Raw genomic sequence first — 57,488 nt, forward strand, 5'->3', positions numbered from 1 at the left:
ACCGCCATAGCGATAGTAGCCGGATCTACACCTAACTTCAATCCTGCCGGGACCTGCAGTGGTCCTTGTAAAGCCCATTGCCCCCCGCCAGATGGCGCCAATAAGTTTACCAACCCCGCTGACCAATATGTAAATATATCAAATGTATCCTTTGACGCAATGGATGCCATCCATTCAATGATTGAGCTTCCCAAACCTGAACTACCTAAAACAGCAATAATCCCTGCATAAAATGGAAACTGTAAGATAATTGGAGAAATGGATTGCGCAGATTCTTTGAATCCTTGTGCAAAGTTACCAAGAGAACCATGTAGGAGCAAACCAAGTGACAAGAAAAACAAATTAATGATATTTAAATCTAAACTATGACCGTTCATGAATTCATAAACACAATACAACGTGCCGATTGCGCCTAATACTATTCCTAAAACTGGTGTCCATTCCAGTTTTTCCGCAGGAGTTAAACTCTTTTGAGGAGGTTTTACAAAAGAATTTGTATCAGTTTCGATTGCTTTATAGCTGATAATCCCACTTTTGGGAGCCATAAGTACAATAATAATTGGCATCGTGATGAATAGAGTGAAAAAAATAATTAAAGTAGAGTAACTAAAGATTGTTTGTGAGGTAGGAATAATTCCAATCATATCTACAAGAAAATGATCCTTTGTGGCAATTGTCAGGCCAATAGAACTGGAGAGACCTGCGCTATATAAGGCTGTCGGAGCATAAGCAGCTGCTACAAGTAATGGAAAATGTGCATTCGGATTCTTTTTTGCTACTTCCTTTGCAATGATAGCTCCCACAACTACGGCTAGTCCCCAATTGATATAGTATGCAATTGCACTGATTAAAAATGTCATCGTATAGGCCTTTTGAGGTGTATCGGCTAACTTTGCAACAGACTGCAAGCCTCTATTAATAAACGGGACAGAAGCTAGCGTCATCCCTGTAACCATTAGCAATACCATTTGCATTGTAAACGTTAAATAAGTCCAAAACCCATCCCCCCAAGATTTTACGATTTTGTACGGATTTGAGGGATTCATCAACAAAGCTATAATGAAAGTAAATAAAGTGAGCAGCACTGCAATAACAAAGGCATCCGGGACATATTTCTGAGACCATCTCGAAAATATATTTGCACATCGTGTAAGCAACGATTCTTTCTTTCCTGGTTCTGAATTTGTCTCCATTAAGGAATGTTTCATAAATATTCTCCTTTCTAAATTTTAATAAGGTAAATATAAATAACATTCCACAAAAGAAAATAAAATCCTTTTGCACTTGCTGCATATCAATCAACTAGATCAATATTCAAATACCGTTACTTTCAACCTTTCTGGGCATTACCAGCATTAGCGATAGCTGGTTTAGGTGCTCGTGACATTATGGGATTTTGTGTTGTGAACTTACTATATGCGGGTTTTATCATTAGTCTATGTTTCTTATTTATTTAAACGAAAAGCTAGTTTTATACTAGCTTTTTTACATAATAAATCACTTATTTCCCACGCAATTTATAATCTTCTCCCACTCTGACTCCGTAAGATGTAATGACTCAAATAAAAAAAAATCTTCGCAAATTTTTCCGATCAGGTGTGGATGTTCCCTCAAAAAATTCCACTGTAACGCTTTAGGAAGAAAATATGTTTCATATTCTTTACTTCCCCGTACTACCTCATCTACTTCTCTTTCACAAATTCCTCTTATTAAATACTCATTTCTTAACTCTATTTGAATTTGCTGAAATGTTTCGCTGCATTTTTTCAATTGAAGTAAACACGTAACATACTTCCGAAAAAGTTCGCCATCATACTGAACACAGTTTATAATACGGTCGACTTCATTCATAATGTACGAGCCTTTTCTTCTATTTGTAATAACCATTTTTCACGCTTTGATACTTTACTCGTTTTCACAGATTGAAACACTGAACGTTTTATATCGCGAATGCCACAAAAACGTAAAACACCTCTCTTCATCATAATCCAATCTGCTGATCGATATAATAGTGCGACGTACCATAACGGTGAATCTAGCGTATTAATCACCCACGCCTTCTTACCTTTCAATAAGCCTTTCGGCAGAGCCCCTTCATATTTATAAGCAAATCCAGCTACGAAAATACGATCAATAAATCCTTTTAAAATTGCTGGCATCCCCCACCACCATATTGGATAGATGAATAGAAGTGTATCTGCTTCTTCTACTAACGTTCTGTACCGAGCTGTTTCCTCTTCATTTACTAAATCACGTCTTTTCTTCTCTTCATTGAATACGAGGACTGGATCAAATTGTTCTTTGTATAAATCAAGTACGGTAACTGAATGATTTGTTTCCTGTAGTCCTTTTTGCACATGATTGAAAATCGCCGCATTAAAACTTGAAGGACTAGGATGAGCGTATACAATGAGTACATTCACTACAAAACAACTCCCTTTATAAGTTAAAGTTTCCCCTTCTTTAACATCTTCTCTACAATTTGCACGTTTTTCGAACTTTGTAATAAACGATTTAATACTGTGAGTAACTCTTCCTTTTCTAAATCTTTCAGTTTCTCTTTCACCTTACTCTCACCGGCATCTTGCATATCATAAACGACCGCCGCCATATGCTTACAATAATTTTCATAGGGACACTCACAATTACTTTCTGAAAAATCTTCGAGATCGATGACCACTTCATAATTCCCTGCATTTCCAGTTACAAATGCAAATACTTTATTATCATGTATTTCAACATCTTCTACATGTCCATCTTCATAATATTCATATCCTCTATCAATAATATATTTCGGGATATGCCTATATAGTTCTTTTATTAAATAAGCATACATAACAACACCTCTTCCTTTAATTCCCTTTTGACTTCAAAAATCCTGCATGTTATTCTAATTACTGTTAAGTAGCAAGTCTACGTGACAAAACGACTGACACCTATTCGGCGAAGGTGTCTCTTTTCATTTGCAGCCGATATGAATTGCCTCTTTCAGGCACATTCAATTTTTGACACTACACACTCAACACCATTCCCTGTATCAGGCTGCTTTAGCAGTCTTTTACTCTACATACTCCGTTATTTTAAGAAAAAAAGAGAGCTTAGCTCCCTTTTCTCGCCTTATACAATACCCCTTTTTCAGCATAGAGATATTCATCAGCTAATGTAATTTTCCCATCCAGTTTTAGTTCGTCTAATAATCTTGATAAATAAAATTGATGCAACATTTTTTTCGTGAATTTTCCTTCATGATGCGAAACGATATGTTCTTGAATATCTAACAATGATATCGGCTTATCTTGCTCTATCATATATTCATAAACTGTACTACGCAGTTTTACGTATTTTTCGAGTGTCACAGTAATGCGCAACCCCTTTCTTCTTAATATAAATTTTCGTAATCGGTTTTTTTGCAATAAAAAAACCTCTCCGATAAGAAGAAGTTACGTATATATCTTCGTCTTATCTCCCAGAACAAATATGTTCTGCTGGAATTAGCACCTGCATCGCGGTTGCTGGGTTTCATCGGGCCAGTCCCTCCACCTCTCTGGATAAGAAAATATTCACTTAATTCTTACTATACGTAATTCCACTTTAATTGTCAAACAAATATAATAAATATAACAAATTATATTTTCTTCCTTACTGTTCATACTACCCATATACGAACATGCAAGGAGGATTATGAAATGCATCAAAATGCTCGCGGATATGTACAAGATTCTTTTCAATCATTACAAGAAGCTAAAAATTGTTTAGAAGAAGCGCTCGAAACAGTTGAAAAAGATTTTAATCGCGCTCGTATTGAACAATCACTTTATGCTGTTGAACAAGCTATTCAACGTTGCGAGTACACCGTTCACATTTTAGAAAAAGATTAAAAACTTCCCATCAATTGATGGGAAGTTTTTTCAAATGGCATACTTCATAATTATTGCCGTTATGATTAAAAAATATACAGAATTAGCAATTTCTAAAATTCCTACTTTTATAATAGAAATTTTTTTGCCATACAACACAATTGCTCGAATGACACTTGGTATAAAAATAAGAGAACACCACGGATTAATCACAAATATGATTATCGTTAATACGATATGATATCCCCAAGATATAAGACGATACTTCGGGTTATTTTTTTCACGAATCATCGTTTTCACATAGAACGTACTACCTAAAAAGTATAAAAATGAAATAAGCGCAATGAATAATGCTGTATGATCGATTTGCTTCATTGAAAAGGAATAACTAATTAACCCACCGATACAAAACACAATAATCGCACAAATATCATTTAATAGTGCTCTTTCATTTTTTTGACGAGCGTAATACATATTCACTATAAATAATGGAATCATTACTATTACGAATAAAAGAATTCGCCACTCATATAATAAAGAAATCATCCCAAATAGGAACGCAATAAGAAAATAAATAATGGCAACTTGTAAAAACTCTTTTTTTCGTCTTTGCTTTATGTACGTAAGAAATGGGTACGTAGCTAAATAGATAAAGAACCACGCTAAAAACAATGGAATATGATAAATAGTAGGTTTCCCAAGTATGACACTTAATAAAAAAGGAATAACAAGCATGGCCCATGCACCATGTTGCTTCGGAATAACTAACTTCATTAACTATACACCTCCCTTTTGAAAAAAGTTCTCACCTCCAATTATACAAATAATTTTATATAATAGCGGATGCATATTGAATCGATTTTTTGACAAAAAAATGCTCCTTACATTATGTAAGAAGCATGAAAGAGGCAAACGAATATGTAAGTCGCGACCCTACCTTATATGAGTATGCTTTTCTATGTCACGTTATGCTCATCTAATATACCGTATTTCTTTTTAAATCTTGTAAGGATCGTAATCCATGAAGTACTAAATAGTAATAAGAAAATAACATTCGAAATCGCATGGCTCAAATCAAAGTAAAAACTTGCGATATAATACGAAATGACAGTTTCCCATGTTGCTTCTCGTATAAAACCGAGAAGGCCCCAGAAATTCATAATCCAGCCAAATAAAAAGCCAACAATTACTCCGTAAAGAAGTCTCCCCCATAGCTTTTTCATAAAAAATGTATTACGAAGTAAACCTGCTATAAAACCAATCATGCCCCACGAAAACATTTGCCACGGTGTCCATGGACCTTGTCCTAAAAAAATATTAGATACGATTGCTGCTGTAGCACCAATCATAAAACCAGTTTCACTTCCAAATACAATTGCAGAAACGATAATGACAAAAGAAGTTGGTTGTACACTTGGTAAAATAGAAAATGGCACCCGGCTTACTGCTGCAATTGCCGCTAATACAGCAACGAGAACAATTTCACGTGAAACAAACGCTTTTCTTTCAAAACGGATATAGAAAGGTAACATAATAACTGCTAATAGAAACAAACTACTTAACATGTAATAACCGTCCATGACAAGTGTCGTAAAAAGCAATGTGCCGATTATTACTGCAAAAATACATATTATGAATGCAACATATCGTTTGGACACGCTTCGTACACATCCTCCCATGTTAATGCATATGGCAATTCTTTTCGAATGAATCGATTAATAGATGTTGTATAAAAGAAGTTGCCGCTAAAAAATTCTTTCGGTGCATCATTCATAATGACTGTTCCATCAAATAACATCATACATTGATCCACGTATTTCGCTGCAAACTCAATATCGTGCGTTGCCATTACAATTGTTGTACCTTCTTTTTGTAGCTTCCTAAATAGTTCTCCTACTCTTTCTTTCTTCCATGGATCCAATCCCTTTGTCGGTTCATCAAGTAATAATAACGTTGGCTTTGATAATAACGTCGTACATAACGCAAGTAATTGTTGCTCTCCTCCGCTACAATCATGCGGATGGCGTTCTTTAAGCGAGTACAACCAAAACTGTTTTAGCGTATCTTCTGCTATTTCTTTTCCTTGTTCTCCATATAATTCACGCGCACGTTCATAAACCTCGTCCCATACTGTATCAAATGTAAAATGGTAATACGGATGCTGCGATACATACCCAATACTTTTAAACCGTTCTTTCGAATCAATTTTATGTATCACTTTTCCGTTCCACTTTACTTTTCCTCTTCTCGCTTTTTGTAATCCTGCTAAAATCGTTAACAGTGTAGACTTACCTGTACCGTTCTTCCCAACGAGCGCTACCCATTTTCCTTTTTCAATCGAAACTGATAAATCACGTAAAATAAGCGGACTATTTTTTTCATATTGGAACGAAATATGCTCTGCGCTTAAAATTACCTCTTGCTTTTCACTTTGTGCTATTGGGTCATTTACATATGATATCGCTGCAAAATCATTCATTTTCATTTGCGCCTCTCGCACTGTAAACGGAATATCTCTCACATTCCACTCTAAAAATAGCCTTGGAATTTGCGGAATAAATGGACGGAATGTTTCTACTCCCCACATATCCGTAATAACAATTTTAGGACTACCATCATACATAATACGGCCATTATCCATACAAACAACGCGTGTTGCAAGCGGGATAACTTCATCTAAACGATGTTCACTTAAAATAATCGTAATTCCAAGTTCTTCATTAATCCGTTTTAATAATCCTAAAAACTCTTTTGCAGCGATTGGATCTAACTGCGCTGTCGGTTCATCTAATAATAGCAATTTCGGCTGCATAACTAATACCGCAGCTAAATTGACAAGCTGCTTCTGCCCACCAGATAACGTGTGAACAGATTGATGCAATAAATCTTGAAATCCTAAAAAGCTAATAAGCTCTGCTATTCTTTTTTGAATAATATGTGATGGTAATCCGATATTTTCTAAAGAAAATGCTAATTCTTGAATCACTGTATCCATAACAATCTGGTTTTCTGGGTTTTGAAATACCATCCCAATTTCTTGGGCAGATAACAAATCAGCTACTTCCTCTATTAAAACACCCTCATAAAATATCTCTCCAGAACGCGTACCAATTGGAAGTAACTCCTTTTTAAAATGTTTTAATAACGTCGTCTTCCCAGATCCCGATCCTCCAGCAAGTGCAATAAACTCACCTTTTTGAACAGAAAGAGAAATATGCTGTAACGCTTTTTTATTTTCATCAGCATATACAAATGATAAATTGTTTATTTCTGCATGCGCCACCATATCCATTCCCTTCCTTCCATCATAATTGGTAAACTAATAAACAGTGTAAATAATACAAACATCATTCCATCGTATTGCTGGAATAAAATAGATTCGACTTTCGGATAAATAATCAATTTCCCTCCGCCATAATTACTACATACAATAGCAGCTATAAATAAAATGATTAAATAACTGAGCGTATACCAATCACGCCTTTCCATTCTATAGCGAATATACGTCGTACGCTTCGTTACACCAAATCCACGAGCTTGCATAGAATCTGCCGTTTGCAGTGCATCTTCTAATGAACAAATTAATAATACTTGCAGCAATTGCATACCATTTTTGACGCGTTCTATTATCGAACCTGAATCTACCTGCACACCTTTCGTTTTTTGGACGAGTGTTATTTTCTGTAATCTTCTAATAAACAAAGGAACAAATCTCACTGTAATCATCGTTAACAATGCAACTTTCGGTGAAATTCTTGAAAACAAATATAAAAATTTATGACTGGAAATAATATCATTGTATGACGCAAACGTAAACATAACTGCAACTAGTAATAACCCCATTACTATTCCAAACATAATCGCCTCAAGCTTAATACGGCTATCACCTAACCAAAATAACGTAGTTCGACCTCTATGCGTTAATAACGAATTAAATAAAACCACCATAAAAAAGAAAACAATTGTGCTCGGTAACATCTTTCTTATCTTTTCGCTATTTCCTTGCATCACATTTAACATAATAATTAATACTATTGCTCCAATTAAAAAAAGAGGATGAAGACACATCGTACATAGTATCATCACCCCGATATAATAGAAAAAATTCACAAAAGGATGTAAAGAAGAAAAACTTATTTTCATAGCCCTTTACCGAATGCCTTTCTTATTGTAATACGTATACCCACTCAATTGTATCGCCTGGTTTTACCGTAGCTACACCAGCACTATGGTTTGGAAAAGCACCGTTCACACGATATTTCCATCCACTAGTATCCGCAATATCTTTTTCATATAAATCATTAATACCTTTCACATAAATACTATCTCTAGATCCGCTTGCATCAACATCTAATCCTGTACGTTGTAATACTTTATACACAGTATCGCCATCTTGTACATCCATCTTTTTCGCACCCATTATATATCCGTTATTTCCTTTTACCGAGATTGTTACTTGTTTTGCTTTAGGTACTGGTGGTACTGGTGGTGGCACTGGGTTTGGTGGTGGTACCGGTGTTGGTGGAGCTGGTACACTATTGTTCTCTTCTGGCTTTTTCTTTTGCTCCTGCTTCGGTGTTTCTTTCGGCTGATTCACAACCTTTGCTTCTTCTTTTACTTCTGGTGCTTTCGGTTGTTGTTTCTCTTCTTGTACTTGTTGCTGCTCTGGTTGCTTATTTACAGCAGGTTGCTCTTTCGGTTGTTCCTGTTGTTTCTCTTCTTTCTTTACCTCTGGTTGTGCCTGCGGCTTTTCCTCTTTCGGCTTCTCTTCTACTTTTTGTTCTTGTTTCTCTTTCTGTTCTTCTTGCTGCTTTTGCTCTGATTCAGCTTGCTTTTCTTCTGCTTTTTCTTCTGGCTTCGCTTCATCTTTTTGTTCTTCTTGTTTCGCTACCTCTTCTTGCTTCGGTTCTACCTTCTTTTCAGGCTTTACAGCTGCCTCTTCACATCCGGCAAGTAGCCCGAGCGAAAGCAGTAAAGAAATGAACCATTTCACCTTACTCATCCTATCTCTCACCTTTCATACGAAAATTAGGAGCAAATAATTGCTCCTAATTTTTTGTTAAGCTGCTTTACGTCTCCATAATACATATGCAGAAGCAATACATAATACACCCATACCTACTTCTGTTGCTGGACTATGAGAAGATGCTCCTGTTTTTGGTAGACTGTTACCGTTTCCGATTTTTTTATTCTTAACCGGTTCGTTATCTACAACTACTTTTAGATTTTCATCTTTTGTTTCTTGTTGTACTTGTTTTTGTTCTTTCGGTTCTTCAGTAACTTCTTTTTCTACTACATTATTTTCTGGTTCAACGACCTTTTCTGGCTCTTCAATCGGTTTTGGCTTAATTACATCACCAGCGTCTACATTAGACCAATCATAAATAGATTTTCCCATTTCCTTAAATTGAAGTAATGCTAAAAGAGCCTGTTCTGTAGCCATTCCGTTACCATTTTGATCACTTGGTAACCATTTAAATTCACCATTTGAAAGTTGATATGATAATAGGTTTTGCATTGCCTTATGAAGACGATTTTGATCTACATCTTTAACAAGCGATAATCCAATAATTGCTTGCGCAGTACTATTTGAATTTTCTTGTCCATCAGCTGAAAAACCGCCATTTTGCAGCTGTTCGTTATATAAATACGCAACAGCTTTTTGTATAGCTGGTTTCACATCTGATCGCTCTTGATAAGGAGCTAATGCTGATAAAACCATACCTGTTACATCAACGCTACTAGCACTATCTTTACTACCTGAACTATTATAAGTCCATCCACCGTCTGTATGCTGATTATTTAACAGTGCTTCCACTAGAGCAACTCTGTTCCATTTTGATTCAACTGGAATCTCATACTTCTTCGTATCAAATGCAAGTAAAGCAAATGCATAACCTGTAACAGAATTCACTTTATCTGACTCATACAATTTTTGAACTAAATTATGTCCACCTACATTTTTAGGGTCTGCACTCATTGCATTCATCATAATAATTGTTCTAGCTAAATCTGTCGCTGAAAAACGGTTAATACGCTTTTCTACTTTTTCAGTTACTGACTTAACATAATTTAATTTTGCCTCAATTGGCACATTCTTTCCAGAACGAGAAAGCGCTACAGCTACCCAGTCACTTTCAATTCCATCTTGTAACATCTTATCTGATGTTTTAGAAATGGCTTCGTTTAATTGTGCACTTGGATCTTGAATGTTCTCTTGCTTTGGTTGTTCTGTTTTTTTATCATCTTGACCTTCTGGTTTTGGATCAACTGTCGGTTTACTATTTTCACCTTCTGGTTTTGGATCGACTGTCGGTTTACCATTTTCACCTTCCGGTTTTGGATCGACTGTCGGCTTACCATTTTCATCTTCTGGTTTTGGATCGACTGTCGGTTTACCATTTTCACCTTCCGGTTTTGGATCGACTGTCGGTTTACCATTTTCACCTTCTGGTTTTGGTTCTTCTGGTTTGCCACCGTTAGGTTCTTCTGTTTTACACGTCCCCAACTTATCTAACGTTTCTTTCAATGTTTCCTGGCTTATATTGCTCCAGTCTGAAACAAAGCGAAAGACAACAACATCTCCAGATTTTAATTTATAACTATCTGCTCCGACTTCTGCAGACTTATCATTTACATCATATAGCCAAGCACTTGTAGCCCCGGCCATTAAACCATCGATTCCTTTTACATATGTTCCAAACGACATCGTTTCAGATTCTACTTTGTCCCCCATGACCTTTTGCAGCAAACTTAAAGCTGTTTCCCCATCTTTAATTTGCTCTTCTTTCGGACATAACATAATGCCCTTTTGTGATTCCCCAATAATTGCAAGTTTTGCTGTATTTCCTTCAGCAAACGTAATATGTACTGTATTCGCAAAAGAAACAAATACAAGTGTCACTGCCATTAACGACGTAAGCAGCCACTTTTTCAACATTGCCATCCCAAAATTTCCTCCCTTACTACCATTTACACAAAAAAAGGCCCTTCAAGGGCGTGCGATTGACACTCTCTTTTTGTAAGTGTCGAACAAAAATGTACAACACCTCCTACCCGCATCATTCGCGGCTATATTTGTATAGGAAAAATAATTTTGTTCATGAACGTATCATTGTGATAACATTCACTTTTCTAGGCACAACTTACTTCCATTTAAGTTATCGTAAAACGATAAACCTATACATTCTGTAAATTTTAAATTTCTGTATTATTTTACTATTGACAAAGAATTTTGTCCATGCTTTATCGGATTTATTTTCTAAGAATAATAACTTATTAACTCTTAACGATGTAAACTCTTTTCACTAATAATGACGCCATCTTCATCCGCATAGACATATTCATTTGGATTCCAATCCACTTGTCCAAAGTGCAATGAAATATTTCGTTCTCCTTTTCCTTCTTTCACACTTCTATTTGGCATCGTTCCTAACGCTAAAATACCAATATTAATATTCTTTAGTTCACTAGAATCACGAACATACCCATTCACAATAATTCCTGCTAGCTTTCTTTCTTCCGCAATAGCTGCCAAATTATCACCAAGTAACGCACAATTCGTAGACGCTCCTCCATCAACAACTAATACTGTTCCTTCTGGTAATGTTTGCAATCCTTCCTTCACTAGTACATTATCATCTTTCACTTTTACAGTTGCAATTTTCCCGTGGAATTGTTCTTTCTTCCCAAAAGACCGAAAAGACTGGCGACATATTTGTAATTCCTTTTCAAATTCATCACATAGATCAGTAGTTTTCCACATCTTGTTCCCTCTTTTCCTTTTTCTTTCTACATAACATATTCTTGGCTTATTATCGTTTCCCTGTCTAATATTGCAATAATTTGTACGTGCGGGAAAAGGATACAAAAACTATTGCCTTAAGAAGCTACCTTTATTATAATCTATTTCACAGATTAAATTCAGAATATTAAAAATTAACCAAGTGAAGAAGGAGGGATTTTATGCAAATACAAACTGAGGCAAAAAAACAACCTAGTAAACCAAAGTTTAAAATGCCTGATGCGTACGTACTGCTATTTTTTATTGCCTTACTTTGCGCCATTGCTACTTATTTCGTTCCTGCTGGAGAATTTAAAAGGGTTACAAACGGGACCGTTACAACGACAATACCAGGTAGCTACCATTCTGTTCCGCAATCACCTGTAGGATTTGTTTCTTTTTTTACCGCTATTGAAAAAGGAATGACACTTGCTGCTCCTATTATCTTTCTAATTTTATTTACAGGTGGAGCCATTGCAATTCTTGAAAAGACAGGTGCCCTTGACGGTTTAATCTATCATGTTATTAACAAATTTCGTAATCAGCAATTACTTTTCATATGTATTGTCGCCGCACTCTTTTCCATTCTCGGAACGACTGGCATTATCGTTAACTCAGTTATCGGCTTTATCCCTATCGGCATCATCGTTGCCCGCACATTAAAATGGGACGCTATCGTTGGCGTAGCAATTATTTATTTAGGCACTTATGCTGGTTTTAATGCTACTATTTTATCCCCCTCACCTTTAGGCATTTCACAAAAGATCGCAGAACTTCCGATGTTTTCGGGAATTGGTTTACGCACAGCAATTTATATATCTTTTTTACTTGCTACCATTCTATATATAAATTGGTATGTAAAGCGCTTGAAAAAACCGAATAAAGGAAGCATCCTTGGCGACAACTGGTTTCCAAGTAACGCTCTTTCAAGCGAAAAAGAAGCAGAGAAAAAGGAAGTTCCTTGGACGATACGTCATAAATTAATTTTACTCGTTTCAGCTTTATCATTAATTGCATTTTTAATAGGCGCTTTTCGTCTGCATTGGACGGACGCAGAAATGACCGCTACTTTTATTTTCATAGCAATTACAGCCGGAATAATAGGTGGCATGAAAGCAAACGATATCGCTTCTACTTTTCTAACTGGCTGCCAAAACCTTATCTATGGTGCTTTAATTGTCGGAATGGCTCGCTGTATTTCAGTCATTTTAGAACAAGGCAAATTACTTGATACTATCGTTAACCAGCTCGCACAGTCTCTTGAAGGACAAAGCCCTGTATTTGGCGTTATCGGTATGTACGTAAGTAGTGCTGCATTACATTTCCTTATTTCATCCGGGACAGGAGAATCGGTTATTTTTATTCCGATATTAGCTCCATTAGCTGATTTCATGCACATTACACGCCAAGTTACAGTACAGGCTGTTATGCTCGGAGAAGGTGTAGTAAACTGCTTAAATCCAACTTCCGGTGTTTTAATGGGCGTTCTCGCAGCAAGCGGGATTTCTTATGGAAAATGGATTCGTTTCATGGCTCCACTTGCACTCATTTGGTTTATCATTGGACTTGTTTTTCTTATTGTTGGGGTGAATATTGAGTGGGGACCTTACTAAATACTTAACTAGATAAATAAGTACTATCGTTCCATATAAATATCTATTCTATTTCCCTCACTAGTCCTATAAAAATCATTTATTCTAGTAAAAATATAAGAAGGGATTGATCATAATGATCAATCCCTTTTATCAAAATATAATACCTTTAAAAATCTTAGTTCCAGATTTTATTTACCCATTCTGGATGATCAATAAAAGGGTTGCGGTTATGTTGATATTTTGTAAAAATCACTTCATTACGCTTTCGCTCTAAATCATCGACCGGGTCTTGTTCATTCCATTTTAATAAGACAGATAGTTTCCCCATGTATGGATCTTTATTGTTATTCACTTTTTCATTTAGTTCTAAATCTATTTCGCCGTTGTCTCCCTCGTAACGAACAGCCATATAAAACAGCATTCTAGCAATATCTCCTTTTACACTATCACGAGGTTCCCAAGAATCACTATCATATTTACATTCTGTCGCTTCAGAATGATTTACACCACCGTTATCAAAATCTAGATTTCCACGTGAACTATTTACAGATACATCCGTCGCTCTTAAATGATGTAGATCTGTTCCAGGTCCTGCAGTCGTTCCAAAGTCACCGTGAGATTTTGCCCAAACATGCTCTCGGTTCCAGTTATTTACTCCTGATCCATTCGTAAGTTTCCCTTGCGAACGACCAGTATATAAGAGTATCACATTATTTTTATTATTTGGATCTTCATCAGTATCTCTTAACGCTTCCCAAACCGCACTGTATGATAACTTTGTATGATTATCAATAATATTATGCAATTCCTTCTTTAATTCTAACCCCGTTTTTCCTATTGCGTTATTATAATATGTATCGTCATAATTTTTTACAATAATCTCCTGTGCTGATGCAGGAACCACTTCACCGTGTATAGTATCTGTGAATGATAGAGATGCAGAACCTAAAATAAAAAATGAAGATAGTGTAACCATAGCAATCTTTGTATTTCGAAACTTCATATACCCATTCCCCTTTAAAATATAATTTAAAGCTATTAACTAAAAAGTGCTTTCTAACCCCCGAAACCTTTTAGAAACCCATTCCCCTTTTCTGTTTATTTAATACAAGACTCTATCCAGTCTGTATCACTTCTAAACTTTTTGTTTATTCACATTCCAAACAATTTCACTTTTTACAAGGAATATCCTTTTCTTATAAAGATTATTAACATATTCTTTACAACTAAAAAGTAGTTTAATATTAACTTATAAATTTAAATTTATTTATGCAATAATGCATATTTGATAATTTGTTCAAAAGCATTTAAAGAAAACTGTGCTCAAATATATAAAATTTAATATAGAAATTAAAAATCCGATGCTAATATGAATTCTTTTCTCTACAAATAAAAAAAGAATGTGTCTCACACATCCCTTTTTTCATTCCCATTTGTAAAAGGATTCTAAATCCCTTCAAGTCTCACTATTTACTTCGTTACCTCACCAAACTGCGCTCTCGTCACTTTCGCCAAGTCATCTACTTTAAGCTCAATTTGTATACCAATTTTCCCGCCACTTACTATCATCGTTTCAAGTGATTGGGCACTTTCATCAATACATGTAGAAAATAACTTCTTCATTCCGACTGGTGAACAACCACCACGAATATATCCTGACACTTTCGTAATATCTTTAACAGGAATCATTTCAATTTTCTTTTCACTTACTGCTTTTGCGGCAGCTTTTAAATTCAGTTCCTCATCTACCGGAATAATAAACACATGATAATTTTTACTATTTCCTTGAGCGATTAGCGTTTTATATACTTCTCTCACTTCTCGTCCAATTTTCTCGGCTACTGATACGCCATCAATTTTCCCATCATCTGGATCATATGACATCATCGAATATTCAATTTTTTCTTTATCTAATATTCGCATCGCATTTGTTTTATCTTTTTTCATAGTGATCTCCTTAAAAGGTTATTTCATATTATTAAGTTTTATTATACACCCTTTTCCATTTCTCCTACATAACTTCACGTATATTTCAAAACTAAAAATATTGATAATTCAAAAATCATCTGATATAATTTGGAAAAACTTACGTTAAGGAGAGATTTGCAATGCTAAATTTTAATACTTCTTTCCAACTTCATCATCATACGTAACGCCGTGTATCCGAAGAAAAATTTTTCTTCGTGGGTACAGGGCTTTTCCTGTTGACCCACGAAGCGTCCATAAAGCTATGTGGGTATTTTTATACCTGCATAGCTTTTTTAATTTGAAAAAGGAGTGATTATGATGGAAATGAGAAATGTAAAGGGAACGAAAGACTATTTACCAGAGGAGCAAGTGCTGCGAAATAAAATTAAAAGAGCATGTGAGGATACGTTTGAACGTTATGGCTGTAAACCGTTAGAGACACCAACGTTAAATATGTATGAGCTTATGTCATACAAGTACGGCGGTGGTGATGAAATATTAAAAGAAATATATACACTTCAGGATCAAGGAAAACGCGAACTTGCCCTACGATACGATTTGACAATTCCATTCGCAAAAGTCGTGGCGATGAATCCAAATATTCGCCTCCCTTTTAAACGGTATGAAATTGGGAAAGTATTTCGAGATGGCCCTATTAAACAAGGAAGATTTCGTGAATTTATACAATGCGACGTTGATATAGTTGGTGTTGAGTCTGTCATGGCAGAAGCTGAGCTTATGAGTATGGCGTTTGAGCTGTTCCAAACGTTAAACTTAGAAGTAACGATCCAATATAATAACCGAAAATTATTAAACGGTATTCTCGAGTCTATTAACATCCCTACTGAGTTAACAAGTGACGTCATTTTATCATTAGATAAAATCGAAAAGATTGGGATTGATGGTGTACGAAAAGATGTATTAGAGCGCGGAATTTCTGAAGAAATGGCTGATACGATATGTAATACCGTATTATCTTGTCTAAAGCTTACTATCGCTGACTTTAAAGAAGCTTTCAATAATCCACTCGTTGCCGATGGAGTAAACGAACTACAACAATTACAGCAATATTTAATCGCCCTTGGAATAAATGAAAATACGATATTCAACCCGTTTTTAGCGCGAGGACTCACAATGTATACAGGTACTGTATATGAAATCTTTTTAAAAGATAGATCGATTACATCTAGCATCGGTAGCGGCGGCCGTTACGATAACATTATCGGAGCATTCCGTGGTGATAATATGAACTATCCAACAGTCGGTATTTCATTCGGTTTAGACGTTATTTATACAGCACTATCGCAGAAAGAAACAATCTCATCTACAGCGGATCTATTTATCATCCCACTCGGGACAGAGTTACAATGCTTACAAATTGCCCAGCAATTACGTTCTACCACTTCCTTAAAAGTCGAACTAGAACTAGCAGGACGCAAATTAAAACGTGCCCTTAATTATGCCAATAAAGAGAATATCCCTTATGTGCTTATTATTGGGGAAGACGAACTTAGTACAAACACTGTTGTGTTGCGGAATATGAAGGAAGGTAGTGAGGTGAAGGTTCCGATTTCTTCTTTAAGTAATTATTTATAATACGAACCACCCTCGTTTGGGTGGTTTTTCTATTTTATAGATACCTAACAATTAGTTTACATAAAATTATTATAATCTATTAAAAATACAAATAAACAATATCCAATTACCTATTATTTTTGGTAATATATAGATACGAATTGTTTTAGGAGGATTAACTTTGAAAACCTACATTCAAGCACTAAAGTGGACTACAGGGATCTATCATCTTTTATTACTTCCTTGTTATTATGTATTTCCAAGTCTTGTTAACCTATATGGGATACCTTTACTACTATTGATTGTTTTACATATCAATACTATTTTATTAGCTAAAAAAGAAGGCATGAATACGTCCCCTCATTATATCGGTATTATCGTTACTCTAGTTGCCTTTTTCCCTTATATAGAAATCGTTCTACATATGATAGCAGCCATTTTCCTTTTATTAGATGCTGCTTCTACGAATGCAAAAGAAGTGTATGATTCATAGATGGATAAAATGAAACTTTCATCCATTAAGTTTTGAAATAGGTCAGCAAAAAGGATTTACTTTTTAAGTAAATCCTTTTTTAAATTCCCCTCCTTACTCCAGAATAATAAAAGAATATTCTGTTTAATTTTTATAAATTTCTAAATATTTATAATACATTCGAATTAACATACATTTTAGTTATGTAAAAAATCTAAGTTTTAAGGAGATGAATCCATGCTTAAAAAGTTGGTAGCAGGTGCATTATTAACTGTTTCGTCGTTAACTGGAGGAATGGGATTAGTATCAGCTAGTACCGAAAAAGATTATACGATTTCCTCTTTCGAATATGTAACTGTAGATGAAAAGACTGTTGATTCGTTTAACAAATTGAGTGCTCCATCAAAGGAAGACGTAAAAATAACGTTAGTTCTACCGAAACAAAATCAAAATGGAGACTGGTTATCTTATGGATTTTCGAGCAAAGAAAGTTTAGAGTCTTTTATTGAAAAGGATAAACAAAGGTTGAATCATTCAATCACTCTCCTTGGTGTTGGAGGAAGCGGACCTGGTAGTACAGACTTCTATAAACTCACAAATCAAGGTAGCGAGTATTTTTCTCTAAGTAGCGGTTATAAAAACTTGTCTGCTAGTTGGCAAAATCAAATTGTTTCTGTACGTACAGCAGCTCCTACTGCTAGCTATTCAACAACACTATGGGAACATACTTCAACTGACGGATATGGAAAAGGTGTTGTTTTTAAACATGCTGATTGGTATGGTCAAACTGCAAACTTAAATAACTTTCCAACTTCAGCAGTTGAAGTTAAAAAGTAAAAAATATAGAAATAAAAGGTGTTTTCACGTATGGAAACACCTTTTATTTCTACAACTATTTCACATAACTCGTCTATATCAATTTCAACTCTTAACTATTATTTTTCGTATTCCTATTCTCCAAAACCTTCTCCATATTATGAGTTGCCCATTCCATCATTAATAGAATCACTGGACGTAGTGATTCACCAAGCTCAGTTAACGAATATTCAACTTTAGGTGGCACTTCACGGTATACTTCACGATGTATAATGCCATCAGCTTCAAGTTCTCTCAGCTGCAGCGTTAACATTCTTTGTGTGATATTTGGTTTTAATCTTTTTAATTCATTAAACCGCTTTGTACCATCTAATAAATGATACAAAATTACCCCTTTCCATTTCCCTCCAATCACCTCAACCATAGCTTCAACTGGACAAGAATATTTATTTAAAAATGGGTAATTTATATTATTTTCGTTTGGACAATCCATAATAAATTCCTTCCCTTAACATTAGTATCTTTTTTGATACTATACCACATAAATGTGCGTACTTGTATCTATGTTACTTTAAAAATATAATTTACTTACAAAAATAAATTCATGAAAAGAGGAACTTTTATGACAAATACAAACGAAATTACAAAAGAAAAGATTATGGAGGCTTTTCATTTCAGACATGCATGTAAAGAATTCGATCCTATGCACAAAATTTCAGAAGAGGATTTCAAATTCATTTTAGAAACAGGCAGATTATCTCCTTCTTCTTTTGGATATGAGCCTTGGAAATTTATTGTCGTACAAAATAAAGAATTAAGAGAAAAACTACAACCGTATTCATGGGGCGCTGGTGGGCAACTTGCAACAGCTAGTCATTTTGTTATTGTTCTTTCAAGAAACATTAAAGATATGCATTATGATGCAGAGTATATTAAATATATGATGAACGATATTATTGGATTGCCTGAAGACACTCAAAAAATTAGATATGAATTCTTCAAAAAGTTCCAGGAAACAGATTTTAACTTATTACAATCCGATCGTGCTGTATTTGATTGGGCATCCAAGCAATCTTATATCGCTTTAGGTAATATGATGACGAGCGCAGCTCAAATCGGTATTGATTCTTGTCCAATAGAAGGATTTGATAAAGAGGAAGTAGATTCTTTACTTCGTCAAGAAGGCATTATACAAGGCGATAATCTTGAAGTATCAGTTATGGTTGCCTTTGGTTACCGTAAAGAAGAGCCAAAGCGTGACAAAACAAGACAGACTATGGATACAATTGTTGAATGGATTAAGTAATATAGCACAGACAAATAATGCTCCTAATAGCTGGATACTTATACTAAAGAACTATCAGTCGTTTTTCTTATGTATGAATTTGGTTTTTCATGGAAAGATATGTTAGTATGTATACAGTTTGAGTGCTCTATTTTTAGAGTCGAACAGGAGGAGAATGAATATGTCTGATATTGAAGTTGGCGAAGTGTTTACTCTTAGTGATGAGAATAACGAAGAGCAAGAAGTAGAAGTACTTGGAGCGATGGATGTCGAAGGTGCAGAGTATATTGCTGTTGCCTTTGTTGAAGATATCCAAACAGAAACTGAGGAAGACATTGATATTTTCTTTTTAAAAGTAGAAGAAGATAATGAGTTTTCATACATTGAAAATGATGAAGAGTTTGATAAAGTATCTACTGCGTTTGAAAAGATTTTGGATGAGCAAGAGCAAGAATAGTATGAATGAAAAACACGCGGGCGGATGTATATCCGCCCTCTTTTTATTTATTACTCATCCAGAGACTCACGCAGTAATTGCAGTACATCTTTCATCGCAAAAGGTCCATCTTTTTTAACATGTTCCGCAAATTCTGAAACGAGACGTAATGTTCTCACACTTTCGATTGGATGCTCTCCTGATGCACTTTCAGCTGAAAGCATAACTGCATTCGTCCCGTCCAGTACAGCTTGAAACACATCAGTCACCTCTGCTCTTGTTGGAATAGAATGATCTACCATAGATTGAAGCATTTGTGTTGCTGTAATGACATATGTATTCGTTCGATTACATTCCTGAATCATCATTTTCTGTAAAAGCGGAATGCATTGATACGGTAACTCTACTCCTAAATCGCCCCTTGCAATCATAATTCCATCTGCTTCTTTACATATATCTTGAAAATTCTCGATTGCTTCCATCGTTTCTATTTTTGCAATTACATTAGGTGACGTTTCTTTATACTGTTGTATAAAATCTCGTATTTCTTTTATATGACTAGGTTTTCTTACGAAAGAACACGCGATAAAATCAACATTCTCTTCTAAAAGAAACTGAATATCTTTTTTATCTTTCTCTGTAATAGCTGGTAAACGAACAGCCGCATCTGGTAAATTAACTCCTTTATGAGATGAGATATTGCCACCTGTTTTTACCTTCGTTTCTATTTTATCCGTACTTATCTTTTCAACAATTAATTCAACTTCTCCATCATTAATTAAAATTCTACTGCCTACTTTCACATCATTCGCAATTCCTTCATAATCAACGCTTGCTTCTGTATTACTCCCTGTAACTGTTTGTGTATGTAAAATAAAAGAATCTCCTGCCTGAAGTGTAATTTGCTCTCCCTTCACTTCACCTAATCTTATTTTAGGACCTTGTACATCACCCAAAAATTTAATAGAGTCATCTAATGATTTCACTAAACGAATGATGTCTTTATGACTTTCATGCGTGCCATGCGATAAATTCAGTCGAACAATTTTCATACCATTCTTTATTAACTGTGCTAACGTTTCTTTATTATTACTTGCGGGTCCAATTGTACAAATTCGATCGATTGTCATTTTTGTCACCATCCTTTTTTTAATAAGTTTCCCATATGAACTTAAAAATAACAGAGATTCTGACATGAATAGATTTAAATTTACATGAATTTCATAAAATTAAACCTGTATCCCTTGCTGGCTAAGCATTAGAAGATATATTCGCTTTTTTGCAAATGAAGACATGTTGAATCGAAAGTAAAAGAAAAGTTAAGTATGGGATAAACCATTGAGTGTTTCGAAATTTTCATATATTGTATGAATTGAGTTCGAACTCAAAAATTTAAAAAGGTGGGAAAATTAGTGAATATGAAAAAATCTTTATCGGTGACAACTTTAGGGTTAGCGGTTTTAGGTTTTGGTTTTACTAATAACGCAAGTGCTTCAGAGGTCGATACTGTAGACAAGCAGCCCGTTTTAGTTGACTTTGATACAATTCAATCAACAAAAACATCTAGTGTTCCTAGTTTGACTGTTGCAGTTGCACCTAAGAATGACTCTAACATTAGCGTATATACTCCCTTTTTTGGTAACCCATATGCAGTTGCTAAATCGAAATCAACTACGACCGAAGACTATGTTTATGCAAAAGCAAGAACTTTCAATGGCGATGGGTCATTAGTGAATACGAAAAGTAATAGTGCAAAAAAATCATCCTTTGTAAGTGCTACAGCGACCAACACAAGCATTTATTATGGAGATGATTACGCTATCGGTAATCATACCTATAAATTAAGTGGTTATAATGATGTGAATCACGAAACAAAAGCTTTCTGGTAAGAAAGAGAAAAAAGATATGCATCTTGCATATCTTTTTTCTCTAATATTTTACATATATTGAGGTGCTATTTATGAAACAAATATATATTATTAGCGGTGTTTTACTTATTTCATTACTTACAATTTATATTTTGTTCAATACTTCATTCATACAACCTCATCCACCTTCCATAGAAAATAAACGAGAGCAACAAACCAATACTATTTCTTACGGATTGAAGGATAATCAAGGCCAACATATTAACAATGGTAGTACAATTACTAGTGAGGATAATAAAATTAATGTAACATTATCATTCGTACATACTATTAATGAAAACCGAAAATATGGATTAATTGTTCTAGAAGATTACGAACAAAAACCTTTTAAAATAGAAGATACTACTACTGAAATATCACACTATTTTTTTGATATGAAACCAAACAGTTCAATGACTACGAAAATCTCTTTACACACTTCTCCTAATGCAAGTGAATTAACCTTTTTAATAATTAAAAAACCTGAATACAAATTAAAAGATAATAACTTAAATAAAGCAGCTATTTTAGAAGATATTCTAAGTATGCGATATTCAATGCATCCTCTTCAGAAAGAAAACGAAAAAATAAAACTCTCCCTTATAGATCCAGATGCTATTTTAAAAGATGGTCTTTACGAACCATTATTTGTTACGAACCGTGAAGAGAACTTACAAACTGTCTTCTTTGAAAAGGAAGGCAAGCAATTAATTTTATCAAACGGTAATGAAACAAATGATGAAATGACTTACGCAATCGTGGCTTTTAAAGATTGGAAACAAGTTGAAATATTTAACAATAGAAAAGTCGTTTATACTAAGGTTGCACCTGAAACGAGGCAAATCTTTAATTTCACATTGCCTTCAGTGGATCAGGAAAGTAATTTGCAACTCGTCGCTTTTCCATTTCCTTATAAAGTTAGCGAAGAAGATTATATCAGTCAACAAGCATTCAGTTCCTTTCGCATCGTAATTGAAAATGAAAATAAATAAGTTATACTGTGCACATTACAACAACCAAAAAAAGGCCTACTCACACGAGTAGGCTTTTGAAACTACGAAAGTTTCGTCAATAACTGATTTAAATCTTTTTTCGTTTTCGTCGTTAAAGATTTCATTTTATTAATATCAATTTTTTCTTTCTCCGCTCCTACAATTAACGGATACATACTTTGACCGATTGTTTTAGAATCCGTCGGATGTGATGCTTCTAGCTCTTTCTCAATTACATCCCACTTTTCATTAATTTGTTTACCAAGCTTATTCACTGTTTCTAATTTTGGATTAGCAGCTAACTGCTTGTCCAAGCTATCAATTAATGCCACAACTTCTTTAACGTTCGTTTTCACAGCAACACTTTTCTTCGGATCTTTCGTTGTCTTTCCATCTGAATTTGTACTTGTGCTTTGATCTGTTGTTTTCCCGCTAGTCGTTTGATCATTCGTTTTTCCTGTCGTCTCTTTTTCTTTTGTTTTTACATTTTCGTTTTGAGTTGACGTTTTGCCGTTACTTTCTGTCCCTGATGATTCTTTCGTATTTTTTGCATCCTTATCTGTTTTTTCATTTGAAGAAGTATTTGTTTCTTTTTCAGTATCTTTCGTTGTTTTTGACGCTTCATCTGCACTTGTCGTTTTTGCTTCTCCATCATTTTGCGCAGTTACTTGCTCTTTCTTTTCCGTTTCTTTATCTGCTGAAGGACTACAAGCTGCCATAGTAAGCATTGTACCAATTGTTATCGATGCGATAGCGACCTTTTTCATTTTCATATAAATCCCCCTATGTTTTACATAATTTATCCTCCCCTTTACGATTCGATTCCCCCTTAAAAAATCCCTTTTCATACGAATTATCATCTTTCCGACAGTAATCTTCATAATAATACGTACAAAAACTGATAAACTCATTTTAATATTCGAGTTTCTTCTACTTCATTTTTCTACTCGCAAGTAAAAGAAAAAGAGTATATTGTCACATTAAGAATTACTATCTTCATATGACGATATACTCTTCTATCAAATTTTTATCTTTCTTGACATTTTATTTATACAAAAAAATAAAATTTTCTTTCGTTTTTTGTTTCTCAACATTTGTTAACATAATATTTTTATGAATAACCACCATTCGAGTGAATGACTTGCCCAGTAACCCATTTCGCTTCTTCACTTACTAAAAAAGAAATTAAGCGCGCAGCATCCACCGGTTCTCCTACTTTACCTTGTGGGAACTTCCATACTAAATGATGCTTCAGCTCCTCTGTAATCCATCCTGTATTCGTCGGTCCTGGATCTACAGCATTCACTGTAATCCCCTTCTCCATCGCAACTGGTGCTACTGACTTTGTAAATGCTTCAATTGCCCCTTTCGTTGCTGCATATGCTAGTTCATCTGGCATTGGACCTACTGACTGTCCTGAAGTAAGATTAATAATACTCCCGCCCGTTTTAAGTGAATAATGTTTTATAAACAATGAACTTAATAGCATAGTAGCCCGAACATTAACTGTATAATGTTTATCCAACTGCTCTACATCTAATTCCTCAATTCTCGTATGAGTAGAATATACTGCATTATTAACTAGAATAGATGGATCACCTAACCGTTCTGATACCATATAAAACAAACGAGTTGGCGAATAAGACTGCGATAAATTGATTTCTGCCATTTCACATCGAACATCGTAACTTTCAATTTCCTTTTTCAGCAAAAAGGGTTCTTGATCACTCATTCCCCATGGCATCGCTTTATCATACTTTGGCCAGTACGTGAAAAAAATGTCTATCCCCTTTTGAGCAAGCACCTTGCATACAGCTGCACCAATTCCATTCAGACGAGTTGCCCCTGTTACAATTGCTATTTTCTTCACCTTTTTCTCCTCCATCTATACACAGATCCCCTGCATGAATACAGAGGATCTATCTTCTTATTGAATATTTGACAGTATACGTTCAGCACCTAATTTTAACATTTTAATAAAGATATAATTTACAATCGTAAACATTACAAATAAAACGATAAACATAACCCACAGTCCGACATGAAGGAAGAAGTATAATACACTTACTCCCCCCACAATAATTAAAGCTATTAAAATATTAGCTAAAAAATTCCACAAAGTTGTATATCGACTTTTAAATAATTTCTGCTCTGTATCCCAATGAATATCTGCAGTTTGTGCGTCCCAGCGTGTTCCGATTAAATTAATTAACAGTAACCCGTTCGCACTTAGTAAAAACCACAGTATCATGAAGACTGGAGAAATCCCAGCTACAACTGCCATCGTAATACCGAATACTGCTAAAATGATTACATTAATTAACCAAGCAGTGATTGCTTTCGCAAAAAAGATATCCGAAGCCTTTACTGGTAAATAACGATTCACAAACCAAGAGCTTCCATCTCGCGAAAATGACGTTGTTGCAATGACGTTACTACCCATTAAAAATAACGATGCACAAAGACCAACACCAATTGCAAATCCTGTTGTCTTTGGATTGTTAATATACTCTGTAATAAACTTTAAGTTTCCATCTTGCACAAATAAAATAAAGAACAACATAATTGGCATAACGAAAGTTTGTACAATGCAATTTAAGAAAAATTGTGGTGTACGGAATAACGTTTTAAATTCTTTTTTCACATATGCTTTCAAATGTGAACTTTGTACCGTAGATTTCTGTAAGCCTTCTGCTGAAATGACTTCTTTTTTTGCTGTACTCGTTGAAAGTCCAATAACCCCTTTTAAATATGTACGCTCTGCAATGTAATAAAACAACACAAAAAATACAAATGAAATAACTGCAAAGATTATTACATATAAAGGTCCCTTCCAATTTGCATTTTCTACTAATGCTACTGCTCCAAAATATGTAGTTGGAAAATAGTTTGTCATTTGTACTAAAAGAGAAGACTGGTTGTTTGCAAGGTAATCCGCAATTGCATCTTCAGAAAACGAACTTTTATTTTTCCACTGCAAAAATACGTTAATTCCTACAATAAATAGTATACTTACGATTCCAATAAATATATTTCCTCGGTCTTTATTTTTCGCTATATTTGTATACCTCATAATAACTGTCATCAGTAACGAAGCTAGTACTAACGGCACAATTGGGAAGAGTAAGTAAATGAAAATCATATATATGTAATATGTAATAAATGCTCCACTTTTTAAACCGTACGTAATAAAGATCGGTAATAAAATAAATGAACTCATTACGTATTGTGTAATTAATACTGTTAAAAATTTGGCTGAAATAATTTGCGCTGGTTTTAATGGTAATGGTAATAACATTTCAATGTCATTGCTGTAGTAAAATACAGTTAAAATGTTCGTAATACTCATTAAAAATACCCATATACTCGCAATCGCAAGTCCCATTGCGATAATCATTCCTGGATCTTGCCCTAAATGTATCATTCCCTCATACATTGCATGCGTGATAGAACCAAACAGTAAAAAGCCGACAAATAAAATAGCTGCAAATGAAAATAAATACGCCCATCGCTTCTTCTTATCTGCTATAAAATCTGCGTAATTTAACTTTAATAGTACCTTCGTTAACGTCCAAATTTTACTCATTGCCCGTCATCTCCAAGAACATTTTTTCAAGTGATTCATTGGATTTAAAATGATCTCTCATTTCATCTAAATTTCCTTTAAACTGCAAATTCCCCTTATTAATAATAGCAACCCGGTCACATATTTTTTCCGCTACTTCTAATACGTGTGTAGAGAAAAATACAATCTTTCCTTTATCCGCATGCTCTCTCATCATTTCTTTTAAAATATATGCAGATTTCGGATCAAGCCCAGTTAATGGTTCATCTAAAATCCATACATCTGGCTCATGTACGAGCACACCAATAATAACGATTTTTTGTCTCATACCGTGCGAATAACTTTGAATTTGATCAGATAAAGCATTATAAAGATCAAACTTCTTCGCTAAAGACTCTATTCGTTCTTGTCTTACTTCTTTCGGCACTTCATACATATCAGCCATAAAGTTTAAATATTCAATTCCTTTTAAACGTAAAAACATATCTGGGCTATCCGGCACATAACCAAACGTCTTCTTCGCTTCCATCGGCTCTTCCATAATATTTTTTCCGTTAATCGTAATAGTCCCTTTGTCCACCCCGTGAATACCAGTAATCATCTTAATTGTCGTTGATTTACCCGCACCATTCGGTCCTAAAAATCCAAAGATTTCGCCGCTAGGTACAGATAAACTTAAGTCTTTTACTGCATAGGTAGACCCATTATAACTTTTTGACACATTCGTAATTTCAATCATTCCATCCAATCCTTTCCTTAATTACCAAATAACTATATTGATATTATAGCATAGTTCTATTTTAAGATTTTTACATTTTTCAGTATATTTAACCTTTAAAATAAATATACACCCCTAATCCAACAACTAAAACGACAGCTAGTATAATATAAATCATTGTTAAGCGTTTAATATTCCCCTTTGTCGCTTTGCTATAATTTGCATCACCATTCCGCCCAATTAACACCGTCGCAATGACAGTAATCACTACAAGTAATACAACGATCATAATCCAATTTAGCATACCTTCCTCCCCCTCCTTACAACCATTTTACAATATTATCCTCTTTGTTTCGCAGCATATTTCCTCTTTTTACTATTATTATGAAGCAAACTGGAAAACTATTATTACCATTCCTATCCAATTGTGATATATTTGTAACATAACGTGACTTATTTCTAACAACGTAAGGAGGACCTATCATGAAAACAACTTGGATAAAATATTTAGGATTTCTCGGTTTCTTCGGTTTCCTCGGATTTTTTTATGAAAAAGGATTGTTTACTATGTTCTGTTTCTTCTCCTTTTTCACATCGTATAGAACAGTTCAACACGATGAACTGTTTGAACAAATTGTCAATAAATCGTGTCGCAATGCATTTATCGTTACATTACTAACTACTGCTATCATTATATTTATTGAAATGTTATTTCCAAACTCTACGCTACAAGAGATTGATATCGCTCTTATTTTCGGCACACTCATTCTTACATTCGGTTTTTCTATGTTCTTTTATGATAAACCTGTTGATGAAATGGAAGATGCACCATGGCGTTCGTAACCAAGATAAAAGAATACCGCGCAAAATTGAACATGACACAAGAAGATTTAGCAAAGAGCGTTGGTGTGCGACGTGAAACAATTAGTCATCTCGAAAAAGGTAAATACAATCCTTCCTTACAACTTGCTCACGATATAGCGAAGGCACTACATAGTACGATTGATGAGATTTTTATTTTTGAGGATAAATAAAAAAATACCGTCATTCTTTCCAAGAAGAATGACGGTATTTCTCATTGATTATCCATATAAAACCGCATGAAATACGCCTAATAGTAAGTATTGATCCTCCATGTAATCTCCATCATATACATTCATCTCAATGTAATACATATCTTCCTCAAGACGAATATTCCAATCTGCAATTACATAGCCTTTTCGTAATAATTTTCCCATTCCAAATGAAGTTTTATGAACAACGTATTCTTCTGCCTTATATGTAAAGGTAAATAAGAAATTTGCATCCAATAACTTTCCGTCACATACAAGTATTTCATGCTCTGCATCATGATTATCTTTGTACATTACTAAAATCCTTCTTTGGCGCTGCCTACTTACATCCTTTGCAATGACGCGAATATTGTCCTTACTATCCTTTATTTCATAAATAATATTACTACCAATTTTCGGAATAAAATCCAGCACTCTCATCAGCGTATTTTTATAATAGCCCCTTACTACACCTACTTGCTCACTTCCATTATAAACCTCTATCGGTGTCGTATCTGCTTTACTATCACACGGTCGTTTGTAAGAGAGCTGCATCATTCGCTCTCCTCTTAAGTACTGATCAAACGTCACAGGATATTCTATCATGCGCAGTTCTTTATTTAACTCATACAAATAGCGTTGAACACTCTCTATTAATGTTGTAGTAGCTATACGCTCTTGAAGTTCAAATTCTTGCCAGCTGGAAAAAACATTCCATTGATTATGATCCTCTTCATAGAAGAAACCAAGAATTACCTCTTCACGGTCAGCCGTTTCATATTTCATAGGCACGTTCTGCCCATGTTGAACTTGTTCCATCCACTGACCTAAATAAATCCCCAGCTCTGCAACCTTCATACATGATTTTTGAAAAAATACGCTGTCACTCGCGCAAATCGTTACATCTCCTTCGATAAAGCCCTTTGAATAAGCATCATACCGTGGCTCATCCTTCTGCGGGAGATTCTTGTCTAACTCAAATAAAAACGTTAACATCCTTTATTCACCTCTAGTTGTTACACTAATCATACATGACATCGCATCACGCTAGGAAACTATTTATATACGCATATTTAATTCACGCATTATAACACGTGAATGACCTTGTATAGTAGCTCTATTTTTTTGTTCTATATCTTAGTATATGAATTTATATGAGCGATTTTTCAAATATATCTATCGCAACTTACAATATATCAACGATTTTTCAAATATATCTATCACAACTTACAATATATCAACGATTTTTTCAATATATCTATCACAACTTACAATATATCAACGATTTTTTCAATATATCGATTTTTCGACAAATATCAGCATGATTAAAATGAAGCTACCTTTTCTTCCGCCACTTCTACAATTTCTAAAATTTGTAGCAGACTCTCCACTTCATAAGTCGGGTTAACATCTGTCCCGTTTTCTTTCAAACTCGGATTATACCAACACGTATCAATGCCGTAATCTTCTCCGCCTTTCATATCAGAAGTTAACGAATCTCCAACCATTAGTACGCTTGATTTATCAGTAATCCCAAACTTCTCAAACGCATAATCAAAAATCTCACGTGCTGGTTTTTGATGACCAACTTCTTCAGAAATAATAATGTGATCAAAGAAATTACATAAAGGCGAATTTCCGATTCTTGATTGTTGCACCTTCGTATATCCATTCGTAATAATACCTAACTTGCAATCTTGTAGATTTTCACATAATTGTACTGCGCCTTCTATAAGATGTACTTCCTTCCCTAAATTTTCAAGGTATACATCACTAAATTGCTGCGCATCTACGTCTATATTATGAATTGCAAATAATTGTCTAAATCGCTCTACGGCTAATTCACTTAGCGTAATCATTTTATTTTCTAAATCTCTCCATAATCCATTACTAATCTCTTTATAACTTGCAAGATAATCATTATACCCTGTAGACATACCAAACTGTACAAACGCATTATGTAATGCGTGTCTTTCCGTTTCAGGGAAATCTAATAATGTATCATCTACGTCGAATAATATAACTTTGTATTTCATGATGTTCTCCTCAATTCCTATTTTAAAAGCTTCGTTCTCATTGCTTATAAATTTTTATATATTTCGTGATGAAGCGCTTTAACCCGCTCTTTATAGAATACACCTTTATCTTTTATTTTCAAATGTGCTATAAATAAGTTTGCTAGCATGACTGCTGTATCTAGTCTATAAAATAAACTAACAATATGAGGAGTAACATTAAAGATACTATCATTCTTATATCCATCTTTAAATTCATCCCAACTAACCTCATTTGTTTCAGCTATTCTCATAAGCTCCAGCAATGGATGACCAATTAAAGCGTTATCCCAATCAACTATTGCTTTAACTTCTCCATTATACCCGATTAAATTGGCTGGTCGAATGTCCATATGTAATAAACATTTTACATGATCTGCTGTACTAAGAATATATTCAATTGTTTTCGTATTCGGAAGATTGATTTTACAGTTCGTGATTGTATTAAACCCTTCTATCCGTTTCACAATTCGTTCTGCTATATACTTACTAATGGGCTCTCTAATATTTTGTTTGTAATACAAACCATCAATTGGCATACTATGAAGCTTGCTCACTAACTCCCCTATTTTGCATGCGGAAATTGGCGTACGATCAGCATACACACAATCCGAAATTTAAAAATCAAGTTCAGTTGAAAGATGCAATCCGTGTATCCTTGGTACTGGAATACCTTTTGAATGACAATACTTAGACAGCTCCGCTTCCTTTTGCAACGAAATCCGACTGTTAAATAAGTCTTCATTTATATTTTCCACTTCTCTTTCCCACGGTACTCGAAATGCTAAAGACCCCTTTTCTGAATCTCCTTGAAAAACAATATTTTGCACTCCCGTTCCAATCACCTTTAAATCTTGAATAGCTAGTTCCTTATACTCTTGACTTAGTATTGTTGCCAGCTTTTCTCTTAACCCCTCTGCTTTTACACGTGTATAAATCATTTTATCCCCCGATTCTTAAGTTCTTTTCATCCATTTTCTCCTCGGTGCACAACATCCTCATTAACAAAATTATAGCAACAATAGTAAAAGGAGGCTAATCCGCTCAGCCTCCTTCTCATTATTAATCTTCTAGCAATAACTCTTTCATTTCCTCTAACGACTCTTTCGTAAAGCCAAGGGCCCTTTCAGCGTATGCTTCAACTGATCCGTATTGCTTTTGAATTTCACCAATCGCAGCTTGCAAGTATTCAGCACGCGCTTCAAACATTGCACCTAATATCGCTCTGCTCTCATCGTTTTGTAATTTCGCACCTAAAAAGGCCATCATTTTTTCATTTAGCTTTTCACGGAATCCGTTACTTAGTAAGTAGTCTTCCATTACTGTTTTTTCTGGTACACCTAGTAAAAGTAGTAATAATGCTGAACCAAATCCAGTACGATCTTTTCCAGCTGTACAGTGGTTTACTAACGGTAAGTTTTCCGGGTTTTGCGCTAAGTTTAAGAAGCTCACGAATGCCTCGTTGCCACTTACGAAATCTTGATTCATTTTCACAAGATACTCACCTGGTTTTCCTAACATAGAAAGGTCACCAACTTGGAAAAACTCATTTATATTTAAGTCTTTCGCTAAGTCTTGCATAACTGGTAAGCACACTTGACGAGCACCTGTAATCTCAGGATTTGGCTTATGCTTTACCTCAAAGTCTGTACGATAGTCACAAATTAACTTTAAACCAGACTTTTGTAAATAGTCGATATCCCACTCTGTTAGTCCTGCTAATTCTTCAGAACGGTATAATTTGCCCCATTTCACTTTACGTCCATCTGTCGTTTCATATCCACCCATATCACGGAAGTTAAACGCACCTTGTAATGGCAATCTACGCTCAGCTACTGTCACTGCTTGTCCATTACTTCCTACTAGTCTAAAATATGGACGTTCATTTTCACTCGGGTTTTCAATTGTATATGATAATTCTCCATTTACAGTTGCAAGTAGTTCTCCATTTTCTTCAATATGATCTGGTGAAGTACTCCAATAAATACGAACTTCTTCTATATTATTTTCCCACTTTATTTGTAACGTATTATCTTCAATTCTTTCTACAGTTGCTTGTAGCCAATTTCTTTGCTGCTCCATTCTTTCACCAACGCTTTCTCTTATAATCGAATCTCACTCTATTGTATTATACAAATATCTACTTTGTCGTTCTCATTTTTCTTTTTATCTTACAAACAGGCAAAAAGTTCTTTTACTTGTTCAAAATTTGTACACGGGTTCCCACTAGATGTGTCCCAGGGTATATCTTAAAACTCCCTCACATACCGCTCAGTACAACTAAGCAGCTGACATCCGTTCTTTTCAAAAACATCCTTCATCCACTCATTTTGCATATTTGTCTCACCAATATAATAAGATGCACCTATTTCCTTTAAGACAAACATCGCACCTGCAAATAACGCAGCTTCATATCCCTTATTACGCATATTTGGAGTAACTGCGAAGTACATAAGTTTCCCTTCTTCTAACGCACCTCTTTCAATATGTGGAATTACAATTCCTATCGGCTCTTCACCTACACTCGCTATTAAACAATGTTCTTTCCACTGCTCACCAATTTCTTCTAGCATCATATGCACAAATTGATCATGAGCGACTGGTTCTCCCGTCGCTTCATTCCACAGTGAATAAAAAGCCTCTTCTCCAACTTCTTCAATAAGCTTAAAATCAATTTCACTTTCTACATCTTCTACTTCGTATATATCTTTAAATACAATCATGTTTTCAGTAATATATTCAAATGAATACGTTTCAAAACATTTTTTATACACATCATAATTTGGACTTTTTGAAGAGATTTCAAAATGTAGTTTTTCTAATCCATCTTTTTCAGCTTCAGCAACGTAATATTGCACCATCTCTTCTAATTGCTCTTCTGTAAAAACCTCTGCATTATTTTCTTTTATCATAATAGAAGAAGCACTTCTTCTTATTTTAAAATGTTTTTCTAACTGTTCTATCGTCGTCATATTCTTCCCTCATCTATATCATACTCGAATTTCTAATCGTTCTCCTTGCATGAGCAGGATTGTCCTTGAATATATAGAATACTAGAAAAGATCGCATCTTTAAAGTGCGGAGGAGGTTCTCCATTGGATATTACAGCATTGCAACAACAGTTAGAGCTTATACAACAAAATGACTATACGCAACTGCAACATATAGACGTAAATGAGTTAACTTTGAACATGCTTCAGTATATCGGAACGACTGATAGCTACGTTCGTTACCAACTTATATATAAATGTTTTGCGCATTTCATTCATCATGAATTCCTTATGGACGATCAGCTGAAATTACTTCTGCAAACTTGTTTAAGTGATGAGTATTTATATTGTGACATTTACTCCCCACATACAGATGGGGTTTTCACACGTTCTTACACTGTTTCGTTAATTGCGTTAATACTCCAATTCGCTAATTCGCACTACTTTTGTACAGAGGAGGATCTCGAAGAAATAAAAAATAAACTCATTACATACACAAACTTAGAAACGGATTTTCGGGGCTATATTGAAAATAAAGGATGGGCTCATTGTCTTGCTCATGTATCTGATGCCTTTACTGAAATTGTTCATAATACGTATACAACTTTTGAATGGTACGAAGAATTAATTCATTGTTTATTAAATAAAATCTTTATTCCATCTGACCTTTTTCATAATAACGAAGATGAACGCATTGTTACTCCATTACTAGCAATGCTGTATCATGATTTTCCTCAGAACGATTTAATTTCTATTATTCATAAAAAAATAAAAAGGCTTCCTCAAATTAGAAAACGCCTTTCGCTTAATGAGTATTGTATTTTATGTGCCAATATTAAAACCTTTTTACGCACATTATTTTTCAGAACGAAAGATGACCATAACTTAGCCTTTACAGCACGTAAAACAGAAAGAATGTTAAAAGAACTTCCTAACTATTATTAAATACAAGGAGCAATGACATGGGTTATATTGAAGATATGAGAAATCTAGTAGGAAATCATCCACTTATTCTAATAGGATCACACGCCATTATATTAAATGAAAAAGATGAAGTATTGCTGCAGCTCCGTACAGATTTTAACCGCTGGGGCATTATTGGCGGTGCCTTAGAATATAACGAAACATTAGAAGACGCTTTAAAGCGAGAAGTGTTTGAAGAAACTGGACTTATTATTAAAAATCCAGAACTATTCCGTACATACTCTGGACCAGATTACTTTCAAATCTACCCAAACGGCGATCAAGTACACGGTGTACTCGTTGTTTATATTTGCCGCGAATTCCACGGTGAGCTTGTATGCGACCATACGGAATCGAAAGAACTACGCTTCTTTTCACTTAATGAATTACCTAATAATCTTCCTCCTGTTATCGAGAAGATTATTACAGATTATCTAAAAAAATAAGGGAACGCTTAACGTTCCCTCTCAAATCCAATCCGTTTTTTAATTTCCGCTAAATTCACCTTCGCAATAGCGCGTGCCTTCTCAGCACCGTTTTCTAATGCTTCATATAATAAATCCGGCTCATTCATATACATTGCGTACTTTTCACGAGGTCCAGCTAACTCACGATCTACAACGCGAAACAACTCTTTTTTCACATCGCCCCATCCGATTCCAGTCTCATATTTTTCACGTAATGACTGTACTTCGTCTTCTGTCGCAAACTCTTTATATATCATAAATAATGTTTCTAATTCTTTCGGTTCATTTGGAAGTGAAGAGTCTGTTTTGATTTTAAATATTAACTTTCGAAGTTTTTCTTGCTCTGCAAATAATGGGATTACATTTCCGTAACTTTTACTCATCTTCCTTCCATCAAGACCAGGTAAAATAGCTCCTTCTTCTTGCACTACATACTCCGGTAGTGTAAATGTCGTGCCAAATGTATGATTAAAATACGTCGCAATATCACGCGCAATTTCAATATGCTGAATTTGGTCTTTTCCAACTGGTACATGAGTAGCTTGAAATAATAATATGTCAGCTGCCATTAAAATCGGGTACGTGTATAACCCCATATTCACTCCCGCATCGACCTCTAACCCTGCTTCTTTATTTTGCTCCACCTTCGCTTTATACGCATGAGCACGGTTCATAAGACCTTTCGGAGTTAGGCAAGCTAAAATCCAAGCTAATTCTAGAATTTCCGGTACTTCTGTTTGCCGATAAAAAACAACATCTTCACCAAGTCCAAGTGATAACCAAGTAGCTGCTACCTCTTTCGTATAACTGCTGAACTTTTCTGAATCATGCACAGCATTTAATGCATGATAATCAGCTATAAAGTACAATGCTTTTCCTTCATTATTCTTTGACATTTGTAATGCAGGTTTAATCGCACCAATATAATTCCCTAAATGCGGATAACCTGTCGGCTTAATTCCTGTTAACATTATTTTTTCACTCACACTAACTCCTCCTTTCTCAAAATAAAAAGAGCCCCTCATCCTTAAAAAAGGACGAGAGACTCCCGCGGTACCACCTTAATTAGCTATCATTAGCTCACTTCATACTTCAATAACGTGAAGTAACCGTCTTTACCTACTCATTTCAGTTAGAAGCTCCAGAGCCCATTCCATATTCATCCCTTACTGATTTCCACCACACATCAGCTCTCTAAAAAGTTTCGAATATGTACTCTTCTCTTTCATTGCTTTTTCGTTATTTTTTACAGTTTATCACATTTCACTTCCAAACAAACCCTAATTTTCTATTTTATATAGCAGGAATTTCCACTTCAATTGTCTAATGTTATATAGGTTTGTTGAAATATTCGAAACAACTTTGGAGGTTTTTTCATGGTAAAATATATATCAATTTTAGGTTCAACAGGATCCATCGGCACATCTGCATTAGATGTCGTTTCAGCTCATCCTGAACATTTTAAAATCGTCGGTTTAACCGCAAATTATAATATCAATCTTCTTGAGCAACAAATCAAAACGTTTCAACCTCGTATTGTAAGCGTTGCGACAAAAGACTTAGCAGACAAGCTTCGTACGCGTATTTCAGCAAATACAAAAATCACACACGGGACTGATGGCTTAATTGCAGTAGCTACTCACCCTGATTCAAATCTTGTATTAAGCTCTGTTGTAGGTGTTTCAGGATTACTTCCAACAATTGAAGCATTAAAAGCGAAGAAAGATATCGCTATTGCTAATAAAGAAACTTTGGTTGCAGCTGGACATATCGTAACTGAACTAGCGAAACAAAACGGATGTCGCTTAATTCCAGTAGATAGTGAGCATTCAGCTATTTTCCAATGTTTAAACGGAGAAAATAATAAAGAGATTGAGAAGTTAATTGTAACAGCTTCCGGTGGTGCTTTCCGTGATAAAACACGTGATGAAATGCAAACATTACAAGCAAAAGATGCTTTAAAGCACCCAAACTGGTTAATGGGCGCAAAACTAACGATTGATTCTGCCACATTAATGAATAAAGGGTTCGAAGTAATGGAAGCGAGATGGCTATTTGATATTCCATATAAAAAAATTAATGTAATGATTCATAAAGAAAGTATCATTCATTCTTTAGTAGAATTTATTGATGGATCAGTTATGGCGCAGCTCGGTGCTCCTGATATGAGAATGCCGATTCAATATGCGTTTCACTATCCTACTCGGCTGCCTTCTTCCTATGAAAAATTAAATTTATTAGAAATCGGTAGTTTACATTTTGAAAAACCAGATTTAGAGAAGTTCCCTTGTCTACAATACGCATATGAATGTGGCAAAATCGGTGGTACTACTCCCGCTGTATTAAATGCAGCAAATGAAATTGCGAATGCGCTATTCTTAAAAAATGAAATTGCCTTTTTCGATATTGAAAAAACAATTTACAAAACAGTTGAAGCTCATCATAACGTAAAAGATCCTTCACTAGATGCTATATTAGAAGCAGATCAATGGGCACGCCAATATGCAAATGAATTGTTAATAAAAAAGCGCTAAAACAGTTCCAACTGTTTTAGCGCTTTTTTTCACGTATTCAACTTAACAAATCTATAACCGTGTGTAACTAACACTTTTAATATCGCATATCCTGGAATGGCCAAAATAATGCCCATAATCCCGAATAAGTTTCCGGCAGTTAAAATGATAAAAATGATAGTAATCGGATGAATATCTAACTTTTTACCCATAACTTGCGGAGAAATAAATTTACCTTCTGCTAATTGTACAACCATCATAACGATAATTACTTTTAACACCATTGCTGGCGAGTCGATAAATGCGATAATTAACGCTGGTGTAATCGCGATAATTGGTCCTACGTACGGAACGATATTTACAATCATCGCTAAAATCGCAAGTAATACCGCATATTTAATACCAATAATAAGATAACCAATTAATAGCATAATACCGATAAATAAGCTGACGATAATTTGACCTCTAATATACGAGCTAATCGCATAATGCATATCATCTAGTATTCTCATTGCTGCTGGTTGTCTTTGCTCTGAAATAAACTTTAAAAAGTGATTCGGCAATTGCTCACCATCTTTTAAAAGATAGAACAATATAAATGGAACCATTACAAATGTCAAAACAACCTCTGTAACAGTACTCAAAAATCCAGTTACATTCCCAGTTACTGATGATAATGACTTTGTAAAATCAACTGTGTATTCTTTTACCATATTCGCAACATTAATATTTAAATTCTCCTGAATTTTACCGAGTAAATTACTTTCCCCGAATCTACGTGCTGCTTGTTCAATCTCATGGCCAAAATACGGTAAGTTATCAATTAATGCATCAATTTGATCTTTAATAATAGGGATAACCGTTACAACTAAAAATACAAATAATCCTAGTACGATTAAATATATGGAAGCTATCGATACGATTCTTGAAACACCTTTCTTTTCTAAAAGCGAAACGAATGGATGCAAAATATAAAATAGCACGCCTGCTAATAGTACTGGGAAGAAAATTGTTTTTAAAAATACGATAAACGGTGTAAAAACAAATGATATTTTTGTTAGCAATAAAATATTAATGAACAATAACGCAAATCCAAGTAATACCGCCAAATAATTTTGTTCTCTAAAAAACTTTCTTAACTTATCTCTTTTTCTTATATTTATTTTCTCCAATGAAACCACCTCTTCGAATGATGAAAAGCCCTTATTCAGGGCTCTTCATCATAATCTATATCTCTATTTCCTTGCAGCTTTCACTACAAATGATACAATAAGAATTAACACGATTGCACCTAATAATGCCGGCACGACATGAATCCCACCAAATGATGGCCCAAAGGATCCAAATAATCTACCACCTAACGAAGCACCTAATAAACCTGCGATAATATTTCCGAACATACCACCTGGGAAATTTTTACCTGTTATAGAACTAGCAATTGCACCTATAATAGCACCAACTATTAATGTGATAATCCATCCCATTTTTAGTCCTCCATTTCTATTATAGTTTGTATGATTCAATACAAACATATGTATTTATCATTGCTAATCATATTTCACTATAGAAATATATTTACTACTATTTTACATATGGAGATACATATATTATATGCAAAAAAGAAAAATATTGTCAAACTCACCCATAAAGCAATTATATTCATATACCATATTTAAAGGAGGCTTCATTGTCTATGATTCTTAAGTTAAATTCCACTTCTTTTGAAGTAGCAACATCCATTTTACAGGTTCAAATTCCAGCTTATAAAGTTGAAGCAGACTACTTAAATAGTACTGCCATACCTCGTTTATATGATACTGTAAACGATATTCAAAATTGCGTTGAAACATTCTATGGATATTTTTCTGAAAATAAACTTGTCGGTTTTATTTCTTTTGTACAAGAAGAAAAACTAATCGATATCCACAGGTTAGTTGTATCGCCCAATTTTTTTCAAAAAGGAATCGCAACGAAACTCCTAATTTATATATTTAACATGTTTCCCTCTTCAATGGCATACATTGTACAAACAGGTAAAGCGAATACCCCTGCTATTACTTTATATAAAAAACACGGATTCATTACAGTATCAGATACAATACTTCCTGACGGTATGATTCTTACGCAATTAAAAAAGACAGAATACACAAAATAATTTGACTTGTTCGCTCCTTTATGTTATTTTTTACTTTATAAAACCTTTTGCTGAGTCCAAATTTTGGAGCGGGGGAACCATTTTTGTAGCTATGCTACTTGGGGCGAATCTTTTTTAAGTAGGGAAACTCTCACTTCCCGAGTCCGACAGCTAACCTCGTAAGCGTAATGGGAGAGGAAGGTGCTTTTTGCCTATGTTACACATTTTGCCTCCTTAATTATAAATATGGGATCGATATCAAATAGTCACCTATATTTATAGAAAAGGAGAATGTATTATGTTACGTTTATCTGATCACGCAATTAAAATGATGGAGCAAAGACTTCGAATTGAAAAACAACGCACATATCAAGCAAATAAGGTTGTAGATAACTTACATCACAAATACTTCTTTCAGCATATTTTTCAACCGAAAAGATAAAGAAAATGTTTATTTAATATTAAAAAACACAAGGTGTGTCTTACAAAGACATTCCTTGTGTTTTTTATATTCTTTATAAAATTCTCACTACATTTAAGCTTGCTGTAATCGCACCTGCTATAGTAGTCACATGCCCTACACCTAACGGGCCATTTTGTAATATTAATGTTGAATTGGCACTCGTCACATTCACAAGAAGTGTATTTGAAATGGCTGGTTCGATTACTACAGTTGATGTCGTTACGTTTTGTATAAAACTCCCTGTTAGTTGCGTTCCATTTAATAGCAATCTAACAGATACTGTCTCATTCCCACCATTTGCATCCCCTTGAAAATAGTAGCTTACTAAATATATTCCTGGCGTCGTTACTGTGACTGTCGTAGCACTAGTTAAAGATACACCAGTTCCATATACAGTGGATCCAGAATTAATTGGTATTAACGCATTCGCTGCAATTGTACTCGTTGAAGTAGAAAAGAAATAACCGCCCCCACTAGGTAAACCAGTCGCTCCTGTCGCTCCCGCTATTCCAAAGAAACCTATTGAACCTGCACTACCAGTTGCTCCTGTCGGTCCCACCACGCCACTTGGGCCCTGACTACCTTGTGCTCCAACTGGGCCTATACTACCACTAGCACCTGTCACCCCACTTGCTCCAGTTGGGCCTTGCAAACCTTGAACTCCTTGTATACCTTGTATTCCTTGCGAACCCGTTGCACCTGTATTACCTGTCGTTCCCGTTATTCCTTGTATTCCCGTAATCCCTTGCACTCCTTGCACACCTTGTGGTCCAGTTGCCCCGGTTGCTCCAGTTGCCCCAGTTTCACCCGTTGCACCTGTAATTCCAACATTTCCTTGTGGACCTTGGGGCCCTTGACTACCTTGCGCTCCTTGGACTCCTTGAGGTCCTGTTATACCAATTTCCCCTGTATTTCCTTGGGGGCCTCTAATTCCTTGTGCACCTGTTGGACCGATAATTCCTTGCACACCTTGTATTCCTTGCACTCCTTGCGCTCCTGTTGGACCCGTTATTCCTTGTAATCCTTGAGGACCTTGCAAACCGATAGCTCCAGTCGGTCCTATTATTCCTTGCACTCCTTGAGGACCTTGGGCACCTTGTGTACCTGTCAATCCGGTAGTCCCTTGTATCCCTTGAACACCTTGAGGACCTTGTGTTCCAGCTGCTCCTGTTTCCCCTTGAATTCCTTGTACGCCTTGGATTCCTTGTGCTCCAGCTGGGCCGGTTGCTCCTCGGATTCCTTGTGCTCCTTGAGCTCCTTCCGCTCCTGTAACACCAACTGGACCAGCTATCCCTTGTATTCCCACCATTCCTTGTGCACCTGTTGGACCTATCACACCTTGAATACCTTGAATACCTTTAGGACCTTCTGCACCAGTTGGACCAGTTACTCCCAGCGGACCTTGTATTCCTTGAGAACCTTCTGCACCCGTTGGACCTGTTATACCTTGGTTACCTTGAGGACCTTGTGCTCCTTGTACTCCAACTGCTCCAACTACACCTTGGGCACCTTGCATTCCAGTAGAACCAGTTGGACCCACTTCCCCTTGTATTCCTTGAGCTCCTTGCGGGCCTTCCTCTCCAGTAATTCCTTGTATACCTTGGAAGCCGTCTTCTCCTTGTATACCAATAGCCCCTTGCTCTCCTTGTATTCCTTGAACACCTTGAGGGCCTTGTGGACCAGTTATGCCTCTCTCTCCTTGCATTCCTTGTGCCCCTGTTTGTCCTCGCTCGCCTATTTCCCCTTGTATTCCTTGTGTGCCTTGTATACCTTGACTACCAGCAGGACCCGTTGCTCCTTGTATTCCTTCTAATCCTTGTACTCCAATATCACCAATTAGACCTTGGTTACCGATTAATCCTTGAGCACCTTGGAGACCAGTCGGACCAGTTATACCTTGCTCTCCTGTATCACCAATAGCCCCTTGTATTCCTTGTGCTCCTGTTGTCCCTTGGGGACCTTGTATTCCCCTGATACCTTGAGGACCTTGGGGCCCAGTTGCTCCCGTCGGTCCAGTCACCCCTGTAGGACCAACAGGACCTTCATGCCCTCCAGTTGGACCGATTGGACCACTATTACCTGTCGGACCCGTTGCTCCTATAAGCGGAAGAGGCAGTGCCACTCCAAATTTTTTGCACTTTCTATGATGACGCACAACAATCCCCCTTCCCCAAAATAATTACACCTTTTATATGAAATGCATTTTTATAAGAAAAGTACACCTTTGACCTCATTTTTTTAAAATAAAGAAGCCTATGATTTCATCTATTTGAAATCATAGGCTTCTTTTATAAAAACACTTTACTTTCTAGCTTTAATAATAAAAGTAGTCGGCACCATTCTAGCTTTATATAAAGAATAATACTTCGTAGACGGCTCAGCTAGTTCTCCATCAAACGAGCTTGATGGTTCAGGCTCTTCTATTCTCTCAATTTTAAATCCCACTCTATTTAACTCATTTATGTATGTACTTATTTTTCTCTTATATAATGTCGCTTGTACATTTTCTCCTTTAAATGTTTCAAACGTAATGGGCGTTTCCTCATGATAAGAAGACTTTATAGCAACTTCTTCCGTACCATACTGTAAGTTTGAATATACCGGGTGCTCCCAACTAAAAATAAAACTTCCCCCTGGCTTTACATATGAATAAATCAGTTCCAACGTTTTTCTTAAATCCGAAGTCCAACCTAATGCATAAATGGAATATACAATATCAAAATATCCTTTCGGAATATCGCCTTCTTCTTCCATTGCTCCGCATACTAACTTTGGATTCCAATCCTTTAACGTCTTATTCGCTATTTCAATTTGTGTACTCGAAAGATCAAGCCCCCATAATTCCTCTGCCCCTTGTTCCGCCATATATTGCAACGAATGCCCACTTCCACAGCCAATATCAAGAACCTTTTTCTTTCTGATTGAATCGAACAAACGAATCTCATCTTCAGACGCCGTATACGGACCATATTTAGGTAAACAATCCACTTGAAAGAAATAAGGTGCAACTGTATCCCAACACTTTTTATTTAAAGCTAACATTTGCGTACCTTTCATATTCTACATTCCCCCATCCATTTTTCTTTCTCTAATATTAATTACATATCATAACCAGATCGCCCTTTTCTCTTCGCCCGGTAGTTTTTCACTTTCGCAATCGTACCGCATGCTCTTCCTCCTTCTTCTCCAGCATACATACCGCACCATCTTTTACTTCCATTTCGCGAATGATCATAAAATACCCAGCGACAATCTGGACATGCTTTTAACCTTCCCCATACATTTTCTTGAATTGACATTAACACAATGCTTAACACTTTTGTATACACATTCTCTTCATATACCGGTTCATATGTAATACCTTTCATATCATCCTTTATATGTACATGAAATGGGTATTTCTCTAACCATTTTTGCAATGATCCTTCGCCTTCAATTGTCATCCGAATATCTTCTCGAAAACCTCTTAATTCCTCTATCGTATGAAATGGAAACTCTTCATCAAAATATTCTTTCATAAAAAGCTTTATGTCTTCTTCTGTTTGCAGCAAATCAATTGGCTCTCTCGTATCGTTTGGTATTCTCCATGTATTTAAAAATTCCCGAATATATTCTAGTTCATTTGGAGCGTTTTGATTCAATTCGATCCACCTTCTTCTTAAAATTTACTTTTTTCTGACTTTATGTATAATTATAGTATAAAATAGTTAACCATCAAATAATTTTACTGGTTACATAATTAGGAGGATTTCTATGAAAAGTTTCTCAACACCGATACGTTTCATGCTTATTTCTTCATTTTTTATGTCTTTTGGGTATTTTGCAGTATACGCATTTTTAGCTATTTATCTATTAACCTTTCTTCATTTTTCTGCTGTCCAAGTAGGAACAGTGTTGACGGTTATGACAATTACATCACGAGTTATCCCATTATTCTCAGGGTTAATTGCTGACAAAATAGGCTATATCATTATGATGATAGCCGGTTTATTTTTGAGAGGAATCGGATTTATCGCTTTAGGAATATGCTCTGATTTCTATACAATTTCTATTTCTTCTGCACTTATTGGCTTCGGAACTGCATTTTACGAACCTGCTGCGCGCGCCATATTCGGTTCACAACCAGCTCATTTGAGAAAAAATTTATTTACATATTTAAACCTTAGCTTTAATTGCGGTGCAATAATCGGACCAATTGCAGGAGGGTTCTTACTCTTACTTGATCCAATCTATGCCTTCTCTCTAACAGGATCACTTATGCTGTTATTCGCTTTTATCTTTTACTTACTTAAAAATCACTTCCAAGTCACTACTGAAAACACGTCTATTACATTAGGAATACAGGCCATCTTACAAAACAAGTCTTTCCTTCTGTTTTCCTTTATCATGATTTTCTTCTATATTATGTTTACTCAACTTACTGTCGCACTTCCACTTCATATGAAAAACATTAGTAGTAGCAATCAACTTGCTACACTCGTTATTACGATAAATGCGATAACAGGCGTCATATTTATGGTATTATTCCGAAAATTATTCCACAAATACAACACACTTTCAATTATTAAATACGGTGTTTTATTAATGAGTATTTCCTTTTTACTCATTCCTTTATTTCAACACCCATATTGGCTCTTTATTTGTGTAATTTTATTTACAATCGGTGAAACACTCGTATTACCTAACGCTGATATCACTATTGCAAATTACAGTAATGAATCATATACAGCCACTTTCTTCGGATTTTATCAACTATCACTCGCATTTGGTTTTATCATTGGTAATTATACCGGTACATCTTTTACATCCAACTTAAGCGGAATGTATACACCATGGCTTATTTTTGGCGGAATAGGACTTATTGGTTTTATTTCACTACATATTTTGAATATAAAAAAAGTGGCCTCTAAAGAGGATATACACCTATGTAATACAAGCGACCTATAACGAAAAAGATTCGACCATCATCTTTGACAGTCGAATCTTTTTATTTTTCATATTCAAGGTGATTATGTCTTTTACAACCAAATAAATAGCAAGCCCCTATATAATCAGTTTCAAACTCTAATCCTGGAACGTATCCAGATTTGATACGTTCTACCATTGTTTTATAACAATTATTCTCTTCTGTATATTCCTCAATTAACTCTTTCTTATCATTTTCTGTCCAGTTTTCTTCTACTTCTTCATTCTGAACATCTTCTATTTCTGCTGTTTTCGCTTCGATACATTCCCGTATAACTTCATTTATACGGGAGAAATTATTCGTTTTATATAGAGCATACACAAATTTACCAATCCAATTAGGACTTTTCCAGCATTCTTTATATCCCTTTTCGAACCATTCAATTGCTTCTTTATAGCAATTCAACTCAACATATAAATCTGCTACATTAATTTCCCCTAAAAAATTATCAGCTTCCCTGTTAAAAGTATCTAACTTCTCTTTTGCTTCTGTCGTTCGTTCTAAATCAATTAAACATTTTACATAGCTATACATGATATAGTCCGAATCCCCTGCAACTCGTAAAAAAAATTCCGAAGCTTTTTCCAGCTCTCCAAGTTTATAATGAGCTACAGCTACATTATGATATGCTTCATCCGATGGTTGAATCGAAATAGATTTTTGTAATACTTCCTTCGCTTCTTCCCACTTTTTTTGTTTTATATAAATTTCCCCTAAGATGTTATAGGGAAAGTATGAAGAAGGATTCAACTTAACAACTTCTCTTATTAATTCAAGAGCTTTCTCATCATTCTCTTCCTCATATTTATTTTGTTCAAACATTTCAATTGCCTTCTCATTAATGTTCAAATAACTACCTCCGAAGTGAATGAATTCATCTATTCCCTATCATTATTGTAAAATGTAAAAATTGTAATTTCTATAAAAAAATTTCTTTCTCTCGTCTACATTTCGATTGAAATAGAAGCTAAAACACAAGAATTTACAACAATCAGTAAATTCTTCAATCTCCCTTAAATTGGATATACACCCTGTTTTAATTTACATATTATGGTACAATTAAGGGGGTACTAACTAAACATTTACGCTCCACACTAGTAATCTAGCAATACCAAAATCAAAAATCACATAGAATCGGAGGGGATGTTATGAAAAAGAAATTACTTGTTCTTCTATTCACTGGAATCATATTATCAGGATGTTCAACTATAGCAGAGAATTCTTTAGAAAGCGGGAAAGGCAGTATGGAATTATTAACACCAACGATCACAGCAAAAGACAATGAATTAGAAATTAAAACTAAAGGCATTGATGAAAATAAAGTAACTTTTATTTATATTGCTAATAAAAAAGTGTTGGAACAAAAACTAAAAAATGGTGAATCCTACAAACTTAACATTAAAGATATCGAACACGCTCATAGGACGGACTACAAACCAAAAGTTCAACTTTTACAAACGAAAGACGATGATGATGATGGAGAAATAGTAACCTTCAAACAAGTTAGATATACAGTTAAAAACTGATTTTAAAGTTGTTTCATTATAAATGTAACAAAAGAAAATATACTTTTAACAGTAGATAAATGTAGGGGGTGCTAACATGAAAAAACGATGGATTTCTTGGTGGATTGGTAACCTATTTTGGATTATCGTTTTTGGAATATGGGCCGCTATTATTTGGTTACGAGAGGTTGATGGTGCTGGTGTTATTCAAACACCTGAAATTAAATCAATATCACTTATCGTTTTATTAATCACGTTTATCATACCGGTATTTTTTCAAATTATATGGCTAATCATTAATTTGAGAATGAGTAAAAAACATAATTATACGATTTAATTTTTTTGAATTAACAGATGAATATTTTTCATAAAAAAAGAGAGGAATCTACATCAAAATAGATTCCTCCCTTTTACATTTAGACTTATACTGCGCTTTTAATGCATCACTATTCCTCTTTTTTACGATGCATGTTCATCTTTCTTCTTCATTAACGCTCTTTTCTTCATCGCCTTCGTTAAATAGCCACCCTTAAACGAGCGAATTTCATACGAAGACATAAACGCTTTCGGTGCAATTTCATTAATGATTTCTAAAAGCTCTTTCTCTCTAGAACGCTTTGCGACGATATCTAAGCGATAACGTATAGAATTAATACCTTCGCCTTCAAATACTGTAACGCCAAATCCAGAGTGACGTAACTCATCTACTAATTCATTACAACGGTCTAGTAAACTAACTTGATACGTAATATAACCAATTGCTAATTTATTCTCTATATAACCGCCTAATAACAGTCCCGCACTAAAGCCAATGACATAGGCAACGATGTTCATCCAATTTGATAAATCTTGAAACACAATACCTAAACTGACAATGTAAATAGCTCCTTCTAACAATCCAACACCAGCAGCGGATCTTGTTTGATTCTTTACAAGCAAAATCGTACGGATTGTTAATATTGGAACGTAAATAATTTGAAGCACAAAAATAAGTAGCGCTTGTAACATTGGTATCCACCTCTTTCAAAAAGTCTTTTGTCATAATAACATACATAACCTTTAGAAATCGATGGGTTTTTTAAAATTTTTTTATTATTTTTCATACTATTGAAAAATGCAAAAAAGAAGCGTATTATATTTGTCGTTAATTTGATTACTTGTATCATATCGCTAAACTAAAAAAGGAACCTGATTAGGTCCCTTTCATCATAGCTCTATGTTTTTCGAAGCATGTTCTCTTTGCTTCTCTTCTTCTTTCACTAACTGCATATTTGCATACGCTAAATTTGCAATCATTAAAAAGTGACCACCTAAAATACCTGTACCGAATGCCCACATTTCCATTTCATGCTCAATTTCATACATGATGATAGCTCCTAAAATAGCAGCTGCAAATCGGTTTAAAACTCCTAATCCAGGAGCCTTTTCCTTCATTACGATACTTTTTCCGAGCTTCTCCACTCTGCGAGCTAATAACCAAAGACAATAAGCACTTACTGCTAATCCGATACCGAACCCTGTCACTTGTTTTCCAAACGGAGTAATCGTCCACATAAGTAGTAAACCACTAAAGATCACATACAATTGTAATCGATATACACGTAAGGCTTCTTGAATCAAAATATCCGCTCCTAAGTTCTCATTTTTTGTACTTTAGAAGAAAAGCAGCAACTTACACAGTTGCTGCTTTCTCTTCTTCTTGTTCTTGTTCCATCTTACGAATTTCAACACGTTTAATTTGGTAAGCGTCTTTTTCTAACACTTTAAATTCATAACCTTCCGCCTCAACGTGTTGTCCTTCTTCGATTTCATGATTTTGCATCATAATCCATCCACCGATTGTATCCACATCATCTTCTTCGATGTGTAATCCAAATAAATCTTTCACTTCTGAGATAAGCACTTTTCCATCAACAATGATATGTTGCTCGTTCACATGTTGAATTGGTGGTGCTTCATCTTCATCATATTCGTCACGAATTTCGCCGACGATTTCCTCCAAGATATCTTCAAGCGTTACAATTCCAGCTGTTCCTCCGTACTCATCATATAAAACAGCCATCGGAATTCGCTTCTTCTGCATTTGAAGTAATAAATCGTGAATTGGAGTCGTTTCCATCACTTCAATAATCGGACGCATATACGAGCGAATAGATGATAAATCTTTTTGATCCTCGGTCATATATCGAATAAAGAAATCTTTTACGTTGACCATACCGATAATATCATCTTTATCTTCTCCAAAAATCGGATAACGTGTGTATCGCTCATTTTGGATTACTTTCATGTGTTCTTCTACTGAATCTTCCAGGTAGAAACCAACGATTTCTGTTCGCGGTACCATAATCTCTTTTGCAATACGATTATCAAATTCAAAAATGTTATTTACATACTTGTATTCAGCTTGATTAATTTCGCCACTTTCATAGCTATCTGAAAGGATAAGACGTAATTCTTCTTCTGTATGAGCTACTTCATGTTCTGAAGCTGGCTTTAAACCAAATAAACCAGTTATCACACGAGCTGAACCGTTCAATACCCAAATAAATGGATACATTACTTTATAGAACATCATTAATGGACCTGCCAATAATAACGTTACCCTTTCAGCCTTTTGAATTGCCATCGTTTTTGGAGCTAATTCTCCTACTACAACGTGTAAATACGTCATAATCATAAAAGCAAGACCAAATGTTAATACTGATGAAATAGAAGGATTTAAGTTCCATTTCTCAAATAACGGGTGTAATAACTTTTCAATTGTCGGTTCACCTAACCAACCTAATCCCATAGCTGTAACTGTAATACCTAATTGACAAGCAGATAAATATTCATCTAAATTTGTTGTTACCTTTTTCGCTGCTAAAGCACCGCGTTTTCCTTCCGCAACAAGCTGATCGATACGGCTTGAACGTATCTTTACAATCGCAAACTCTGCTGCTACGAAAAATCCAGTAAATGCGATTAAAATCGCAACCATGACTAAATTAAATATTTCCAATGAATCCCCTTAGTTAAAAAACTAAGGTGTCCACCTCCTGTATACTATAATGTTTTCTTATTTGTTTGTTAGAAAACATAGCCCGATACAAAAATTAAAGAGGTCGGATTTCACTTATTCTATAATAATAGAGCAAGTGTCTGTATTAAAGCTGTCGTTTGACCTGATAAAGATTTCGATATTTTTTCACGTTGTGAATCAGTCAATCCATCTAAAAGCGGCTTTAACTCAGTAAGCTCCACTTCTAATTGATGAATATGGTCTGTCACTTCATTCACTTGTTTCGAAACGTGTTCATTGATACCGAGCAGCTTCTTCTTCTCCTCGATTTTCTCTTTAATCTCACAAAGCGGCATATGCATTTCTTTGCACTTCTCAATAAATTGTAATGTCTCAAATGCTGTTTCGTCGTAATAGCGATAATTAGATTGAGATCGCTCCGCTTTTAAGATACCTAGATTCGTATAATAATCAATCGTTCGTTTCGACACGTGAGCCATGAGAGCCAACTGTCCGATTCGATACACCTTCCCAACGATCTTCCCCCCTTGTTTATATTACTTACATCATACAACACATAAACTGTACAGTCAAACGTGACGGTTTATTATTCACAATTTATACAAAATTCCAATCTCCTCCTATGATGATTCAATACGAGTAATCTACACTTATACAATAAAATTACTAAACTACTACCTAATCACTACATTGTCTGCCACTTTTAACCTTTCTTATTTAAAAGCATATCCTACTAATAATGATTGCTTGTATAGGAGGGAATTAATATGAAAAAGACAATCATTTCTCATTTTTATAATGAAGAATACCTACTTCCATGGTGGCTTATGCATCACACGAAAATATTCGATCACGGCATTTTAATTAATAGAGGGTCTACAGATCGTTCCGTAGAGATTTGTAAACTATTAGCACCCCACTGGGAAGTACGAAATTCAAGATTTCTTGAGTTTGATCCAACTAATACTGATATTGAAGTGATGGAAATTGAAAGAGAAGTTTCAGGTTGGAAAATCGTTTTAAATACTACTGAATTCTTTTGTTGTAATAATACTGAAGAATTTTTTTCATCTCTTCATACACTAGGCCAAAACATGTATGCGATTAGAATGATTTTAATGATAGATAATCATAATTATAATTATTCAAAGCCTAGATATTCTATCCCCTTAGTAGAACAGCGATACCACGGTGTCTTCCCTTATAACCCAAATCTCGGATGTGCTTGGAGATTTATTCACAATCATCTAGACGGTGCATATTTACCTGGTAGACATCATTCGCGGCACGGATATATAATTTATGACTATCCTTCATTTATTTTAAAATTTTATTTTAGCCCTTGGAATGAACAATCAAAGGCAAGAAAATTACAAATTACACCTACCCTTTCAAAAAGGGGTGTTCAAATGGGACTTCAAACACATTACGGTCAATCTCCTGAAGTACTGGACATACGTTTTTTAGAGCTTAGTAACCTAACACAAGACCTCCGTCATAACCCTGAATATCAAGAATTATTTCCAAAATTCAAACCGTAATATTTTCTGCATCGTCATCACCTCAAACATTTTCATTCACTTAATCAAAAACAATCTCATTTGCATAAAACATGAATACTGTATAAATAATAAATTTTTATTTTAGGAGGAAAAAATGAAAGCTGTTATTCTTGCTGGTGGGTACGGTACAAGAATTGGGGAAGAAACACATTTAAAACCGAAACCTATGATTGAAATTGGAACAAAGCCCATTCTATGGCACATTATGAGTTTGTATAGTCATTACGGGATTACTGAGTTTATTATTTGCTTAGGCTATAAAGGATATGCAATTAAAGAGTTCTTTCTAAATTACAACTTACACATGTCTGATTTCACAATACAGTTAAACGATAATACAATTACTAGCCATTCTCATCGTGTAGAACCATGGAAAGTTACACTAATCGATACTGGTGTAAATACCGAAACGGGTGGCCGAGTGAAAAAGATTCAAAATTATGTCGGAGACGAACCTTTCTGCCTCACTTATGGTGATGGATTAAGTAATGTAAATATAAAAGAACTTATTACATTCCATAAAAAACATGGAAAAATGGCTACTGTTACTGCCGTACAACCTCCTGGTAGATTTGGTTCTCTCATATTAGATAAACAGTCTGTAACATCTTTTCAAGAAAAACCATTAGGTGATGGCGGATGGGTTAACGGTGGATTTTTCGTTTTAAATCCTGAAGTTTTCAATTACATTAGTGGAGATAAGTCTGTTTTTGAAACAGACACTTTAGTTCAGTTAGTAAACAAAAATGAATTGGCCGCATATCAACATTCTGGTTTTTGGCATCCGATGGATACATTGCGCGATAAAAATAAATTAGTCGAGCTATGGGAAAGTAATAACGCTCCGTGGAAGGTTTGGTAATATGGCTTCATCATCTTTTTGGAATAAGAAAAAAGTATTTATTACAGGACATACTGGATTTAAAGGCTCCTGGCTCACCCTTTTCTTAAGTTCTTTAGGTGCAGAAGTAGTAGGCTTTTCTTCTCATCCCCCATCCATTCCTAACATTTTTGAACAAGGTAACGTAGCAAAAGAGTGCACGACAATGAAAGGCGATATTACAGATTACCATTCTTTATTTCATGCCATGAAGCAGCATAAACCTGACATAATATTTCATTTAGCAGCTCAGCCAATCGTAACCGCTTCATACAAAAATCCTATCGATACATTCAAAACGAATGTTCTAGGTACTGTCCACGTGCTAGAAGCAGCAAAGTCCGTCGAAAGCGTACGTGCCATTATTAATGTGACAAGCGATAAATGTTATGAGAATGACGGTAGTGGCGACCGAGCGTTCGTGGAAAATGACCGACTAGGAGGTTTCGATCCTTATAGCGCTAGTAAAGCTTGCGCTGAAATAGCGGCAACATCCTATCAAAAATCATTCTTCCGCACTAATACTCAGAAACTCGCCTCAGTCAGAGCTGGTAACGTCATCGGCGGTGGTGATTGGGCAGAAGACCGATTATTCCCTGATATCATTCGGGCATATTTGCACAATCATACTTTGTGTATTCGAAACAAATATGCCGTCCGTCCGTGGCAACATGTTTTAGATCCTCTACATGGCTATATCCTTTTAGCTGAGAAACTTTGGAATGATGCTAAATATGCAGAAGCGTGGAATTTCGGCCCAATGAATGAACCTAACAGAACCGTTCATGATGTCATTGAATCTGTAATAAAATTATGGAATAACCCACTAACAATCATTTCCTCCTCTACAAATACTCCTTATGAATCACCTGTTTTAACACTCGATAGTACAAAAGCAGTAAACAAACTCGGCTGGACTCCTAAGTTATCAACAGATGATGCTATCGCTTGGACTGTTGATTGGTACAAAAAATATGCATCTGGTGAAAATATAGAATCTTTCACACGACAACAAATCGATGCATTCAAAAATTTATAAGGGGGCTATAAAATGGAACAGAAAAAATGCCGTTTTTGCCACTCATTACTAACCAACACTTTTTTAGATTTGGGCGTTTCCCCTCTTGCTAATTCATTTGTAGCTCCTGAAAGCTCATATAAAATGGAACCTTTTTATCCGCTGCACACATTTGTTTGTAACTCTTGTTTACTCGTCCAGCTAGATGAATTTGAATCCCCACAAAATATTTTTCATAACTATTTATACTTCAGCTCTTACTCCTCAAGTTGGCTACTACACGCTAAACAATATGTAGAAATGGCGATTAAGCGTTTCAACTTAACGAAACATTCAAAAGTGATTGAAATCGCAAGTAACGATGGGTACTTATTACAATACTTTAAAAAAGAAAATATCGAGACATTGGGAATTGAACCCGCGAAAAACGTAGCAGAAATTGCTATCAAAAAAGGAATTCCTACTCATGTAAATTTTTTCAGTAATGACTTAGCAAAAAAATTGCCACAAGCTGATTTAATCGTCGCAAATAACGTATTAGCACATGTTCCAAACTTGCATGATTTTGTTGCCGGTTTAAAAACGTTATTAAAACAAGATGGCACGATAACAATTGAATTCCCACACTTATTAAACCTCATATCCTTTAAACAGTTCGATACTATCTACCATGAGCACTTTTCCTACTTCTCACTTATAAGCCTTCAAAAAGTTTTAAGTTATCATCATTTACAAATTGTTGATGTAGAAGAACTTTCAACGCATGGTGGTTCCTTACGGATTTTTGTAAACCATCTAAGTGCCCAATCAACTATCCATTCCAATGTTACAAAATTAATTCAAAAAGAAGTCGACCACGGGTTAGATACTTTAGATTGCTATCTCCTTTTTTCTAAACGCATCGAACAATTGAAAATAAATATTTTAAAGTTTTTTATTGAAGCGAAAGCTTTAAACAAACAAATTATCGGTTACGGTGCTCCAGCTAAAGGAAACACCCTTTTGAATTATTGCGGGATAGGTAAAGAATTTCTAGCTTATACAGTGGATAAAAATCCTCACAAACAAAATCTCCTTTTACCAGGAACTCGTATTCCAATAAAATCTCCAGCAGAAATTAAACGTACAAAACCGGATTACATTCTTATACTTCCTTGGAATTTGAAAGACGAAATTATGAAAGAATGCTCTTTCATTCGTGAATGGGGCGGTAAATTTTTAGTGACGGTTCCAGAAATTGAGGTGATCGAGCCATGAAGAAAGTTGTTGTAACAGGTGGTAGTGGCTGGATAGGTAAATATGTTGTACATTCACTTATACAAAAGGGATATGAAGTGCACGCCACGTATAATAAAAATAACCCCTCTCACCTCCCTTGCCATTGGCATAAAGTAAACTTGCTTCGCGATGACGAAGTAAAACAATTCATTTCGGATGTTCAGCCTAGCCATCTCATTCACCTTGCTTGGGAAGCAGTGCCACCAGCATGCTATGTATCTATTAATAATTACTATTGGCTAAAGTCTAGTATTTCATTGATTCAACACTTCACAACATGCGGCGGAAAGCGTGTTGTCGTTGCAGGTACTGGCGCAGAGTACGAATGGTTTAACGGCGTATTATTTGAAGATTCACCGCTCCTTTCCTATAAAACCCCGTATTCTTTATGTAAAAATGCACTGCACTCCTGGCTAGAAACGTATGCACAACAAACAGGCCTCAGCATGTGTTGGGGCCGCATTTTTCATATGTATGGACCTCACGAACAAGGTAATCGGCTCGTTTCTAACATTATCACTTCCTTATTAAAAAACGAGGAAGCACTATGTACACATGGAAAACAATCGAGAGATTTCCTCCATGTGAGTGACGTCGCTGACGCTCTCGTAACAATATTAGAACACAGCGTTACAGGCACCATCAATATCGCTTCTGGTCAATCTGTACAAATTAAAAAGTTAGCTTCTATCATTGCTAAAAAGATAGGAAAAGAACATTTAATTAAACTAGGTGCAATCCCTTTCTCTAAAGATGAACCTTTATTTGTCGGGGTTAATGTAGAACGTTTAAAAACTGAAGTAAACTGGAAACCAACATACGATCTAAATACAGGAATTGAAGAAACAATTTTATGGTGGAAATCATTTATACAAAAACATAACGATATGCATCATTAAAACGTAAATCCTTCGTTCCTCTCGCTAATTCCTTATACCATTCTCCTAATCTTTCCGACGTAATAATATGGTGCGTCCCCATTCCCCCATGCTTACTAGCTTCAGAAAGAGTCGGACCAATTTGTAACTTTCTCTTTCTCATCGCATCGTTCCACGGACTAAACCCAAACCATAATATACAGGCAAGAGGTGGATAAATCATCGATTCATGCGCAGATAAATGTCTTCCAACCGTATAACTTCCATGCTCATGATTATGAATAAATCTACCTCTTCTCCATAACGGCCAATCTTCTGGTAAATAACCATGAAATCGCTGTTTCATTAAAGGTATTCCAAAGTTAAGGTCCGGATAGTTGTAGTTAGGATCATCAACCATAATAAGCCCGTTCAGCCAATACATCCTCCCCCCCAATTCATTTAGCGATTTCCAAAACTGATTTTTATCTTGCACGCAAAGAAACTCAGTCGTATTTAAAATCATTTTCCATCCTTGTACTTCTTGTTCTATCCTCATCACTTCATGATCTGTCGCATATGCATCAAACTCTGGATTTACAGAATCTCGCACCTCCCAATGCGGTGCGAATTTTTTACAAATCTCAACGGAACGATCTGTTGAACCTTTATTAATTAAAATACCATGATCAAAAAGTTTCGTATGATGCATAAGCCACCATGGCAATAAATACTCTTCATTGTAAAAATGTGAAATAACGGTTGTAGTTATAATAATCTCCTCCTCTTTCTCTATTAATCTACTTTTTATCCTACAACCAATATACTCATAAGCAAAAATATGTTTCCTAATTATTGATCAAATATTAGGAAACATATTTTTGTAAGTTTTCCTTTGGTACCCAGCCCTTCTCACCATCTCTTCCTTCGCACCAAACCCATCCATTCAATTCTTCTAATCCGATCAATCTTTCTCCAATACTCACATTTAATTCTTTCGCAGTATATTGTTTTATAATAATTCCTGTTCCATTCATATCTTTTCTTATAATTTGCTCCGGAACCCATCCTTTCCGGTTATACTTCTCTTCGTGACAAAACATCCAGTTTTCCCAGTTTTCCGGACCAGCGTAACTCTCTATCATTTTCACTACATCCCCCTCTTCTAAGCGAATTGGATTAGGATAATTGCTAACATGTGATTTTATAACGATATATTTCATAACAACCTCCAATAATCAGAAAATTAAGTTATAATATCATTATAACTTAAAGAGGAGGAATGCACGCATGTACTACAACACTTCATTCGAAAACGATCAACCTGTAGGCCGTCTATAAACTAAGACGGGCAATCATATAACACATACACTACGCCTCGTCTTAGGGAACTCATAATACCCTAAAAATAGACGGAGGTACTTTACATGAAACAAACAATTTTAGGAGCTATATATTTATCACTAGCAGCAAGTATATGGGGCGGTATGTATGTTGTTAGCAAATACGTACTCGATTTTATCCCACCACTAACACTCGTTTGGCTACGCTTTATTATCGCTTTTGTTGTTTTGTATGGCATTTTAAAACTAGCTGAGAAAAAGCAAAAGAAAAAAGTAACCATTCGCAAAAAAGATTGGCTCCTCTTCGCTTGGATTGGATTTATCGGCTATTTCATTTCGATCACATGCCAATTTATCGGAACAAAATTATCCGACGCTCATACAGGCTCGTTAGTTACATCAGCTACACCTGCATTTATGGTTATATTTGCAGCGCTCATTTTGAAAGAGAAACTAACTGCTCGTAGACTTTTATCTACTATAATAGCGACAATCGGTGTCATTATCGTAATCGGATGGGACATTGAAATTGGCTATTATTTTATCGGAACAATCATTTTAGTTGGAGCCGCTATTACGTGGGCTTTACTATCTATTTATGTAAAAACCGCTTCAGCTCGATTTTCATCTTTAGTTATTACAACGTATGCCATATTCTTTTCACTCTTTTTTATTACACCTTTTATGATATGGGAACTACAAACATCCTCTATCGGAACAGTAAATACGTACGTAATATTAGGCGTATTATACTTAGGAATCGTCTCAACAGCAGGTGCCTTTTTCCTTTGGAATAAAGGATTAGAATTAATGGATGCAAGCATCGGTTCCTTATTTTTCTTCTTCCAACCTATCGTTGGATCATTACTTGGCTGGCTCTTATTAAATGAGACATTAAATAGTAACTTTTTCATTGGTGGTATTCTCATTATATGTAGCGTTTTCATTACTACTTTTGAAAAGAAATAAAAAGCAGGCAGAGATTCTTAGTCTCTGCCCGTTCGCATTATTGGATCTTGGTCGTGAAAACCAATACAAATCGGTATATTACTTTGCACTTCACTACGTACACTTATAAAACTACACAGCGTTTTAGCAATTAAATATAAAGTTATACCGATTGCTTTTTCACTTGTGTCAAAGCCATTTTCATTATACATATCCGCTAATTCTACAGACCCCGGTCCCTCAACATCATATGTCCATTCAGAAGCCCAATCATCATCCTCTTCTTCAAGTGGAGCATATTCCTCACAAATATAAAACTGACTAGTCCACTCGTTATCAAGGTCATACTCAAAATAAATCGCTTTTGCTTCTTCATTAGTAGCCATTTCTACAGCTGCATCCAAACCTACTCGAATACTTACCTTATATGACTCTACATCAATTACTTTAATTCGTTCTGCATATTCTGTAGACGCCAACATGCAACAAATATCATAATACTTC

Annotated in this window: 64 protein-coding genes, 2 pseudogenes, 2 riboswitches and 1 other annotated feature (2 of these 69 cut by a window edge); of the genes and pseudogenes, 26 read left to right on the forward strand and 40 right to left on the reverse strand. The window is 35.2% G+C overall.

Annotated elements, in window-relative coordinates:
* On the reverse strand, positions 1–1,208 hold the 5' portion of the coding sequence (locus tag ACTFR3_RS04080) for a short-chain fatty acid transporter (protein WP_119683721.1). 160 nt of this gene lie to the left of the window's left edge; the window shows 1,208 of its 1,368 coding nt (coding positions 1–1,208); its start codon is at positions 1,206–1,208; the stop codon falls past the left edge of the window.
* Positions 1,209–1,331: 123 nt separating this feature from the next.
* On the opposite strand from ACTFR3_RS04080, the pseudogene ACTFR3_RS04085 reads away from it, so the two are divergent.
* Positions 1,332–1,457: pseudogene (locus ACTFR3_RS04085) on the forward strand (TIGR00366 family protein); the annotation flags it as partial.
* Positions 1,458–1,497: 40 nt separating this feature from the next.
* Here the strand turns inward: ACTFR3_RS04085 and ACTFR3_RS04090 are convergent.
* From ACTFR3_RS04090 to ACTFR3_RS04105, 4 genes are all read right to left on the reverse strand, one after another.
* Positions 1,498–1,851 (reverse strand): group-specific protein, encoded by a 354-nt coding sequence (locus tag ACTFR3_RS04090; RefSeq protein ID WP_440042206.1) that lies wholly within the window; start codon positions 1,849–1,851, stop codon positions 1,498–1,500.
* Positions 1,848–2,423, reverse strand: coding sequence for an NAD(P)H-dependent oxidoreductase (locus ACTFR3_RS04095; RefSeq protein WP_440042207.1), 576 nt, complete (start codon positions 2,421–2,423; stop codon positions 1,848–1,850). Before ACTFR3_RS04095 ends, ACTFR3_RS04090 begins: the two co-directional genes overlap by 4 nt.
* Before the next feature lie 23 nt (positions 2,424–2,446).
* The gene (locus ACTFR3_RS04100; RefSeq protein ID WP_062923344.1) at positions 2,447–2,836 is read right to left on the reverse strand and encodes an SWIM zinc finger family protein; all 390 of its coding nucleotides are present in this window, start codon (positions 2,834–2,836) and stop codon (positions 2,447–2,449) included.
* Positions 2,837–3,098: 262 nt separating this feature from the next.
* Positions 3,099–3,356 carry a hypothetical protein gene (locus ACTFR3_RS04105; protein ID WP_000171476.1) on the reverse strand — a complete coding sequence of 86 codons (258 nt, stop codon included), beginning with the start codon at positions 3,354–3,356 and terminating at the stop codon, positions 3,099–3,101.
* 100 nt (positions 3,357–3,456) lie between these two features.
* Positions 3,457–3,555: riboswitch (SAM riboswitch) on the reverse strand.
* A 131-nt stretch (positions 3,556–3,686) separates the two neighbouring features.
* Between ACTFR3_RS04105 and ACTFR3_RS04110 the strand changes: the two genes are divergently transcribed.
* Positions 3,687–3,878, forward strand: a complete 192-nt coding sequence (locus ACTFR3_RS04110; protein WP_000554032.1) for a hypothetical protein — start codon at positions 3,687–3,689, stop codon at positions 3,876–3,878.
* A 30-nt stretch (positions 3,879–3,908) separates the two neighbouring features.
* On the opposite strand, the gene ACTFR3_RS04115 is transcribed toward ACTFR3_RS04110, so the two are convergent.
* The 7 genes from ACTFR3_RS04115 to rraA all read right to left on the reverse strand — a co-directional run bounded on the left by ACTFR3_RS04115 (position 3,909) and on the right by rraA (position 11,622).
* The gene (locus tag ACTFR3_RS04115; protein ID WP_000779986.1) at positions 3,909–4,631 is read right to left on the reverse strand and encodes a YwiC-like family protein; all 723 of its coding nucleotides are present in this window, start codon (positions 4,629–4,631) and stop codon (positions 3,909–3,911) included.
* A 182-nt stretch (positions 4,632–4,813) separates the two neighbouring features.
* Positions 4,814–5,515, reverse strand: a complete 702-nt coding sequence (locus tag ACTFR3_RS04120) for an ECF transporter S component (protein WP_000044904.1) — start codon at positions 5,513–5,515, stop codon at positions 4,814–4,816.
* Positions 5,488–7,149 carry an ABC transporter ATP-binding protein gene (locus ACTFR3_RS04125; protein WP_142408764.1) on the reverse strand — a complete coding sequence of 554 codons (1,662 nt, stop codon included), beginning with the start codon at positions 7,147–7,149 and terminating at the stop codon, positions 5,488–5,490. Before ACTFR3_RS04125 ends, ACTFR3_RS04120 begins: the two co-directional genes overlap by 28 nt.
* Positions 7,122–8,000: an energy-coupling factor transporter transmembrane component T gene (locus ACTFR3_RS04130; protein ID WP_440044194.1), complete on the reverse strand. Its 879-nt coding sequence runs from the start codon at positions 7,998–8,000 to the stop codon at positions 7,122–7,124. Before ACTFR3_RS04130 ends, ACTFR3_RS04125 begins: the two co-directional genes overlap by 28 nt.
* A gap of 22 nt (positions 8,001–8,022) precedes the next feature.
* The gene (locus tag ACTFR3_RS04135; protein WP_087875589.1) at positions 8,023–8,859 is read right to left on the reverse strand and encodes a DUF4430 domain-containing protein; all 837 of its coding nucleotides are present in this window, start codon (positions 8,857–8,859) and stop codon (positions 8,023–8,025) included.
* 57 nt (positions 8,860–8,916) lie between these two features.
* A complete protein-coding gene (locus ACTFR3_RS04140) occupies positions 8,917–10,803 on the reverse strand; it encodes a DUF4430 domain-containing protein (protein WP_440044195.1) in 1,887 nt (628 codons plus the stop codon).
* Positions 10,804–11,142: 339 nt separating this feature from the next.
* Positions 11,143–11,622: a ribonuclease E activity regulator RraA gene (gene rraA, locus ACTFR3_RS04145; protein ID WP_000266037.1), complete on the reverse strand. Its 480-nt coding sequence runs from the start codon at positions 11,620–11,622 to the stop codon at positions 11,143–11,145.
* Positions 11,623–11,822: 200 nt separating this feature from the next.
* On the opposite strand from rraA, the gene ACTFR3_RS04150 reads away from it, so the two are divergent.
* Positions 11,823–13,253, forward strand: coding sequence for a YfcC family protein (locus ACTFR3_RS04150; protein ID WP_440044196.1), 1,431 nt, complete (start codon positions 11,823–11,825; stop codon positions 13,251–13,253).
* Between the two features lie 157 nt (positions 13,254–13,410).
* On the opposite strand, the gene ACTFR3_RS04155 is transcribed toward ACTFR3_RS04150, so the two are convergent.
* Both ACTFR3_RS04155 and ybaK read right to left on the reverse strand, forming a co-directional pair.
* Positions 13,411–14,238, reverse strand: a complete 828-nt coding sequence (locus tag ACTFR3_RS04155; protein ID WP_000672193.1) for an endonuclease I family protein — start codon at positions 14,236–14,238, stop codon at positions 13,411–13,413.
* A gap of 467 nt (positions 14,239–14,705) precedes the next feature.
* Positions 14,706–15,182 carry a Cys-tRNA(Pro) deacylase gene (ybaK, locus tag ACTFR3_RS04160; RefSeq protein WP_000710860.1) on the reverse strand — a complete coding sequence of 159 codons (477 nt, stop codon included), beginning with the start codon at positions 15,180–15,182 and terminating at the stop codon, positions 14,706–14,708.
* Between the two features lie 339 nt (positions 15,183–15,521).
* Between ybaK and ACTFR3_RS04165 the strand changes: the two genes are divergently transcribed.
* From ACTFR3_RS04165 to ACTFR3_RS04175, 3 genes are all read left to right on the forward strand, one after another.
* Positions 15,522–16,799: a histidine--tRNA ligase gene (locus ACTFR3_RS04165; protein ID WP_440042212.1), complete on the forward strand. Its 1,278-nt coding sequence runs from the start codon at positions 15,522–15,524 to the stop codon at positions 16,797–16,799.
* A 160-nt stretch (positions 16,800–16,959) separates the two neighbouring features.
* The gene (locus tag ACTFR3_RS04170) at positions 16,960–17,271 is read left to right on the forward strand and encodes a hypothetical protein (protein WP_000860717.1); all 312 of its coding nucleotides are present in this window, start codon (positions 16,960–16,962) and stop codon (positions 17,269–17,271) included.
* A 216-nt stretch (positions 17,272–17,487) separates the two neighbouring features.
* On the forward strand, positions 17,488–18,087 hold the full coding sequence (locus ACTFR3_RS04175) for a hypothetical protein (protein WP_017657569.1): 600 nt from the start codon (positions 17,488–17,490) through the stop codon (positions 18,085–18,087).
* A 91-nt stretch (positions 18,088–18,178) separates the two neighbouring features.
* On the opposite strand, the gene ACTFR3_RS04180 is transcribed toward ACTFR3_RS04175, so the two are convergent.
* Positions 18,179–18,559, reverse strand: a complete 381-nt coding sequence (locus ACTFR3_RS04180) for a winged helix-turn-helix transcriptional regulator (RefSeq protein WP_016124938.1) — start codon at positions 18,557–18,559, stop codon at positions 18,179–18,181.
* Between the two features lie 129 nt (positions 18,560–18,688).
* On the opposite strand from ACTFR3_RS04180, the gene ACTFR3_RS04185 reads away from it, so the two are divergent.
* Entirely contained in the window at positions 18,689–19,372 is a 684-nt protein-coding gene (locus ACTFR3_RS04185) for an NAD(P)H-dependent oxidoreductase (protein ID WP_000185712.1), read from the forward strand.
* Positions 19,373–19,526: 154 nt separating this feature from the next.
* Positions 19,527–19,808, forward strand: a complete 282-nt coding sequence (locus tag ACTFR3_RS04190) for a DUF1292 domain-containing protein (protein ID WP_002026117.1) — start codon at positions 19,527–19,529, stop codon at positions 19,806–19,808.
* Between the two features lie 50 nt (positions 19,809–19,858).
* On the opposite strand, the gene ACTFR3_RS04195 is transcribed toward ACTFR3_RS04190, so the two are convergent.
* Positions 19,859–20,917: a pyruvate kinase gene (locus tag ACTFR3_RS04195; RefSeq protein WP_440044197.1), complete on the reverse strand. Its 1,059-nt coding sequence runs from the start codon at positions 20,915–20,917 to the stop codon at positions 19,859–19,861.
* Between the two features lie 282 nt (positions 20,918–21,199).
* Between ACTFR3_RS04195 and ACTFR3_RS04200 the strand changes: the two genes are divergently transcribed.
* Positions 21,200–21,676 carry a hypothetical protein gene (locus ACTFR3_RS04200; RefSeq protein WP_001056357.1) on the forward strand — a complete coding sequence of 159 codons (477 nt, stop codon included), beginning with the start codon at positions 21,200–21,202 and terminating at the stop codon, positions 21,674–21,676.
* Positions 21,677–21,747: 71 nt separating this feature from the next.
* Entirely contained in the window at positions 21,748–22,686 is a 939-nt protein-coding gene (locus ACTFR3_RS04205; protein ID WP_000810158.1) for a hypothetical protein, read from the forward strand.
* Between the two features lie 62 nt (positions 22,687–22,748).
* On the opposite strand, the gene ACTFR3_RS04210 is transcribed toward ACTFR3_RS04205, so the two are convergent.
* The 5 genes from ACTFR3_RS04210 to ACTFR3_RS04230 all read right to left on the reverse strand — a co-directional run bounded on the left by ACTFR3_RS04210 (position 22,749) and on the right by ACTFR3_RS04230 (position 27,273).
* Entirely contained in the window at positions 22,749–23,459 is a 711-nt protein-coding gene (locus ACTFR3_RS04210; RefSeq protein WP_000782543.1) for a hypothetical protein, read from the reverse strand.
* Between the two features lie 338 nt (positions 23,460–23,797).
* On the reverse strand, positions 23,798–24,556 hold the full coding sequence (locus ACTFR3_RS04215; RefSeq protein WP_002178542.1) for an SDR family oxidoreductase: 759 nt from the start codon (positions 24,554–24,556) through the stop codon (positions 23,798–23,800).
* Between the two features lie 57 nt (positions 24,557–24,613).
* On the reverse strand, positions 24,614–26,272 hold the full coding sequence (locus ACTFR3_RS04220) for a putative ABC transporter permease subunit (RefSeq protein WP_440044198.1): 1,659 nt from the start codon (positions 26,270–26,272) through the stop codon (positions 24,614–24,616).
* Complete coding sequence (locus ACTFR3_RS04225) at positions 26,265–26,990, reverse strand: ABC transporter ATP-binding protein (protein ID WP_000570204.1); 726 nt, start codon at positions 26,988–26,990, stop codon at positions 26,265–26,267. The genes ACTFR3_RS04220 and ACTFR3_RS04225 overlap by 8 nt, the downstream gene beginning before the upstream one ends.
* Positions 26,991–27,078: 88 nt before the next feature.
* Complete coding sequence (locus ACTFR3_RS04230) at positions 27,079–27,273, reverse strand: hypothetical protein (RefSeq protein WP_440044199.1); 195 nt, start codon at positions 27,271–27,273, stop codon at positions 27,079–27,081.
* 179 nt (positions 27,274–27,452) lie between these two features.
* On the opposite strand from ACTFR3_RS04230, the gene ACTFR3_RS04235 reads away from it, so the two are divergent.
* Both ACTFR3_RS04235 and ACTFR3_RS04240 read left to right on the forward strand, forming a co-directional pair.
* Entirely contained in the window at positions 27,453–27,812 is a 360-nt protein-coding gene (locus ACTFR3_RS04235) for a DUF3796 domain-containing protein (RefSeq protein WP_000859210.1), read from the forward strand.
* The gene (locus tag ACTFR3_RS04240) at positions 27,800–28,003 is read left to right on the forward strand and encodes a helix-turn-helix transcriptional regulator (protein ID WP_000896302.1); all 204 of its coding nucleotides are present in this window, start codon (positions 27,800–27,802) and stop codon (positions 28,001–28,003) included. Before ACTFR3_RS04235 ends, ACTFR3_RS04240 begins: the two co-directional genes overlap by 13 nt.
* Positions 28,004–28,051: 48 nt before the next feature.
* On the opposite strand, the gene ACTFR3_RS04245 is transcribed toward ACTFR3_RS04240, so the two are convergent.
* From ACTFR3_RS04245 to ACTFR3_RS04265, 5 genes and pseudogenes are all read right to left on the reverse strand, one after another.
* Positions 28,052–29,017, reverse strand: a complete 966-nt coding sequence (locus ACTFR3_RS04245) for a tubby C-terminal domain-like protein (protein WP_000955100.1) — start codon at positions 29,015–29,017, stop codon at positions 28,052–28,054.
* A gap of 329 nt (positions 29,018–29,346) precedes the next feature.
* Complete coding sequence (locus ACTFR3_RS04250; RefSeq protein WP_078438847.1) at positions 29,347–30,057, reverse strand: YjjG family noncanonical pyrimidine nucleotidase; 711 nt, start codon at positions 30,055–30,057, stop codon at positions 29,347–29,349.
* A gap of 44 nt (positions 30,058–30,101) precedes the next feature.
* Positions 30,102–31,016: pseudogene (locus ACTFR3_RS04255) on the reverse strand (phosphotransferase family protein).
* A 121-nt stretch (positions 31,017–31,137) separates the two neighbouring features.
* Positions 31,138–32,157, reverse strand: a complete 1,020-nt coding sequence (locus ACTFR3_RS04260; RefSeq protein WP_000437802.1) for a tyrosine-protein phosphatase — start codon at positions 32,155–32,157, stop codon at positions 31,138–31,140.
* Positions 32,158–32,324: 167 nt separating this feature from the next.
* Positions 32,325–33,047 (reverse strand): GNAT family N-acetyltransferase, encoded by a 723-nt coding sequence (locus tag ACTFR3_RS04265; protein ID WP_224201185.1) that lies wholly within the window; start codon positions 33,045–33,047, stop codon positions 32,325–32,327.
* A gap of 123 nt (positions 33,048–33,170) precedes the next feature.
* Between ACTFR3_RS04265 and ACTFR3_RS04270 the strand changes: the two genes are divergently transcribed.
* Together ACTFR3_RS04270 and ACTFR3_RS04275 are read left to right on the forward strand one after the other, a co-directional pair.
* The gene (locus ACTFR3_RS04270) at positions 33,171–34,010 is read left to right on the forward strand and encodes a DUF2785 domain-containing protein (RefSeq protein ID WP_440042222.1); all 840 of its coding nucleotides are present in this window, start codon (positions 33,171–33,173) and stop codon (positions 34,008–34,010) included.
* 17 nt (positions 34,011–34,027) lie between these two features.
* Positions 34,028–34,474, forward strand: coding sequence for an NUDIX hydrolase (locus tag ACTFR3_RS04275; RefSeq protein WP_440042223.1), 447 nt, complete (start codon positions 34,028–34,030; stop codon positions 34,472–34,474).
* Positions 34,475–34,482: 8 nt separating this feature from the next.
* On the opposite strand, the gene ACTFR3_RS04280 is transcribed toward ACTFR3_RS04275, so the two are convergent.
* Positions 34,483–35,481, reverse strand: coding sequence for a tryptophan--tRNA ligase (locus tag ACTFR3_RS04280; protein ID WP_440044200.1), 999 nt, complete (start codon positions 35,479–35,481; stop codon positions 34,483–34,485).
* A gap of 44 nt (positions 35,482–35,525) precedes the next feature.
* Positions 35,526–35,733, reverse strand: a binding site (T-box leader).
* A gap of 138 nt (positions 35,734–35,871) precedes the next feature.
* Between ACTFR3_RS04280 and ACTFR3_RS04285 the strand changes: the two genes are divergently transcribed.
* On the forward strand, positions 35,872–37,029 hold the full coding sequence (locus ACTFR3_RS04285) for a 1-deoxy-D-xylulose-5-phosphate reductoisomerase (RefSeq protein ID WP_439962373.1): 1,158 nt from the start codon (positions 35,872–35,874) through the stop codon (positions 37,027–37,029).
* Between the two features lie 29 nt (positions 37,030–37,058).
* On the opposite strand, the gene ACTFR3_RS04290 is transcribed toward ACTFR3_RS04285, so the two are convergent.
* Both ACTFR3_RS04290 and ACTFR3_RS04295 read right to left on the reverse strand, forming a co-directional pair.
* The gene (locus ACTFR3_RS04290) at positions 37,059–38,180 is read right to left on the reverse strand and encodes an AI-2E family transporter (protein WP_000411484.1); all 1,122 of its coding nucleotides are present in this window, start codon (positions 38,178–38,180) and stop codon (positions 37,059–37,061) included.
* A 63-nt stretch (positions 38,181–38,243) separates the two neighbouring features.
* Positions 38,244–38,492, reverse strand: a complete 249-nt coding sequence (locus tag ACTFR3_RS04295; protein ID WP_000539733.1) for a GlsB/YeaQ/YmgE family stress response membrane protein — start codon at positions 38,490–38,492, stop codon at positions 38,244–38,246.
* 209 nt (positions 38,493–38,701) lie between these two features.
* On the opposite strand from ACTFR3_RS04295, the gene ACTFR3_RS04300 reads away from it, so the two are divergent.
* Both ACTFR3_RS04300 and ACTFR3_RS04305 read left to right on the forward strand, forming a co-directional pair.
* Positions 38,702–39,163: a GNAT family N-acetyltransferase gene (locus ACTFR3_RS04300; RefSeq protein WP_000601230.1), complete on the forward strand. Its 462-nt coding sequence runs from the start codon at positions 38,702–38,704 to the stop codon at positions 39,161–39,163.
* A gap of 38 nt (positions 39,164–39,201) precedes the next feature.
* A riboswitch (cyclic di-AMP (ydaO/yuaA leader) is annotated at positions 39,202–39,344 on the forward strand.
* Between the two features lie 96 nt (positions 39,345–39,440).
* Positions 39,441–39,584 carry a hypothetical protein gene (locus ACTFR3_RS04305; protein WP_000945243.1) on the forward strand — a complete coding sequence of 48 codons (144 nt, stop codon included), beginning with the start codon at positions 39,441–39,443 and terminating at the stop codon, positions 39,582–39,584.
* Positions 39,585–39,657: 73 nt separating this feature from the next.
* Here ACTFR3_RS04305 and ACTFR3_RS04310 read toward each other — a convergent pair whose 3' ends face one another.
* The 3 genes from ACTFR3_RS04310 to ACTFR3_RS04320 form a co-directional block, all read right to left on the reverse strand.
* A complete protein-coding gene (locus tag ACTFR3_RS04310; RefSeq protein ID WP_440044202.1) occupies positions 39,658–41,760 on the reverse strand; it encodes a collagen-like protein in 2,103 nt (700 codons plus the stop codon).
* A gap of 146 nt (positions 41,761–41,906) precedes the next feature.
* The gene (locus tag ACTFR3_RS04315) at positions 41,907–42,662 is read right to left on the reverse strand and encodes a class I SAM-dependent methyltransferase (RefSeq protein WP_000679198.1); all 756 of its coding nucleotides are present in this window, start codon (positions 42,660–42,662) and stop codon (positions 41,907–41,909) included.
* Positions 42,663–42,703: 41 nt separating this feature from the next.
* Positions 42,704–43,246: a CGNR zinc finger domain-containing protein gene (locus ACTFR3_RS04320; protein ID WP_001072930.1), complete on the reverse strand. Its 543-nt coding sequence runs from the start codon at positions 43,244–43,246 to the stop codon at positions 42,704–42,706.
* Between the two features lie 112 nt (positions 43,247–43,358).
* Here ACTFR3_RS04320 and ACTFR3_RS04325 point away from each other — a divergent pair, with 112 nt between their 5' ends.
* Complete coding sequence (locus tag ACTFR3_RS04325) at positions 43,359–44,552, forward strand: MDR family MFS transporter (protein WP_000834867.1); 1,194 nt, start codon at positions 43,359–43,361, stop codon at positions 44,550–44,552.
* 40 nt (positions 44,553–44,592) lie between these two features.
* On the opposite strand, the gene ACTFR3_RS04330 is transcribed toward ACTFR3_RS04325, so the two are convergent.
* On the reverse strand, positions 44,593–45,393 hold the full coding sequence (locus tag ACTFR3_RS04330) for a tetratricopeptide repeat protein (RefSeq protein WP_440044248.1): 801 nt from the start codon (positions 45,391–45,393) through the stop codon (positions 44,593–44,595).
* A 326-nt stretch (positions 45,394–45,719) separates the two neighbouring features.
* Here ACTFR3_RS04330 and ACTFR3_RS04335 point away from each other — a divergent pair, with 326 nt between their 5' ends.
* Positions 45,720–46,097, forward strand: coding sequence for a hypothetical protein (locus ACTFR3_RS04335; RefSeq protein ID WP_439962371.1), 378 nt, complete (start codon positions 45,720–45,722; stop codon positions 46,095–46,097).
* A gap of 76 nt (positions 46,098–46,173) precedes the next feature.
* Entirely contained in the window at positions 46,174–46,413 is a 240-nt protein-coding gene (locus ACTFR3_RS04340; protein ID WP_000747696.1) for a DUF3923 family protein, read from the forward strand.
* Positions 46,414–46,535: 122 nt separating this feature from the next.
* Here ACTFR3_RS04340 and ACTFR3_RS04345 read toward each other — a convergent pair whose 3' ends face one another.
* The 4 genes from ACTFR3_RS04345 to ACTFR3_RS04360 form a co-directional block, all read right to left on the reverse strand.
* The gene (locus tag ACTFR3_RS04345) at positions 46,536–47,084 is read right to left on the reverse strand and encodes a DUF2179 domain-containing protein (RefSeq protein ID WP_000938438.1); all 549 of its coding nucleotides are present in this window, start codon (positions 47,082–47,084) and stop codon (positions 46,536–46,538) included.
* A gap of 198 nt (positions 47,085–47,282) precedes the next feature.
* Positions 47,283–47,696 (reverse strand): ATP synthase subunit I, encoded by a 414-nt coding sequence (locus ACTFR3_RS04350; protein WP_000613876.1) that lies wholly within the window; start codon positions 47,694–47,696, stop codon positions 47,283–47,285.
* Between the two features lie 52 nt (positions 47,697–47,748).
* Entirely contained in the window at positions 47,749–49,077 is a 1,329-nt protein-coding gene (locus tag ACTFR3_RS04355) for a hemolysin family protein (protein WP_000402258.1), read from the reverse strand.
* Positions 49,078–49,196: 119 nt separating this feature from the next.
* On the reverse strand, positions 49,197–49,604 hold the full coding sequence (locus ACTFR3_RS04360) for a MerR family transcriptional regulator (protein WP_000285635.1): 408 nt from the start codon (positions 49,602–49,604) through the stop codon (positions 49,197–49,199).
* Positions 49,605–49,865: 261 nt separating this feature from the next.
* Here ACTFR3_RS04360 and ACTFR3_RS04365 point away from each other — a divergent pair, with 261 nt between their 5' ends.
* The 5 genes from ACTFR3_RS04365 (at position 49,866) to ACTFR3_RS04385 (ending at position 54,735) form a co-directional block, all read left to right on the forward strand.
* The gene (locus tag ACTFR3_RS04365) at positions 49,866–50,639 is read left to right on the forward strand and encodes a glycosyltransferase family 2 protein (protein ID WP_000750973.1); all 774 of its coding nucleotides are present in this window, start codon (positions 49,866–49,868) and stop codon (positions 50,637–50,639) included.
* Positions 50,640–50,754: 115 nt separating this feature from the next.
* Positions 50,755–51,522 carry a glucose-1-phosphate cytidylyltransferase gene (gene rfbF / locus ACTFR3_RS04370; protein WP_000648807.1) on the forward strand — a complete coding sequence of 256 codons (768 nt, stop codon included), beginning with the start codon at positions 50,755–50,757 and terminating at the stop codon, positions 51,520–51,522.
* A 1-nt stretch (position 51,523) separates the two neighbouring features.
* Positions 51,524–52,579: a CDP-glucose 4,6-dehydratase gene (gene rfbG / locus ACTFR3_RS04375; protein WP_000168654.1), complete on the forward strand. Its 1,056-nt coding sequence runs from the start codon at positions 51,524–51,526 to the stop codon at positions 52,577–52,579.
* 12 nt (positions 52,580–52,591) lie between these two features.
* Complete coding sequence (locus ACTFR3_RS04380) at positions 52,592–53,815, forward strand: class I SAM-dependent methyltransferase (RefSeq protein ID WP_000435776.1); 1,224 nt, start codon at positions 52,592–52,594, stop codon at positions 53,813–53,815.
* Positions 53,812–54,735, forward strand: coding sequence for an NAD-dependent epimerase/dehydratase family protein (locus ACTFR3_RS04385; protein WP_000758375.1), 924 nt, complete (start codon positions 53,812–53,814; stop codon positions 54,733–54,735). The genes ACTFR3_RS04380 and ACTFR3_RS04385 overlap by 4 nt, the downstream gene beginning before the upstream one ends.
* Here ACTFR3_RS04385 and ACTFR3_RS04390 read toward each other — a convergent pair.
* Together ACTFR3_RS04390 and ACTFR3_RS04395 are read right to left on the reverse strand one after the other, a co-directional pair.
* Positions 54,704–55,504, reverse strand: coding sequence for a glycosyltransferase family 2 protein (locus tag ACTFR3_RS04390; RefSeq protein ID WP_157418622.1), 801 nt, complete (start codon positions 55,502–55,504; stop codon positions 54,704–54,706). The genes ACTFR3_RS04385 and ACTFR3_RS04390 overlap by 32 nt on opposite strands.
* Before the next feature lie 55 nt (positions 55,505–55,559).
* Positions 55,560–55,916: an SH3 domain-containing protein gene (locus ACTFR3_RS04395; RefSeq protein WP_440044203.1), complete on the reverse strand. Its 357-nt coding sequence runs from the start codon at positions 55,914–55,916 to the stop codon at positions 55,560–55,562.
* A gap of 204 nt (positions 55,917–56,120) precedes the next feature.
* On the opposite strand from ACTFR3_RS04395, the gene ACTFR3_RS04400 reads away from it, so the two are divergent.
* Positions 56,121–57,005 carry a DMT family transporter gene (locus ACTFR3_RS04400; RefSeq protein WP_000814764.1) on the forward strand — a complete coding sequence of 295 codons (885 nt, stop codon included), beginning with the start codon at positions 56,121–56,123 and terminating at the stop codon, positions 57,003–57,005.
* 17 nt (positions 57,006–57,022) lie between these two features.
* On the opposite strand, the gene ACTFR3_RS04405 is transcribed toward ACTFR3_RS04400, so the two are convergent.
* Positions 57,023–57,488: the 3' portion of a hypothetical protein gene (locus ACTFR3_RS04405; RefSeq protein WP_440044204.1), read on the reverse strand. The gene runs 71 nt beyond the window's last position; 466 of the gene's 537 nt are visible here — the last part of the coding sequence; its start codon lies beyond the right edge, outside the window; the stop codon is at positions 57,023–57,025.

The organism is Bacillus cereus group sp. MYBK14-1 (genome assembly GCF_051916885.1).
GTDB classification, from domain to species: Bacteria; Bacillota; Bacilli; order Bacillales; family Bacillaceae_G; genus Bacillus_A; species Bacillus_A cereus.

Bases quoted from the DNA above. Each gene is read 5' to 3' on its own strand.
- ACTFR3_RS04090 (WP_440042206.1), bottom strand. From the start codon at position 1,851: ATGAATGAAGTCGACCGTATTATAAACTGTGTTCAGTATGATGGCGAA.
- ACTFR3_RS04100 (WP_062923344.1), bottom strand. From the start codon at position 2,836: ATGTATGCTTATTTAATAAAAGAACTATATAGGCATATCCCGAAATAT.
- ACTFR3_RS04110 (WP_000554032.1), top strand. From the start codon at position 3,687: ATGCATCAAAATGCTCGCGGATATGTACAAGATTCTTTTCAATCATTA.
- ACTFR3_RS04115 (WP_000779986.1), bottom strand. From the start codon at position 4,631: ATGAAGTTAGTTATTCCGAAGCAACATGGTGCATGGGCCATGCTTGTT.
- ACTFR3_RS04125 (WP_142408764.1), bottom strand. From the start codon at position 7,149: ATGGATATGGTGGCGCATGCAGAAATAAACAATTTATCATTTGTATAT.
- ACTFR3_RS04130 (WP_440044194.1), bottom strand. From the start codon at position 8,000: ATGAAAATAAGTTTTTCTTCTTTACATCCTTTTGTGAATTTTTTCTAT.
- ACTFR3_RS04135 (WP_087875589.1), bottom strand. From the start codon at position 8,859: ATGAGTAAGGTGAAATGGTTCATTTCTTTACTGCTTTCGCTCGGGCTA.
- ACTFR3_RS04140 (WP_440044195.1), bottom strand. From the start codon at position 10,803: ATGGCAATGTTGAAAAAGTGGCTGCTTACGTCGTTAATGGCAGTGACA.
- rraA (WP_000266037.1), bottom strand. From the start codon at position 11,622: ATGTGGAAAACTACTGATCTATGTGATGAATTTGAAAAGGAATTACAA.
- ACTFR3_RS04150 (WP_440044196.1), top strand. From the start codon at position 11,823: ATGCAAATACAAACTGAGGCAAAAAAACAACCTAGTAAACCAAAGTTT.
- ACTFR3_RS04155 (WP_000672193.1), bottom strand. From the start codon at position 14,238: ATGAAGTTTCGAAATACAAAGATTGCTATGGTTACACTATCTTCATTT.
- ybaK (WP_000710860.1), bottom strand. From the start codon at position 15,182: ATGAAAAAAGATAAAACAAATGCGATGCGAATATTAGATAAAGAAAAA.
- ACTFR3_RS04165 (WP_440042212.1), top strand. From the start codon at position 15,522: ATGGAAATGAGAAATGTAAAGGGAACGAAAGACTATTTACCAGAGGAG.
- ACTFR3_RS04175 (WP_017657569.1), top strand. From the start codon at position 17,488: ATGCTTAAAAAGTTGGTAGCAGGTGCATTATTAACTGTTTCGTCGTTA.
- ACTFR3_RS04180 (WP_016124938.1), bottom strand. From the start codon at position 18,559: ATGGATTGTCCAAACGAAAATAATATAAATTACCCATTTTTAAATAAA.
- ACTFR3_RS04185 (WP_000185712.1), top strand. From the start codon at position 18,689: ATGACAAATACAAACGAAATTACAAAAGAAAAGATTATGGAGGCTTTT.
- ACTFR3_RS04190 (WP_002026117.1), top strand. From the start codon at position 19,527: ATGAATATGTCTGATATTGAAGTTGGCGAAGTGTTTACTCTTAGTGAT.
- ACTFR3_RS04195 (WP_440044197.1), bottom strand. From the start codon at position 20,917: ATGACAATCGATCGAATTTGTACAATTGGACCCGCAAGTAATAATAAA.
- ACTFR3_RS04205 (WP_000810158.1), top strand. From the start codon at position 21,748: ATGAAACAAATATATATTATTAGCGGTGTTTTACTTATTTCATTACTT.
- ACTFR3_RS04210 (WP_000782543.1), bottom strand. From the start codon at position 23,459: ATGAAAATGAAAAAGGTCGCTATCGCATCGATAACAATTGGTACAATG.
- ACTFR3_RS04220 (WP_440044198.1), bottom strand. From the start codon at position 26,272: ATGAGTAAAATTTGGACGTTAACGAAGGTACTATTAAAGTTAAATTAC.
- ACTFR3_RS04225 (WP_000570204.1), bottom strand. From the start codon at position 26,990: ATGATTGAAATTACGAATGTGTCAAAAAGTTATAATGGGTCTACCTAT.
- ACTFR3_RS04230 (WP_440044199.1), bottom strand. From the start codon at position 27,273: ATGCTAAATTGGATTATGATCGTTGTATTACTTGTAGTGATTACTGTC.
- ACTFR3_RS04235 (WP_000859210.1), top strand. From the start codon at position 27,453: ATGAAAACAACTTGGATAAAATATTTAGGATTTCTCGGTTTCTTCGGT.
- ACTFR3_RS04240 (WP_000896302.1), top strand. From the start codon at position 27,800: ATGGCGTTCGTAACCAAGATAAAAGAATACCGCGCAAAATTGAACATG.
- ACTFR3_RS04245 (WP_000955100.1), bottom strand. From the start codon at position 29,017: ATGTTAACGTTTTTATTTGAGTTAGACAAGAATCTCCCGCAGAAGGAT.
- ACTFR3_RS04250 (WP_078438847.1), bottom strand. From the start codon at position 30,057: ATGAAATACAAAGTTATATTATTCGACGTAGATGATACATTATTAGAT.
- ACTFR3_RS04260 (WP_000437802.1), bottom strand. From the start codon at position 32,157: ATGGAGCAGCAAAGAAATTGGCTACAAGCAACTGTAGAAAGAATTGAA.
- ACTFR3_RS04265 (WP_224201185.1), bottom strand. From the start codon at position 33,047: ATGACGACGATAGAACAGTTAGAAAAACATTTTAAAATAAGAAGAAGT.
- ACTFR3_RS04275 (WP_440042223.1), top strand. From the start codon at position 34,028: ATGGGTTATATTGAAGATATGAGAAATCTAGTAGGAAATCATCCACTT.
- ACTFR3_RS04285 (WP_439962373.1), top strand. From the start codon at position 35,872: ATGGTAAAATATATATCAATTTTAGGTTCAACAGGATCCATCGGCACA.
- ACTFR3_RS04295 (WP_000539733.1), bottom strand. From the start codon at position 38,492: ATGGGATGGATTATCACATTAATAGTTGGTGCTATTATAGGTGCAATT.
- ACTFR3_RS04300 (WP_000601230.1), top strand. From the start codon at position 38,702: ATGATTCTTAAGTTAAATTCCACTTCTTTTGAAGTAGCAACATCCATT.
- ACTFR3_RS04305 (WP_000945243.1), top strand. From the start codon at position 39,441: ATGTTACGTTTATCTGATCACGCAATTAAAATGATGGAGCAAAGACTT.
- ACTFR3_RS04315 (WP_000679198.1), bottom strand. From the start codon at position 42,662: ATGAAAGGTACGCAAATGTTAGCTTTAAATAAAAAGTGTTGGGATACA.
- ACTFR3_RS04325 (WP_000834867.1), top strand. From the start codon at position 43,359: ATGAAAAGTTTCTCAACACCGATACGTTTCATGCTTATTTCTTCATTT.
- ACTFR3_RS04330 (WP_440044248.1), bottom strand. From the start codon at position 45,393: ATGTTTGAACAAAATAAATATGAGGAAGAGAATGATGAGAAAGCTCTT.
- ACTFR3_RS04335 (WP_439962371.1), top strand. From the start codon at position 45,720: ATGAAAAAGAAATTACTTGTTCTTCTATTCACTGGAATCATATTATCA.
- ACTFR3_RS04340 (WP_000747696.1), top strand. From the start codon at position 46,174: ATGAAAAAACGATGGATTTCTTGGTGGATTGGTAACCTATTTTGGATT.
- ACTFR3_RS04345 (WP_000938438.1), bottom strand. From the start codon at position 47,084: ATGTTACAAGCGCTACTTATTTTTGTGCTTCAAATTATTTACGTTCCA.
- ACTFR3_RS04365 (WP_000750973.1), top strand. From the start codon at position 49,866: ATGAAAAAGACAATCATTTCTCATTTTTATAATGAAGAATACCTACTT.
- rfbF (WP_000648807.1), top strand. From the start codon at position 50,755: ATGAAAGCTGTTATTCTTGCTGGTGGGTACGGTACAAGAATTGGGGAA.
- rfbG (WP_000168654.1), top strand. From the start codon at position 51,524: ATGGCTTCATCATCTTTTTGGAATAAGAAAAAAGTATTTATTACAGGA.
- ACTFR3_RS04380 (WP_000435776.1), top strand. From the start codon at position 52,592: ATGGAACAGAAAAAATGCCGTTTTTGCCACTCATTACTAACCAACACT.
- ACTFR3_RS04385 (WP_000758375.1), top strand. From the start codon at position 53,812: ATGAAGAAAGTTGTTGTAACAGGTGGTAGTGGCTGGATAGGTAAATAT.
- ACTFR3_RS04395 (WP_440044203.1), bottom strand. From the start codon at position 55,916: ATGAAATATATCGTTATAAAATCACATGTTAGCAATTATCCTAATCCA.
- ACTFR3_RS04400 (WP_000814764.1), top strand. From the start codon at position 56,121: ATGAAACAAACAATTTTAGGAGCTATATATTTATCACTAGCAGCAAGT.